The following is a 56,868-nucleotide window of genomic DNA, read 5'->3' as shown; positions in this document are numbered from 1 at the left end:
GTCGAACCCGGCGGACGGGCTCGTCACGGGCGCCGGCGGGGCGGCAGGGCCGGGCGTCACAGCGGCTCCTCCGGTCACAGCAGGTCCTCCGGGGTGACGGCGTCGGGGCGTTCGGCGAGATCGGTCTGCGGCGGGCCGCCGTGGGTCCACGGCGTCTCCTCCGGGTCGGGCAGCTTGGGGCCGCCGCGCTGCTCGTGCTCGAACAGGGTCCAGGCGATCCGGTCGCCCTTGGCCGGGACGGACCCCTCGGCGGGCTCCTTGCCCCGGCCCATCCGGTCGGTGATCCGCAGAACGAGGACGCCGTCCGCCTCGGCCCGCACGAACTCGGCCGTCTGCGGCTTGCCGCCGAGGGAACGGAACACCTTGGTCCGCTCGCCCAGATGCGGCTGGTCGTCCGTGCGCACGGTGACCAGCGGGCGGGGGCTCGGCCGCTTCGACTCCGACCAGGCCATCTCCACGTCGAGCACCTCGGAGGCGAACGCCTCGCCCGCCAGCCGGAACGAGGCCAGCACCAGCGGGTCGTCCAGGGCCTCCTGGGCGTCGAGCTGGGCCTGCGCGGTCTCCCGGGCGGCCAGCTTCTGCGCGGCGGTGACCGCGTCGTCCCGCCGGGGCTGGGGCGGCTCGCCCGCGCGGACCCGGTCCCGGTGGGCGGTGAACGACCAGCGGTCTCGCGTCCAGCGGTCGGCCACCCGGGAGCCCTCCGGCAGGGCGCGGACCAGCTCCAGGGTCCGCCACACCGCGTCCCACGTCGGGCGGGTCACCGAGGCGACCAGACGGCGGATCTCCCGTTCGGCGCGGTGCAGTTCGGCCAGTTTCTCGTCGGCGCTCGCACCGTCCTCGGCCGCCTCCAGCAGCCGGCGCGCCCGGTCGAAACGCTCCATCGCGGGCGCGAGGAGCCGGTTGTCGAAGGCGGGGTCGGTGGCCGGTCCGGCGGGCGGGCAGAGCAACTGGCCCTCCCCGTCCCGGGCCAGCTCGGCCCGGAGCGCCGCCTCGGCCCCGGTCTCGCCCCCGGGCGGGTCGACCCAGGAGAGCAGGGCGCCGAGGTGCTGGTCCTCCAGGGAGGACTGGCCCGTCGCCCAGTGCCGGTTGAGCAGATCGGTGGCGGCGAGCAGCAGCGAGGAGCCGGGCACCCGGGCGCGCTCGCCGTAGTGGGTGAGCCAGCGGCCCAGCAGCGGGACCCGCGGGGGCGCGGGGTACGGAGTGTCCGGATCCTGTTCGGCGGTGCGGCGGAAGCGGGTGGAACGCCCGAGCAGGCGCAGGTACTCGACGCCGGCCCGGCCGGGGACCACGATCTGCGGCGCGTCCGCGCAGAGGTCGACCTCGACCTTGACCTTCTTGCCGGTCTCCGGGTCGGTCTCGGACCGCTCGGCCGGCTCCACGTCGTCCGCGTAGGCGTCGAGATGGGGGAGGACGGCCTCCGCCAGCTCGGTGAGGAACTGCGCGCGCAGCTCGCGGTCGCGCGGCTGGGCGACGACGAGCAGCCGCGGCTCGGCCGGGTCGGTCCCGACGAGCGCGCCGAGGGGCGCGCCGGCCTCGCCGGCCGTGGTCAACGGGACGAGCACCAGCGGCCGTTCGGAGACCCGGCGGTGCCGCACGGTCGTCAGCGGCTGGGCCCGGCCGGACTCGACGGCCTCCAGCCGGGCGAGGGTGGCGATCAGCGACACATCGCCTCCCCGGCGCGGGTGGCGGCGGGGTGGCCGGCGCCGGCCGTGCCGCCCGGCCCGGCGGTCCGGGCCGGCCCGGACCCGGCGTCCCTGGTCGGGTGGCCCTCGGCGACGGCGGGACCGGCTGCGCCGGGTGCCCCGGTGGGCCGGGGCACTTCGGGCCCGGGCCCGGCGGCCGGGCCGGGTGCCCCGGCGTTCGTCGGGGCTTCGGCTCGTCGGGCCGTGTCGGGGCCCGTCGCGGAGGGCCGGGCGCCGTCAGCCGGTCCGGCCGGCGCCGGGGGTCCGGCGGTGCCGACCGCCGCGGGCCCGGCCCCGGTGGGCCGGTGCGCTTCGGGCCCGGGCCCGGCGGCCGGGCCGACGGTGGCTCCGGGTCCCGCCGCCGCTGAGGGTCCGGCGGTGCCGACCGCCGCGGGCGCCGTTCCGGCGGCCGCACGCGCATCGGCTTCGGCAGGCCCCGCCTCGCCGGCCGGGCCGGCGGTCGGGAACGGCCCGGGGGCAGGCCCAGCCCCGGCAGCCCCGGCCGTTGCCGGGGTTCCGGCGGTGCGGACCGGCGTGGGCGCCGTCCCGGCGATCGTCTGCGAGTCGGCATGGGTGGGCCCCGGCCCGGCGGGTGTGCGGGCCGGGGGGATGCTCGCGGCCGTGAGGGACTCGGTGCGGAGGGCCGCGGCGCGGCGGAGGGCGGCGACCGCGGGGTCGTGGGGGTCGCCCGCTTCGCCGCGGGCGGCGGACAGGACCTCGCCGATGGTGGTCAGGCCGCCGAGTTCGCCCCGGACCGAGCGGCCCAGCGACTCCACCGCACCGGCGAGGCGGGCCCGGTCGCGGCAGTGGAACGCCAGCTCGCAGGCGGCCAGGCACTCGGGCGCGTATGCGTGGGGGATCTGCTCGACGGCCTCGGTCAGTTCCTCCCGGGTGCGCTCTCCGACGTCGAAGGTCACGCCCTCCGGGACCGTCGCCGCGATCTCGTCGAGCCGGGTCAGCCGGGCCAGCTGGCGGCGGGTGACGGCGAGTTGCTTGCGGACGTCGACCACGGAGGCGGTCGGCATGTTGGTGAAGTCCTTCGGGCAGACCAGCAGCACCTGGTGGGCCACGGACGCGCCCTCGGTCACGCAGGCGACCCGCTCCAGGGCGAGCACGTACACCGCGGCCTGCCGGGCGGCCGCGCCCACCTTGGCCGCGTCCGCCGAGGCGTCGATCATCGGGAAGGACTTGATCTCCACGACCGTCCAGCGCCCGTCGGGGTGGACGACCACCGCGTCCGGTTCCAGATAGGCGGGGGAGCCCGCGACCTCCAGCGCCAGCATCGGGTGGTCCAGCAGCGTGTACGCCCCCGACCCGGCGCCCGCCTCGGTCGCCTCCCGCAGCGCGAGAGCGGTCCGGGCGGCCCGGCCCTGGGGGCCCGACGCGGCCAGCTCGGGGACGCGGACCTCTCCCGGGTCCTCCAGTCCGAGCAGCCGCATCAGCTCCCGGCCGCCGTCGCCCTTGACCCGGGCCTCGAAGGCGTTGCCCCGCATGAACGCGAACTGGGACTGGCCCCGGTCGGAAGGTGAGCCCAGGGCCGCGGCGAGCGCCGTCTTGTCCACCCCGGCGCCGTCGAGCAGTGCTCTGCGCCGGCACCCGGGGTTGGCGGCGAGGGCCGCGAGAGCGCGGGCGTCCAGCGGATGCGGCTGCGCGGCCGGGCCGCGCAGCTCAGCGAGCCGCTGCCTGAGGGCTGTCGTCGGCGCCTGCGGAGGAGGTGCGCTGTCCGGGGATTCGCTCACCCGCGGAAGTCTCGCATCCGCCACCGACAACGCGGGCGGGTTCGGGGGCGGGGCCACCCCCGGCGGACACTCCGGGGCGCGTGGCGGGGGCCGCCGGGGCCGCGGCGGCCCCCGCGCCGGGGTGCCCGCCCGCGGCAGCCGGGGCCGCCGGGCTCGTGGCGGGGGCAGGACCGGGGTGCGCCGGGGCCGCCGGGGTACGCGCGCCGAGGCGGGCGCGGACCGTCGCGCCCGCCCGGTCCGCGAAGCGCAGGGCGTACGGGGTGAGGAGCAGGCCGAGGCCCATGACCGCCGCCCCGGCGACCGCGTCCAGGAAGTAGTGGTTGGCGGTGCCCATCACCACGACCGTGGTGACCAGCGGATACGCCACGCCGAGGGCGCGGACCGCCGGGGAGCGGCCGTGGAGCCAGAGCAGCACCCCGCACCACAGTGCCCAGCCGACGTGCAGGCTCGGCATCGCCGCGTACTGGTTGGTCATCCCGCCCAGCCCGCGCGGGGCGCTCGCCTCGCCGCCCCACCAGCCGTAGGAGCTGTACTGGGCCATGGTGTCGACGAAGCCGTGGGAGGCGTCCAGCAGCCGGGGCGGGCAGGTCGGCATGAGCGTGAAGCCGACCAGACCGAGCAGGGTGGAGACCATCAGCCAGGTGCGGGCGGCCCGGTAGCGCGCCGGGCGGCGGCGGAAGAGCCAGACCAGGACCGCCGGGGTGACCAGGTAGTGCAGGGTCGCGTAGAGGAAGTCGGCGGGTATGCCGATCGCGGGCACCTCGGTGAAGAGACGATTCAGCGGGTGCTCGGCGTTGAGCAGGAGGGCCTTCTCGGCCCGGAGTATCGCGAGTCCGTGGTCGACCGCCGTGGAGACGTCGCCCCGGGCCAGCAGCCGGCCCGCCGAGTACGCCGCGTAGACCACGCCGAGCAGCACCAGTTCGGTCCACCAGCGGGGCCGGTCGTGCTGTCCGGGGTGCGGCATCCTGTCGGTCTCCGTCTCGGCTCGGCGTACCCGTCCTGGATCGCTCGTGGTCCCACGTGGTCGCACATGGTCGTGTGCTGTCGCTCTTGGTCGTCGTGGTGAGGACGCGGAGATCGTCCCGGAGGTTGCGTCCAGGTGCCGTGCGCGATGATGGAGGGGAAACGCGCACCGCCCCGCACACCAGGAGACGCCCCCATGGCACCGCGGATACTGCTCGCCCGGCACGGCCAGACCGAGTGGTCGCTGAACGGCAGGCACACCGGCCGCACCGACATCCCGCTGCTGGAGGAGGGCCGGCGCGGCGCGAAACTGCTGGGCGAGCGGCTGCACCGCGCCCCGTGGTCCGGGCTCGACGGCGTGGAGATCCGCACCAGCCCCCTGGCCCGCGCCAGTGAGACCTGCGAACTCGCGGGCTTCGGCGACCGCGCCGAGCCCTGGGACGCCCTGATGGAGGTCGACTACGGCGACTACGAGGGCCTGACCCCGGCCGAGATCCACGAGCGGCAGCCGGGGTGGGTGCTCTGGAAGGACGGCGCGTCCGGGGGCGAGAGCCTGGCGCAGGTGTCCGCGCGCGCCGACGAGGTGGTGGCGTGGGCCCGTTCCGCGGACCGGGACGTGCTGGTCTTCGCCCACGGGCACATCCTGCGCTCGATCTGCGCGCGCTGGCTCGGCGAGGACGTCTCCTTCGGCGCGCGGGTGCGGCTCGACCCGACGAGCCTGTCGGTGCTGTCCTGGGCGTACGGGGACCCGGCCGTCGAGCGCTGGAACGACACGGCGCACCTGGAGGGCTGAGCCCGGCCGGGCTCAGGGCCGGACCCCGCCCCCGGTCCGGGTCGGCTCAGGCGAGCTGCGCGGTCGTCGCCTCGTACCGTTCCAGGAATCCGCCGACGCCCGGCGCCGCCCGGTGCGGGCGCAGCACCTCCGCCGTGTCCGCGAGCATGCCGAGGACCCGGGTGGAGCGGACGTCCTCCAGCAGCGCCAGCACCTGGTCGCCGGCGGCCGCCGCCTCGTCCGGGACGCCCGCCCGCGCCAGGTCGGCGGCGAGTTCGGCCCGGTAGAGGGCCAGGTTGCGGGTGAAGCGGTGGTCCTGGAGGGACGCCGCCCGCCGGGCGTGGCAGGCGGCCCGCGCCCACTCGCCGAGGGCCGACCAGCACTGCGCCTGGAGCGCCTCCAGCTCCGGCTCGGCGAAGAAGGACATCCACTCCGGGTCGTCCTCGGCCGGCCCCCGCGCGAAGTGGTCGTGCGCCCGCGCGAGGGACCGTTCGCAGCCCGCGCGGTCCCCGAGCCCGGCCCAGCCGCCCGCCTCCCGCAGCGACAGCAGGGACAGCAGCCGGGCCGACCCCACCTGCCGGGCCGCCTGCTGCCCGGCCTGCGCGGTGCGCACCGCCTCCCGGTGCCGGCCCGCGTCCCGGGCGAGGAAGGAGGTGTTGCAGAAGGCGTGGGCCTCCAGGGCGGCGTCGCCCGCGACCCGGGCCGTGGCCAGTGCCTCCGCGTAATGGGAGCGGGCGTCGCCGAGGCGGCCGGAGTCATGGGCGAGCCAGCCGACCGAGATGGCCAGTTCGCCCGCCCCCGCGTGCAGCCGCTCGGCCGTCGCCGCCCGGGTCGCGACCCCGGAGTCGAGCAGGGCGTACGCGGCGCGCAGCGGCTGGGCGGCGCGCCGGTAGAGCCCGTCGGCCCCGTGCCGGTCGTCCAGCAGGCGGATGCGGCGGACGGCCTCCTCCACCGCCTCGGCCTCCCCGGCGCCGACCCGGCGGCGCTGGGCGGGCACGGAGTCGCCTCCGAGCCCGAGGGACGCGGCCGCCACGGCGGCGGATCCGCTGGTCATGAACGCGCGACGCAGCACGTCGCTCTCCTCGTCGGTGTCACTGTCACGGTCGGTGCGGCACGCACCGCCGCCGGGCGGGAACAGGCAGCACGGCAGCGGCCCGTCCGCCCCCCGGGGGCGCGGCGCCGCCGGTCTGCCCCGGCCGCGCACGGCCTCCCGCGGGCTGAACCCCAGGTCGGTCAGCGTGCGACCGGGGAACATGTGCAGGAACACGCGCTCGTACGCGTAGTTGGGGCAGCGGATCTCGCCGGCCTCCACGCGTCCGATGTAGCGGGCGTCGCACGAGACCTGCTCGCCGATCTCCCGGGCGGCCCTGCGGACCGCCGTGGCGAACTCGCCCGGTGAGCGGGTCCCGCGCAGTTTGCGGAAGACCAGGTTGGGGCGGGCGGGACGGGCCCGTGATCCCTGAGACGACGACTCCATGGCCGAGCCCTCTCTTGGTGCAGCCGTGTTACGGCGGGGCAAGAACGTACCTGCTGCGGCGAGGCACTGACACGGAGATTTGACCCCAAACGGGATGACTCGGCGGTGATCTGCCATGAACTGCCACCCTTTGCGGCGGCGTGCCGCCGTAGCCCTTGACGCGCACGGGCGTTGAACCGTAGGGAGACGCGGTACGTGTCCCCCCTACGGGACTCTGCGAGGAGGCGATCCCCGTGTCGGAGGTCGACAGGGAGACCGGTGCGACGCCGCCGGCCACGGCGGGCCAGGCGCCCACGGCGGACAGCAGCGTGTCACCGGGCGCGGTCCGCGCGGTGCTGCCGGCGCCGTGCGACCTGGTGACCGTGCCCGCGCGCCAGGGCCTGGAAGCGGTGGACATCCTGCGCCGGGCCGCGGCCGCGCCCGGGGTCGGGCCGGTGCTGCACGACGGGCCGTGCGACACCCTGGGCTTCCTCGTCCCGCCGGGCACCGCGGACGGCTGGGACGTGCCCGGCAGCGCCTGCACCCGCACCAACGGGCGCGGGCTGCGCATCCCGGAGACGGTGCCGCCGGTGCCGGGCTCAGGCTGGCTGCTGCCCCCCACGGACCCCGCCGACCCGGGCGCGACGGCGGTCACGGACCCCGCCGTGCTGCGGCGGGCCCTGGACGAGGCGGCCCGGCTGATCGAGGCCGCGGACAACTGCCGCTGAGCGCCCCTTCAGGGGCGCGGTCCGCCCGGTCCCGGCGCGACGCCCCCGGGGGCCCCACGTCATGCGGGCGGTCACGCCGGCGGTCTTGAGCGGTCCCGGCGCGACGTCCCGGACCGGTTGAGCGGCGCCGCACGGCCCGGTTGAGCAGTTCCGTGAGCAGTTCGCGGCCTCCGGGCACGCCCGCGGCGGGCCGGGCCCCGGCCGCCCGGTCCGCTCCGGTCGAGCAGTTCCGCGGTCTCCGGGCAGATGCCCACGCCGGTGGCCGGGCTCGGCCCCGCTGCAGCCCGGGCCTACCGCCCGGCGAGCGGCGGGGAGTCCGCTTCCCTGCCGGGGCGGCCTCGGTGCCGCACGGGCCTGTGGCCGTGTCCGCCACCGGGCTCCCGGCCCCCGGGTGGGGCGGGTGACACCGGGACGGGTGCCCGTACGGGCCGAATCCTGGCCGGTCGGGGTGCCCCGCCGTGGCCCCACCAGGGCCGGCGCCCTTGCCCGGGTCGGGCCTGTCACCGTGCTGCCCCGGCCCCCGGGTGGGGCGCCCGCGGCGGGCCGGTCGGGCCGGGGCGGGGATAATGGCCGGATGGGACGGCGCAGGCGGCGGGAACGGGGCGAGGTCGTCGCCGAGCAGGTGGGCGGCGGGGTCGCGGAACTCGTCGCGGACCCCGAGCGGCCCCGCGCCTGGTCCCTGCTGATCGACGGCGCCCCGCAGTCCCACGTCGACCTCGACGACCCGGCCCACCTCTCCTTCGCGTACCAGCGGCGACTCGGCCATGTCGTGGACCTCGCCGGGCCGCCCGGACGGCCGCTCCAGGTCGTGCACCTCGGCGGCGGCGCGTTCACCCTGGCCCGCTACACCGCGGCGACCCGGCCCCGCTCCACCCAGCAGGTGGTGGAGGTGGACGAGGCGCTGGTGCGGCTGGTCCGCGAACGGCTGCCGCTGGAGCCCGGCGCCCGCGTCCGGGTGCGCACCGGCGACGCCCGGGCCGGGCTGGGCCGGGTCCCGGACGACTGGGCGGACCTGGTGATCGCCGATGTGTTCGCGGGCGCCCGCACCCCGGCCCATCTGACCAGCACCGAGTTCCTCGGCGAGGTCCGCCGCGCGCTGCGGCCCGGGGGGACGTACACCGCCAACCTCACCGACGGCCCGCCGCTGTCCTATCTGCGCGCCCAGGTCGCCACCGCCGCCGCCGTCTTCCCGGAACTCGCCCTCTCCGCCGACCCGGCCGTGCTGCGGGGCCGCCGTTTCGGCAACGCCGTGCTGGTGGCCTCGGACGTCCCGCTGCCGGTGGCCGAACTGACCCGCCGCATCGCGGGGGACCCCTTCGCGGGCCGGGTCGAACACGGGCGCGCCCTGGCCGACTTCACCGGCGGCGCGGCCCCGGTGACGGACGCGAACGCCAAGGACTCGCCCGCGCCGCCCGCCGAGGTCTTCGCCTGAGCGACGGGTGCGCCGACCGGTTCAGCGTTCGTCGAACTGCACCATCGGCGGATGCCCGTTCCAGGTGCAGAACACCGAGACCTCCCGGCCCTCCTGGGTGAACGTGACCCGGATCCAGGTCGGTTGCTTCCACACCTGCATCTGCCAGCCCGCGTCCGGGGTCGCGGACACCAGCTCCGCCGCGGCGTCCCCGATGTCGAACACCACCCGGCCGCCGTCGACCGTGTAGCCCTTCACATTCCCCGGCTCCGGGGACGGACTCGGCTCCGGAGCGGGCGGTTCGGGTTTCTCGGGGGCGGGCTTGCGGCTGGGGGACGGCGAGGGCGAGGTGCGGCTCGGCGAGGCCGAGGGGCCGGGCGTCCGCGGTGCCGGCGACGCCCGCGGCGGCTCCGGCGGGGTCGAGGAGTTCTGCGCCGTGATGGGCAGGGCGCGCGGACGGTCGTACGCGGTTCCGGCCATGACGGTGTGGACGCCCCACCAGGACAGCGTCACGGCCGCGCCGGTGGACAGCGACCACGCCAGCCCCTGCACGAGTCCTCTGCTCACCGGGACATGGTGCACCATGCCCCGGTCCCCTGTCCCGCTTCCGCTTCGACCCGTCCGCACCACGGGGCGACGCGACTTCCCGGGGTCCGTGTCCTCCGGATGGCGTACGGTGCCGCCCATGGCAAGTGTGCTCGTGGTCGAGGACGACCAGTTCGTGCGCTCCGCCCTCATCAGGCATCTCACCGACGCCTCGCACACCGTGCGGAGCGTCGGCACGGCCCTGGAGGCGCTGCGCGAGGTCGCCCATTTCCGGTTCGACGTGGTGGTCCTGGACCTCGGACTGCCCGACCTGGACGGGGCCGAGGCCCTCAAGATGCTCCGCGGCATCACCGACGTCCCCGTGATCATCGCGACCGCGCGGGACGACGAGGCCGAGATCGTGCGGCTCCTCAACGACGGCGCCGACGACTATCTGACCAAGCCCTTCTCCGTGGAGCACCTCTCCGCGCGGATGGCCGCCGTACTGCGCCGCGCCCGGGCCGGCTCCGGGGAGGGGCCGCCGAGCCGGCTGATCCGGGTCGGCGGCCTGGCGATCGACCCGCTGCGCCGCCAGGCCGAACTGGACGGCGCCGCACTCGACCTCACCCGCCGCGAGTTCGACCTCCTCGCCTTCCTCGCGGGCCGCCCCGGGGTGGTCGTCCCCCGCAAGGAACTCCTCGCCGAGGTGTGGCAGCAGAGCTACGGCGACGACCAGACCATCGACGTCCATCTGAGCTGGCTCCGCCGCAAGCTGGGCGAGACCGCGGCCCGCCCGCGCTATCTGCACACCCTGCGGGGCGTGGGCGTGAAACTGGAACCCCCGCACGGCATACCCGAGCAGCCGCCCGGACCGGCGTGGGAGGGGCCCCGCGCATGAGATGGGCCCTGGTCAAGGTGTCGCTCGCGGTGACCGTGATGGTGGTGCTCGCCTTCGCCCTGCCGCTCGGGGTGGTCATCAAGGAGATGGCCCGGGACCGCGCCTTCTCCAACGCCGAACGGCAGGCGGCGGCCATCGGCCCGACGCTGACGGTCACCACCGAGCGCAAGATGCTGGAACGCGCCGTGGAGTCGACGCCCGCCGGGGCGGCCGGCCGGATGGCCGTGCACATCCCCTCGTCCGGCGAACCGGGCAGTGTGCCGCTGGAGATCGGCAAGCGGCGGGCCGCGGTCCGGGACCTGGCCACCGTCCGGCGCCTCGGCCGGGCGTCCATCAGCGAGGTGACGGACGGCTCGGCGCTGCTCCAGCCCACGGCCATCGGTACCGGCCAGATCGCCGTCATCGAGATCTTCGTGCCGGAGGGCGAGGTCTCCAACGGGGTGGACACCGCCTGGCTCGTCCTCGCCGGGGTCGGTGTCGCCCTGATCCTGGGGTCCGTGGCGGTCGCCGACCGGCTCGGCGTGCGGATGGTGCGGCCCGCGCAGAAGCTCGCGGGTGCCGCGCACGACCTGGGCGAAGGCCGGCTCGGGGCGCGCGTCCCCGAGGAGGGACCGCCCGAACTGCGGTCCGCGGCCGTCGCGTTCAACTCCATGGCCGACCAGGTCGTCCAGCTCCTCGCCAACGAGCGCGAGCTGGCCGCGGACCTCTCGCACCGGCTGCGCACCCCGCTGACCGTCCTCCGGCTGAACGCGGCCTCCCTCGGGGACAGCGCGGCCGCCGAGCAGACCCGGGCGGCCGTGGCCCAGCTGGAACGCGAGGTCGACACCATCATCCGCACGGCCCGGGACGCCAAGCCCCAGACCTCGGCGACCGGGCCGGGCGCGGGCTGCGACGCGTCCGAAGTGGTGCGCGAGCGCATGGAGTTCTGGTCCGCGCTGGCCGAGGACGAGGGGCGCACGGTCCGGCTCGCGGGGGTGGACCGGCCCGTCCGCATCCCCGTCGCCCGCCCCGAACTGGCCGCCGCGCTCGACGCGTTGCTCGGCAACGTCTTCCGGCACACCCCCGAGGGCACAGCCTTCTCCGTGGACGTCCACAACAGCGAGGACGCCGTCATCGTGCTCGTCTCGGACGCGGGGCCCGGTATCGCCGACCCGGCCGCCGCGCTCACCCGGGGCAACAGCGGCGCGCGGGACGGCTCGACGGGCCTCGGCCTGGACATCGTGCGCCGGGTCGCCGAGTCGACCGGTGGCGATGTGCGCATCGGGCGCTCGGTCCTCGGCGGCACCGAGGTCCGCGTCTGGATCGGCTTCGACCCGCGCGAGGCCGGCCGCGGGGAGAGCCGCCGGGTGCGGCGCGGACGGGAGCGGGGCCGCGAACGGGGCCGGCGCAGGGCCGCCCTGCGCTGACCCGGGCCCGGCCGGGGCCGCCCCCGGGTGCCGCGCCGGATTAATCCGGCCCCATGCCCTCCTCAAGCCCGCCTTGAGAAACCCCGCCGGCGCCCCGGCCCGGCTCTCCGCCCGGTTCCGGCCCGCTGGCGTGCTGTCCGCACCGCCGCGCGGACCGGTGTCACGCAGGCGTCCGCCGCCTGCCCGCTGACCCCCGGCGCGCCCCCCCCGCACGCGCCCGGAACACGTCTGAGGCCGGTCCGCGTGACGCGGACCGGCCTCAGACGATCAGGGTGAGTGACGGGACTCGAACCCGCGGCATCCTGGACCACAACCAGGTGCTCTACCAGCTGAGCTACACCCACCATGACCGGTCGTTTCTCCGACCGGCCGAGAAAAAGTGTACAGGGTCCCGGAGGGTGCTCGCGCCAGGGTTTCCGCAGGGCCCGCCGGGGCCGTCGGACCGGCCCCCGGCGAGGCCCGCGGACCGGCCCCCGGCGAGGCCCGCGGACCGCCCCGCGGATCAGGCGGGCTCGGCCGGCAGGACGTGCTTGGCCGCGATCGTCCGCGCGGTCTCCGTGTCCGGGCCGGGCTGCGGCACGAAGACGGCCTCGCGGTAGTAGCGCAGCTCCGCGATGGACTCCCGGATGTCGGCGAGGGCCCGGTGGTTGCCGCTCTTCTCGGGACTGTTGAAGTACGCCCTCGGGTACCAGCGGCGCGCCAGCTCCTTGACGGAGGAGACGTCGACGATGCGGTAGTGGAGGTGGCCCTCCAGGGCGGGCATGTCCCGGGCGAGGAAGCCCCGGTCGGTGCCGACCGAGTTCCCGCACAGCGGAGCCTTGCCGGGCTCCTTGACGTGTTCACGGATGTACGCGAGGACGCGGGCCTCGGCGTCCTCCAGCGTGGTGCCGCCCGCGAGCTCGTCGAGGAGTCCGGAGGAGGTGTGCATCTGGCGCACGACCTCGGGCATCGTCTCCAGGGCCGCGTCCGGCGGGCGGATCACGATGTCCACGCCGTCGCCGAGCACGTTCAGTTCCGAGTCGGTGACCAGCGCGGCCACCTCGATGAGTGCGTCGTCCGTCAGCGAGAGCCCGGTCATCTCGCAGTCGATCCACACCATGCGATCGTTCATGCGCCTACCTTAGGGGGCTCGCGCGGGAACGGGTGTGCGCGGGAGCGGACGTGCTGCGGGCCGGGGTCGGTGTCGACCCCGGCCCGCAGCACGCGGTACGGACGCGTCAGGACAGGCTCCGCTGGCCCGGCAGCCCGGCCCTGGCGTAGACGTCCTGGCCCGGGCGGCCCTGCTCGGGCACGCCCCCGGGCAGTCCGGCCGGGTGGCCGCCCCGCCGCACGCCCGGCGCGGCCTGCGCCGGTACGACCGCCTCGGCCGCCGCCCCCGCCTGGGCGGGATCGCTCTGCGGCCGGCGGGCGCGGTAGGCCGCCCGGTAGGCCGCCGGCGAGGAGCCGAGCTGGCGGCGGAAGTGGCCGCGCAGCGCGACGGGGGAGCGGAAGCCGCAGCGGCCCGCCACCTCGTCCACCGAGTAGTCCGACGTCTCCAGCAGCCGCTGCGCCTGGAGCACCCGCTGGGTGATCAGCCACTGGAGCGGGGCCGAGCCGGTCAGCGAGCGGAAGCGGCGGTCGAAGGTCCGGCGGCTCATGTAGGCGCGTGCCGCCAGCGTCTCCACGTCGAACTGCTCGTGGAGGTGCTCCAGCGCCCAGGACACGACCTCGGCCAGCGGGTCCGAGCCGATTTCCTCTGGTAAAGACCTGTCGAGGTAGCGCTCCTGACCGCCGGTGCGACGGGGCGGGACGACGAGCCTGCGGGCGAGTGCGCCGGCCGCCTCGGTGCCGTGGTCGGTGCGCACGATGTGCAGGCAGAGGTCGATTCCGGCCGCGGTACCCGCCGAGGTGAGCACATCGCCGTCGTCCACGAACAGCTCGCGCGGGTCGACGTGGACGGACGGATAGCGCTTGGCCAGCGTCGGCGCGTACATCCAGTGGGTGGTCGCGGGCCGGCCGTCGAGGAGGCCGGCGGCGGCGAGCACGAACGCCCCCGTGCACAGCCCCACGATCCGGGCGCCCTCCTCGTGTGCCCGGCGCAGCGCGTCCAGCGCCTCGGGTGGCGGCGGCGAGGTGATCGAGCGCCAGGCCGGCACCACGACGGTGCCCGCCCTGCTGATCGCCTCCAGGCCGTACGGTGCGGTGAGTTCCAGACCTCCTGTGGTCCGCAGGGGTCCGTCCTCGCCACCGCACACGAGCAGGCGGTAGCGGGGCACTCCGGCGTCCTGGCGGTCGATTCCGAACACCGAGAGCGGAATGGAACTCTCGAATATGGGGCCGCCGCTGAACAACAGCACGGCGACGACTTCCCGGCGCCTGCGGCCGGAAAGCTTCCGTGCCGCCTCCGGTGCGGCGGAGTCCTGACTCATGACGCTAAGCCCCCCTCGAAGTGCGCGTCTCCCCGTTCGTTCCGGGCCTTTCGCTCCTGCACTTTTCCCCTCGGTTCTGCACGAGTCCCCCGGCCTTCGATACTCATGATCGAATCTACTGTGTCGCGTCGTGACGGCGTGGCAAGTTCGGCATGCCCCGCTATGTCGACTTGGCAACTTGGCGCGATGCATTCGATCACGAAGCGTTCCACTCGCGGGGCCCGCAGGGAAGTGGCGGCGTCGGGCATGGCCCGTCCCCATAGGGTGCGAGAGCGGGCCCACGTGCGTTCTTCCCTGGTGGCAAGGGGGTTGACGGGCCATTTCGGCAACGGAGGTTCCACCCCGTGAAGTTGGCTGAAAACCGATGGTTGCGAGGAGGGGCGTGTCAGGCGCCGGGCGCACCCCTGCGGGCCCGGTGCGCACCCCTGTGGACGCGGGCGCACGCCGGGGTCCGCGCCGCCCTCGCCGCCGCCCGCCGGGCCTGCCGCTCGGAGTGGCGCAGCAGCACCCGGCAGGCGCAGGTGACGGCGGCCAGCCCGAGGGCGGCGGCCGCCGCGCCGCCCACCGAGGAGCCGTACACCACGAGCACCACGGGCACGAGCAGACAGCTGAAGGCGGCCCAGCGGACGACCTCGTCGGACGGGCGTGCGGTCACTCGGTGCTCCCGGGGGGTGGGGTGCGGGGTGCTGCGGCCGGCCGGACCGGGCCGGCGGACTGGCCAACGACCGCCGTGTGCGTCCGGTCACTGCGCGCGACACGGTGCGCGACACCGGGAAGCTGCATCGGCCACACGGCATTGCCATCACGGGGCCGCTCGGGCATGCTCCCTGGGACGCCGCCGCGCATGAGGCGGCCGCGCTGTGGGCAGGAGAGGAGTGTCGCCGTACCCTTGGGGGTATGGAGCCGGGAAAGGCGATTTCCCGGACGCTGCTCCCGGTACCACCGCCGACCACGCACCTTCATCCCTCCCACGAGGACGTTCTTCGCCGAGACACCGATGGCCGGTCACGAAATCCCCGAACCCGCGGACCGCAAGCAGGTCGCCGACCCCCTGTCGGACCTCCAGGCGGCCGAAGAGTCATGCCACTCCTGCGATCCCGCCTTCCAGCACGGGGTCGTCGTCGGCTTCGACGGGTCGACCTCCAGTGAACGGGCCCTCGCCTACGCCATCGGCATGGCCGGCCGCTCCGGTTCCGGCCTGATCATCGTGCATGTCGCCAACCGCCTCCCGACCACGGTCTGGGCGGGCTGCGAACCCCCGGTCTTCGTGGACGTCCCCGACCACCGCACCGAGGTCCTCGGTCTGGAGCTGGCCTGCGCCGACTATCTGTCCGAGGTCCCCTGGATCCTCGTGGAGCGCGGCGGCGACATCTGCCACGAGCTGGAGGAGGTCGGCCGCGAGTACTCGGCCGACGCCATCGTGGTGGGCTCCACGCACGGCCTCGTCGGACGGCTCTTCGGATCGGTCGCGGGCCGGCTGGCCAAGCGTGCCCAGCGCCCGGTCGTCGTGATCCCCTGACGCCCCCGGGGCGCCCCCGCGGCCCGCTGCCGCATCAACTCCCCCTCCGTGCACCGGAGATACGGAAACCTACCCATCCGTAACAGGTGGATTGTGTGCTTGTGAAGGGTGCATATCAGCCGATGGGTTTCGGCCGGGGCATCCGGCACACAGGGCGCAGAACAACTGCACAGGACAGGAAGGGAGCCCGCCGTGGACAACGACGTCTCTGCGGGAAGCGCTGGTTCCACCTCTACTCTCGGCACTCTCGTACTCGGGCTGACACTGCTGGCGTTCGGTGCCGGCGGCACCGGCCTGATCGACAACGTGGGCGCGGCCGATGCCGCCGCCCTCGCCACCTGGGTGGGCGGCGTCGCGCTGTTCGTCCTCGGACTGTTCGCGTTCCACGCGGGCGACGGCGGCTCGGGCACCGCGTTCGCCGGTCTCGGCGCCTTCTGGTTCACCTGGGGCACCGGTGTCGGCGGCGGCGCCTCGGCCGAGGCGGCGGGCCTGTTCCTGCTGCTCTGGGCGCTGCTGGCGCTGAGCCTGACGGCCGCGGCGGCGGGTGACGGACTGCTGGCCCAGGGCGTGTACGGGCTGCTGACGGTCTCGCTGCTGCTGGGCGGCATCGCCGCCTTCGCGGACAGCGGCGGGCTCGCCAAGGCGGGCGGCTGGGTCGCGGCGGTCGCCGGTCTAGCCGCCTGGTACGGGGCGACGGCGTCGCTCGCCAAGTGGCCCACGTTCAGCGGGCGTGCTGCCGGCCGGGGAGTGACGGCCACCGGCTGAGGCAGCCTCGGGGCCGGTGTCCGGGTGGCGCCGGGCCGGCCGGGGAAAGAGGGAACGCCCCCTGCGTGCACGGTGGCACGCGCAGGGGGCGTTCTCGCGCGTCTCGCACGCGGGGCCTTCGCGCGGAAGGCCGTGGCACGGGGCGTTCTCGCGCGGTGGGCGGGCGTCCGCTACTCCACCGTCACGGACTTGGCCAGGTTCCGGGGCTTGTCGATGTCCCGGCCGAGGGACAACGCGGTGTGGTAGGCGAGGAGTTGGAGCGGGATGCCCATGAGGATCGGGTCCAGCTCGTCCTCGTTCTTCGGCACCACGATGGTGTGGTCGGCCTTCTCCTGCTCGCGGTGGGCGACCGCCAGGATCCGGCCGGAGCGGGCCTTGATCTCCTCCAGGGCCGCCCGGTTCTTCTCCAGCAGCTCGTCGTCCGGCACGATCGCGACGGTCGGCAGCGCGGGCTCGATCAGCGCGAGCGGGCCGTGCTTCAGCTCGGAGGCCGGGTACGCCTCCGCGTGGATGTAGGAGATCTCCTTGAGCTTCAGGGACGCCTCCAGCGCCACCGGGTAGCCGCGCACCCGGCCGATGAACATCATCGACTTGGCGTCCGCGTACTGGGCGGCCAGCTTCTTGATCTCGTCCTCGGTCTCCAGGATCTCGCTGATCTGGCCGGGCAGTCGGCGCAGACCGTCGATGATCCGCTTGCCGTCCGCCACCGACAGGTCCCGGATGCGCCCGAGGTGCAGGGCGATCAGCGCGAAGGCGACCACGGTGTTGGTGAAGCACTTGGTGGAGACGACGCAGACCTCGGGGCCCGCGTGCACATAGGTGCCGCCGTCCGCCTCCCGGGCGATCGCCGAGCCGACCACGTTCACGACGCCGAGGACCCGGCCGCCCTTGCGCTTCAGCTCCTGCACGGCGGCGAGGACGTCATAGGTCTCGCCGGACTGGGAGACCGCGATGTACAGGGTGTCGGGGTCCACGACCGGGTTGCGGTAGCGGAACTCGGAGGCGGGCTCGGCGTCCGCGGGGATCCGGGCCAGGGACTCGATGAGCCCGGCGCCGATCAGACCCGCGTGGTACGAGGTGCCGCAGCCGAGGATCTTCACCCGGCGGATGCCGCGGGCCTCGCGGGCGTCCAGGTTCAGCCCGCCGAGGTGGACGGTGCTGAACCGGTCGTCGATCCGGCCGCGCAGCACGCGGTCCACCGCGTCCGGCTGCTCGCTGATCTCCTTGTGCATGTACGTGTCGTGGCCGCCCATGTCGTACGACTCGGCCTCCCACTCCACCGTGGTGGGCGTCGCCGTGGTGGTCGAGCCCTCGGTGGTGCAGGTGCGGAAGTCGTCCGCCTTGAGGGTGGCCATCTCGCCGTCGTCGAGGGTGACGACCTGGCGGGTGTGCGCGATCAGGGCCGCGACGTCGGAGGCGACGAACATCTCCTTGTCGCCGATGCCGAGGACGACCGGGGAGCCGTTGCGGGCCACCACGATGCGGTCGGCGAAGCCGGCGTGCATCACGGCGATGCCGTAGGTGCCCTCGACCAGGCGCAGCGCCTCGCGGACCTTCTCCTCCAGGGTCTCGGCCACGGAGCGCGCGATGAGGTGGGTGAGGACCTCGGTGTCGGTCTCCGAGGCGAAGACGACGCCGTCGGCCTCCAGCTTGGCGCGCAGCTCGGAGGCGTTGTCGATGATGCCGTTGTGGACGACGGCGACCTGGTTGTCGTGGGAGAGGTGCGGGTGCGCGTTCTCGTCGCTCGGGGCGCCGTGGGTGGCCCAGCGGGTGTGCGCGATACCGGTGGTGCCGGCGAAGCGCTTGGGGACGCGGGCCTCCAGGTCGCGGACGCGGCCCTTGGCCTTGACCGTCTTCAGGGCGGCCGCCTTCGGGCTGTTGATCACCACGCCCGCCGAGTCGTAGCCCCGGTACTCCAGCCGCTGCAGCCCCTCCAGCAGCAGCGGAGCCACATCACGCCTGCCGATGTAACCGACGATTCCGCACATACGTCTTAACCCCTCCGTGGTTCGGTGTGTGCTCGTGGCCCGGGCCGGTACGGCCGGCGGGCCGGGTGCCCGGCGCCGGGTTCCGGTCAGCCGTAGACGATGCGGCGCAGCTGGCGGAGCGAGAGCTCCGGCGGCGCCACGGCCCGGTGCGGCAGCTCGGCCGCGATCCGTTCGAAGATCTCGGCGTTCACCGCGCCGCCCGACTGCAGTTCGCGATGGCGGCGGCGGACGAACTCCTCGGTCGTCTCGTCGAAGTACGCCAGCACGTCCAGCACCACCCGGGCCGCCTCGCCGCGCGGGAGCGCGGTACTGCGGACGAGATGGTCGACGAGGTCGTCGTGGGACGCCGGGCGGTGTTCGAGCACCCGTAGATAGTGAGGGGCGAGGGAGGGGTTTCGCAAGAATCCTGCCCGATTTCGGGCAGGAAGGGGTCACATTCTGCGGATCACGGCCTGCTTGGCCGCCGTGAACTCCTCCTCGGTGAGTATTCCGGCCGCGTGCAGCTCGCCCAGTTCCCGCAGCCGGCGCAGCAGCGCGTCGTGGTCGTCCCCGGCGGCGGGCGCCTCGGGAAGCGCGGCGGGCGCGGGCGCCGGAGCGGGGACGGAGGCGGGGGCCAGGGTCTTCGGCGGGGCGGCGTCGTCCCCGGCGGCCCGGGGGTGCGGCATCCGCGCCACCACGGCCGCCGCGACCAGCGCCATCAGGGGGTCGTTGCGGAAGCCCCACAGCTCCACGGCGTACGGGTCGTACTTGGGCTCCGGCCGGCTCGGCGGCGTCGAGGCGTCGGAGAAGCGCAGGCAGCCGTTCTCCAGGCCCGCCGACGGCAGCCACTCCACCCGGGTCACGTCCTTGAGCAGCAGGGTGCGCGCCCCGCCCGAGCGCTTGGCCTCCTCGGCCTGCCACTTCCACTCCAGCCGGATGCGCTCGCCGTCGAAGGAGACCGTCCCGTCACCCGCCGACACCGTGATCGGCACCCCCGGTCCCGGCAGCAGATAGGAGTCGACGGGCCCCTGCGCGACCTGGTCGAGGAGCAGGGCGTTGCGCACCTCGTCCACGAAGTACTCGCCCACCCCCGAGCGGTCCTTCTCTACGCTCAGCCGGTACGGGTCGGAGCCGTCGTCCAGGGTGCCGCCGGTGATCTGGAGGAGGGGGTCCGCCCCGTCGCGCAGCCGCAGCCGCAGGCGTCCCGCCTTCCGGCCCGGCTCGAAGGAGACGCCGGCCACGGCCCGCAGGGGGACGCCGATCTCGCCGACCGCGCGGCGGAGCCTGCTCACGCTCTTGTCGCTGCCGGGCACGATGCGGATCGTGTCGCCGTCGAAGGTCCAGGTCCCGTCTTTCTGGATGATTTCTGCCACGCCGGGGATTCTCCCATCCCGGGCGGGGCGCGGGCCGGGGCCGGGAGGTGCGGGCCGGGCGGCGCGGACCGGGCCCGGACCGCGCACAAGTGGTCTACACCTTGACCGCGGTTGGGGCGCGCGATACGCATGAAGCGGGCCGGGCGCGCCCGAAGCGCGTCCCGCGCCGACGTCATCCCGTCCGGAAGCACTGCGCACAGCCCCCGTCGAAGGGACCCCCTGTGAGTCAGCCCCGACCGGTCATCCGCCGCCCCCGCGGCCCCCGTCTCTCGCGTCTGCTCGGTTCGCTGCTGCTGGTCACCGCGGCAGCGGCGGCCTCCGGTGCCACCCCGTCCGTCGCCGCCCCCGCGCCCGGCGGGCCCGTGGCCGCCGCCGAACCCGTGGTCCGCCCGCTGGGCGCGATCGTCCCCGTCCCCGCCTCCGTCGAGCCCGGCGGCGCGCCCTTCGCGCTGACCGAGCGGACCCGGATCCGCACCGACGGCTCCCGGGCCGCCCGGACCGTGGCCGAACAGCTCGCCGCCGTCCTGCGGCCCTCCACCGGCTATCCGCTGCCCCTGACCGAACGCCCCTCGCCCGGCGCCGTCCAGCTCCGCCTGGACCCGCGCGAACGGGCCCTCGGCGCCGAGGGTTACCGGCTCACCTCCTCGCCGCGCGGGCTCACCGTGACCGCCCGCACGGCCGCCGGACTCCACTTCGGCGCCCAGACCCTGCGCCAGCAACTGCCCGCCCGGGTGGAGCGGGACACCCGCCAGCCCGGTCCCTGGCGGGTGGCCGGCGGCACCGTCACCGACACCCCGCGCTTCGCCTACCGGGGCGCGATGCTCGACATCGCCCGGCACTTCCTCACCACCGGCCAGGTCGAGCGGTACATCGACCATCTCGCCCTCTACAAGATCAACACCCTGCATCTGCACCTCTCCGACGACCAGGGCTGGCGCATCGCGATCGACTCCTGGCCCCGCCTCGCGACCTACGGCGGCTCCACCCAGGTCGGCGGCGGACCGGGCGGCTACTGGACCAAGGCCCAGTACCGCGAACTGGTCCGGTACGCGGCCGCCCGCCATATCGAGGTCGTGCCGGAGATCGACATGCCCGGCCACACCAACGCGGCCCTCGCCTCCTACGCGGAGCTGAACTGCGACGGCGTCGCCCCGCCCCTCTACACGGGCATCGAGGTCGGCTTCAGCTCGCTGTGCGTGGGCAAGGAGACCACCTACGACTTCGTGGACGACGTGATCCGCGAGATCGCTGCGCTCACCCCCGGCCGGTACCTCCACATCGGCGGCGACGAGGCCCACTCCACCAGCGACGAGGACTTCGTCGCCTTCATGGCCCGGGCGCAGAAGACCGTCGCGAAGTACGGCAAGACCGTGATGGGCTGGCACCAGCTCGCCGGGGCGAACCCGGCGCGCGGGTCGGTCGTCCAGTACTGGGGTCTGGACCGGACGCCCGCCGCGGAGAAGGAGAAGGTGGCCGCGGCGGCCCGGAACGGCTCCCGGATCGTGCTCTCCCCGGCGGACCGGGTCTATCTGGACATGAAGTACGACAAGAACACCGAGCTGGGGCTGACCTGGGCGGGGTACATCGAGGTCCAGCGCTCCTACGACTGGGACCCGGGCTCCTATCTGCCGGGGGTGCCCGAGAGCGCGGTCGCGGGGGTCGAGGCGCCCCTGTGGACGGAGACCATCTCGACGAACGCGCACATCGACACGATGGCGTTCCCGCGGCTGCCCGGGGTGGCGGAGCTGGGCTGGTCCCCGGCGGCCACGCACGACTGGGCGGACTACCGGGCCCGGCTCGCGGCGCAGGGGCCCCGGATGGAGGCGCTGGGCATCGGCTTCCACCGCTCGCCCCAGGTGCCGTGGCCGGCGCCGGCCGGCTGAGCGGCCGTAAGGATGCACCGGCTGTAAGGAAGCACCGGCCGTTGGATGCACCGGTGTAGGAAAGCACCGGGGCCCGGTGGGAGGGACCGTGTCCCACCGGGCCCCGGCAGTCGGGAGGCCCCGGTCAGGCGGCGAACCGCGCGATCGGGTTGGTGAGCGTGCCCACGAACTGGAGCGCGGCGGACGGGTCGGACAGGTCCACCATCTGCTGGTTGTTGCGCAGCTGGAGGCGGTTCAGGCAGGAGAGCGTGAACTCCTCGGCGAACATGTCGTACTGCGCGAACTTGTCCGCGAGCTGCGGCATCGACTCCTGGTAGCCGCGCACGCACTCGGCGACCGTCCGCCAGAACGCGTCCTCATCGAGGACGCCCTCCGAGGCGAGGCTCGCGCCGAGGAAGCGCAGGAAGCAGTCGAAGACGTCCGTGAAGACCGAGAGGATCTTCTGGTCGTCCGGCACGTCCACCCGGATGCGCTCCACCGTGGGCGGCAGCACCGCGTCGGGGTCCATGACCGCGATCTCCTCGGCGATGTCCTTGAAGATCGCGCGCTCGACCGCGCCGTCCGGGCCGAGGACCAGGATGACGTTCTCGCCGTGCGGCATGAACACCAGGTCGTACGCGTAGAAGGTGTGCAGCACCGGGAGCAGGTACGCGTCCAGATAGCGGCGCAGCCAGACCTCGGGCGTCAGGGCGGACTCGGCGATCAGGGCGGCCGCGAAGGAGGCCCCCTCGTCGTCGGTGTGCAGCAGGGAGGCCATGGTGGCCAGGCGCTGCCCGTCCTCCAGCGTCGGCACCGGGCTCTCCCGCCACAGGGCGGCGAGCATCTTCCGGTAGGGCGAGTAGCGGTCGGTGGCGGCCTCGTACTCCAGGTGCCGGTAGCCGACCGCCGCCCGCTCGCGGATGATCGAGAAGCGGGCCGCGGTGAGCACCCCGTCGCTCGCGATCAGGTTGGCCAGCCAGTCGTTGATGGCGGGGGTGGCCTCCATATAGGCGGCCGACAGTCCGCGCATGAAGCCCATGTTGAGGACCGACATGGCGGTCTTCACATAGTGCTTGGCCGGGTCGCTGGTGTTGAAGAAGGTGCGGATCGACTGCTGGGCCAGGTAGGCGTCCTCGCCGGTGCCCAGGTAGACCAGCCGCTGCCGGGCGATCTCGGCCGCGAAGGTGACGGACAGCTTGTTCCACCACTGCCAGGGGTGGACCGGCATCAGCAGGTAGTCGGCGAAGTCGAGGCCCTGGTCGGCCAGGGTCTTGGCGAAGCCGTCCACGGCCTCGTCGCCCAGCTCGGCGCGGACGAAGGTCTCGTAGTCGATGCCCGCGCCGGCCGTGAAGGCGGCCCGGTCGCGGCGGGCGGCGAGCCACACCAGGTGGATCGGGGCGGCCGCCTCGGGCGCGTAGGCGTGGTACTCGTCGATGCCGAAGCCGAGCCGGCCGTTGTTGGCGACGAAGCAGGGGTGGCCCTCGGTCATCCCGGTCTCGATCGCCTGGAAGTCCGCCTTCGCCAGCTCGGCGGCGGAGAGCCGGGGCTTGGTGGACTTGAACGCGGTGCCGGAGAGGGTGGAGGAGATCTCCTCCAGGTAGACCGGCAGGATCGCGTCGCTCAGCCCGAGGGAGCCGCGCAGTTCGATTACGAACTGGAGGGCGTCCAGCGGGAGTTCCTCGGAGCCGCGGTGGCGGGTGATGGAGTCGGCCGCCACCTGCCAGTGGTCCAGGGCGTAGCGCTCGGCGCGGAAGCGGTAGACGGTCGAGCCGTCGTCGCCGGTGACCCGCCAGCCGGTGCCGGTGCCCTCGCCGGTGCCCTCGGCGGCGGTGTCCGGCTCGGGGGTGAGCAGCCGCTCGTGGGCGAACTCGGCGAGGCCCTTGCGGATCAGCAGCCGGTTGGCGTGGGCCCAGCGCTCGGGGGTGAGGTGGGCGACGGGGTTCAGTGTGACGGGGTTCTGGGCGGTGGGGTTCACGCGGCGGCTCCCGTGGTGGTTCCGGTGGCCTTCTCGAACTGCTCCCGGGTGCAGAAGCTCAGCAGCGCTTCCTTCTCCGGCTTGACGATCTTCTCCACGGCCTCGAATCCGACGGCCTCGTTCAGCCGGTGCACGGCGGTGTTGCTCACGTCCGGCTCCACGACGACCCGCCGGGCCGCCGGGTCGGCGAACAGCTCCCGCATCACGGCGGTGATCACCGCGCGGGTGAAGCCGTGCACCGGGGTGTCGGTCGGCGCGACGAGGAAGTGCATGCCGACGTCGCCCGGCTCGGGCTCGTAGAGGCCGACCAGCTCGACGTACCGGGGGTCGTAGCTCTCCATCAGGAAGGCGGGCTCGCCGTTGTGCAGGCCGATGAAGGCGTGGTGGTGCTCGTGCGCGGCGATGCGCATGTACTCGCGCTCGACGTCCTCCAGCCGGGCGTCCTGCATCATCCAGTACGCGGCCTTGGGGTGCGTCACCCAGCCGTGCAGCAGACCGGCGTCCGCGAGCGGGTCGAGCGGGCGGAAGGTCAGGCTGCCGACGCCGGTGCTGTCGGGGGTGCTGGTCTCGGCGGTGCTCATACGGAGAACTCCTGGAACGCGATGCTCTTCTCGACGGGGTAGTACTCGCTGCCGAGCAGCTCGCGGATGATGTACGCGTTGCGGTAGGCGCCCATGCCCAGGTCGGGCGAGGTGATCGAGTGGGTGTGCACGCCCGCGTTCTGGAGGAAGATCTCCCGGCCGGCGGTGTCGATCGTGTAGTTGCGCGCCACGTCGAAGCGGCCCTGCCCGTCGAGCCGGATGCGGTCCGCGACCGGCTTCAGGAACTCGGGGGTGACGTACTTGTAGCCGGTGGCCAGCACCAGGCCCTCGGTCTCCAGGGTGTAGTCCTTGCCCTGCTCCTGCTGGCGCAGTCCGAGGGTGTAGGTGCCGTTCTCGTAACCGACCGACTCCAGCGAGGAGTTGGTGAGCAGCCGGGTGGGGACCGGGCCGGAGACGTTCTTCTGGTACAGCAGGTCGAAGATCGCGTCGACCAGCTCGGAGTCGATGCCCTTGAAGAGGCCCTTCTGCTGGGACTCCAGTCTGTAGCGGGTCTCCTCCGGCAGCGCGTGGAAGTAGTCGATGTACTCCGGGGAGGTCATCTCCAGGGTCAGCTTGGTGTACTCCAGCGGGAAGAACCGCGGGGAGCGGGTGACCCAGTTGAGCCGGTAGCCGTGCACGTCGATCTCGGCGAGCAGGTCGTAGTAGATCTCCGCCGCGCTCTGACCGCTGCCGACGACGGTGATGGAACGCTTCTTCTGGAGGGCTTCCCGGTGCTCCATGTACCGGGAGTTGTGCAGCAGGTCGCCGCCCACGCCCTGGCAGGACTCGGGCAGGTACGGCGGGGTGCCGGTGCCCAGCACGATCCGGCGGGCGGTGTACGTCTCGCCGCTCTCGGTGCGCACCACGTAGACCTCGCCGGCGGTGTCGTACTCGACGGCGGTGACGGTGGTGGAGAAGCGGACGTTGCCCAGCTTGGCGGCGGCCCAGCGGCAGTAGTCGTTGTACTCGACGCGCAGCGGGTAGAAGTTCTCGCGGATGTAGAACGAGTACAGCCGGCCCTTCTCCTTCAGGTAGTTCAGGAAGGAGTACGGCGAGGTCGGGTCCGCGAGGGTGACCAGGTCCGACATGAAGGGCGTCTGGAGGTGGGCGCCGTCCAGGAACATCCCCGAGTGCCACTCGAAGTCCGGCTTGGACTCCAGGAAGAGGGAGTCGAGTTCGCCGATCGGCTCGGTGAGGCAGGCGAGGCCGAGGTTGAAGGGACCGAGTCCGATCCCGATGACGTCGTACGTCGCGCGGGGGCGCTCGGCGTGCGGCTGCCGGGTGTCAGGAAGCGTGGACAAGGTTCTCTCCAAGGAACTGCTCGGCGTGGCCGGCTATCAGGTCGAGGACGGCGGCGATGTCGGCCGCCGTCGTCTCGGGGTTGAGCAGGGTGAACTTCAGGTACTGGCGGCCGTTGACCTTGGTGCCCGCGACGACCGCCTCACCGGAGGCGAACAGCGCCTTGCGGGCGTGCAGGTTGGCCTGGTCGATCAGGGTGGGGCTGGTGACGGACTCCGGGATGTAGCGGTAGACCAGGGTGGAGAGCTGGGGCTGGACGACCACGTCGTAGCGCGGGTCGGCGGCCAGCAGCTCCCAGCCCTCCGAGGCCAGGTCGCAGACCTCGTCGAAGAGCTGCCCGATGCCGTCGGCGCCCATCACCCGCAGGGTCATCCACAGCTTGAGGGCGTCGAAACGGCGGGTGGTCTGGAGGGACTTGTCGACCTGGTTGGGGATGCGCTCCTCCAGCGTGCGGCGCGGGTTGAGGTACTCCGCGTGGTAGGTGGCGTGCCGCAGGGTGGACCGGTCGCGGACCAGGAAGGCAGAGGAACTCACCGGCTGGAAGAAGGACTTGTGGTAGTCGACGGTGACCGAGTCGGCCTGCTCGATGCCGTTCAGCAGGTGCCGGCGGGTCGGGGAGGCGAGCAGTCCGCAGCCGTAGGCCGCGTCCACGTGCATCCAGGCGCCGTAGTCGCGGGCGAGGGCGGCGATCTCGGTCATCGGGTCGATGGAGCCGAAGTCGGTGGTGCCGGCGGTCGCGACGATCGCCATGGGGACCAGACCCTCGCTGACGCAGCCCATGAGTTCGGTCTCCAGGGCGACCGTCTGCATGCGCTTGGTGCGGTCGGTGGGGATCGAGACCACGGCGTCGGCAGGGAGGCCGAGCAGGGTGGCGGACTTCTGGACACTGAAGTGGCTGCACTCGGAGGTGAAGATGCGCAGCTTCGACAGGTCGTCCGTCTTGGCCTCCTGGCGCGCGAGCAGCAGCGCCTGGAGGTTGGACTGGGTGCCGCCGGAGGTGAACACGCCGTCGGCGGCGGGGCCGAGGCCGATGCGGGAGCAGGTCCAGTCGATGAGCTTGCGCTCGATCAGGGTGCCGCCCGCGCTCTGGTCCCAGGTGTCCAGGGAGGAGTTGACGGCGGAGAGCACGGCCTCGCCGAGCACGGCCGGGATGACGACCGGGCAGTTGAGGTGGGCGAGGTAGCGGGGGGAGTGGAAGTAGACGGCGTCGCGGAGGTAGACGTCCTCCAGCTCGTCGAGTGCGGCGGCGGTGTCGCCGAGCGGCTTGTCGAGGTCGACCGCCGCCACGACGGGGGCGAGTTCGTCGGGGGTGACTCCGGTGAACGGCCGCTGGGTCGAGGCGAGTTTGGCCGCCACCCGCTCGACGCCCTCGGTCACGGAGCGACGGTAGTGCTCCGCCGTCGTGTCATTGAGCAGGTGCGTGCGCATGCAGTGCCCTTCCGGGGGTGAGGGGACGGTTCCGTTCCTCCGGGCAGGCGTGGGGAAGAGGAACGAGCCATTCGACTTAGGTAAGCCTAACCTTGGTTGCGTAGTGCTTCGCGCCTCTGATCGTTCTCGCGCTGTGGGGTTGTTCACACTGCGCGGGATTCAGGGGTGCAACAGGCGCCGTGGGCGCGGAGGCGCCGCGCGCTCAGTCCGTGTCGGGCGTCTCGCGCAGGCCGTCCTCGCTCAGGCCGCGCTTCCAGTAGCCGACGAAGGTGACCCGCCTGCGGTCGATGCCGCGCTCGTTCACCAGGTGCCGCCGGAGCGCCTTCACGCTCCCGGACTCGCCCGCGATCCACGCGTACGGCACGCCCTCGGGCAGTTCGGCGGCGGACACGGCCTCGACCGCGGAGGGGGAGCCCTCGTCGCGGACCAGCCAGGTGACCTCCGCGTCGGCCGCCGTGGTGAGTTCCAGCCGGTCGCCCGCGTGCGGGACCTCCAGCCAGACCCTGGCGGGCAGGCCCGCCGGAAGCCATTCGAGGATCGCGGCGACCGCCGGGAGGGCCGTCTCGTCGCCCCAGATCAGCACCCACTCGGTGCCCTCCGGGGGACGGCAGCGCACCGCCGTGTTGTCGGCGACGGCCGGGCCCAGCACGGTGACCCGGTCCCCGGCCCGGGTGGCGAGGGCCCAGCGGCAGGCGGGGCCGCCGTCCTCGTGCACGGCGAAGTCGATGTCGACCTCCCCGTCCTCGGCCCGCTGCTCCCGCAGGGTGTACGAGCGCATCACCGCGCGCTCCTCGTGGGGGAGCGCGCGCCAGGCGCCGAGGACCGCGTACATGTCCCCCGCCTCGCGCGGGACGACCGGGGCCCGCTGGCCGGGGTGCGGCAGGAAGAGGGAGAGGGACTGGTCACGGCCGCCGGCCGCGAAGTCCTTCAACTCCTCGCCGGTGAAGGTGACCCGCACGAGCGACGGGCCGAGCCGCCTCGTCCGGTCGACCGTGAGATCGAAGAAGCGGAACGGGGCGGTCTCGGCCTGTGTCGACATGGTGTCGGGAAACCTCGGCGGTCGTCCGGGTGGGGGGCGCGGTCTCCGCGCCGGCCGGTCCGCACGGGCGGGACCGGCCGGCGCGGCGGGGTCAGGAGACCTTCTTGGAGTTCTCGATCGCCTTGGCCAGCTCCTCCAGGAGCGGGGCGCACTTGGCGTACGAGTAGATCGGCTCGGTGACGCGCGGGAAGACCTGGCCGGCCTTGACGGCGGGGAGCTTCGCCCAGGTGGGCTTGGCCTTCTTCAGGTCGGCGTCCTGGAGGGTGCCGGTCCGGTTGTCCAGGATGATGATGTCGGCCTCGTACTTGTCGGCGTTCTCCCAGGACAGCTCCTCGAAGAAGCCCTGCGCGTTGGGCTTGGGCTCGACGAACTTCACGCCCAGCTCCTGGAAGTAGAGCGTGTCGGCGCTCATCTTCGGCACGGAGACGTAGAAGAGGTCCTGCGAACCGGAGCCGATGAGGACCTTGAGGTCGGGCTTGGACTTCGCGGCCTGGCGCAGACGCTCGGCGGCGGCCTCGAAGCGGGCCTTCGCGTCGGTGACCTTCTTGTCCTTGAGGTCGGCGCCGAGGGACTCGGCCAGCTCGGCACGGCGGGCGAGCGCCTTCGGCATGGTGGTCTCGGCGGCCCACAGGGCGACGCTCGGGGCCAGCTTCAGGATCTTGTCCTTGGACTGGTCCGGCACGTACCAGAGGGCGTCCTTCTGCCACATGTCGGTGATCAGCAGCTCGGGGGAGAGCGCCGCGTACTTCTCGACGTTGAACTCGCCCCAGACGTTGCCCAGGATCTCGACCTTGTTGATGTCCATGTCGCCGGCCTGGACGTCGGGCTTGCCGTCGGCGGTCTTGGTCGGGCCGAAGACGCCCTTGACCTCGATGCCGTAGTCGTACAGCGCGGCGGCGGTGCCGGTGAACGCGACGATGTTCTTCGGGGCGGACTTCTGCTCGGCGGTCTGGCCGCGGTCGTCCTTGAACGACCAGGGGCCGGACGCCTTGCCCGTCTCCTTGCCCGAGCCGCCGCTCTTGGTGTCGTCGCCGCTGCCGCAGGCGGCGAGCGCGGCGCCGAGCCCGAGGGCGCCACCGGCGGCGAGAAGGCCGCGGCGGGTGAGGTGGGATGCTCGGGCGTTGGACATGTTGGAGTCGCTTTCGTACGTGCCGATTCGGCCACGCTGGCCAGGTTCGGAGGTAGGTTAGCCTAACCTCATCCTTGGCCAAAGGGTGGGGCGGGGCGTACGGGAGTGATCTCCCCCACCGGGAAGCGGACGCGGTGGCCGGCCCGGGCGGCCGGGGCCGGGTGGGGCCGTCAGCCCGTGGACCCGGCGCCCCGAGCGGGGCCGGGACCGGTCGGCCCGTGGGCCGGTGTCGGCCCGTCAGCCCGTGGGCCCGGCGGCCCGGGCCCGGTGCCCGGGCGGGGGTTGGACCCCGCCGGTCCGCGAGTGAGGCGCCGGCCCCGGTCGGCCAGGGCCGGTCGGCCAGTGAGCCCGGCGTCCCCGGGCGGGCCGCGCCAACGCGGAACGGGCCTGGTGCCGGCCCGTCAGCCCGGCGGGGCCGGTCGGCTCCGGGTGGGGCGCGATCGGTCGGCCGTGGGCCCGGCGGGCCGGGCGGGGGCTGGCCCCGCCGGTCCGGCCCGTGGGCCGGTTCCGGCCGAGCCGGGACCGGGTGGACCGTCAGCCCGTGGGCCGGTGCCCGGCCGGGACCGGGTGGACCGTCAGCCCGTGAGCCCCAGCTCACGGGCGATCAGCATGCGCTGGACCTCGCTGGTGCCCTCGCCGATCTCCAGGATCTTGGAGTCGCGCCACATCCGGGCGACCGGGTACTCGTTCATGAAGCCGTAGCCGCCGTGGATCTGGGTGGCCTCGCGGGCGTTGTCCACCGCGACCGTCGAGGAGTACAGCTTGGCGAGGGCCGCCTCCTTCTTGAAGGGCTCGCCGAGGACCAGCCGGGAGGCCGCGTCCCGCCAGCCGACGCGGGCCATGTGCGCCCGCATCTCCATGTCTGCGATCTTGAACTGGATGGCCTGGTTCTCGCCGATCGGCCGCCCGAACGCCTGCCGCTCGCGCGCGTACTTCACGGACTCGTCCACACAGCCCTGGGCCAGACCGGTCGCCAGCGCCGAGATCGCGATACGGCCCTCGTCCAGGATGCGCAGGAACTGGGCGTACCCGCGGCCCTCCTCGCCCAGCAGGTTGGCGACCGGGACACGGACGTCGTCGAAGGACAGCTCGCGGGTGTCCGAGGCGTTCCAGCCGACCTTGGAGTAGGGGGCGGCGACCGTGAAGCCGGGGGTGCCGGAGGGCACGATGATCGAGGAGATCAGCGGCTTCCCCTCGGGGGTGCGGCCGGTGACCGCCGTGACGGTGACCAGGCCGGTGATGTCGGTGCCGGAGTTGGTGATGAAGCACTTGGAGCCGTTGATCACCCACTCGTCGCCGTCGCGCACGGCGGTGGTGCGGGTGCCGCCCGCGTCCGAGCCGGCGCCCGGCTCGGTCAGCCCGAACGCGCCCAGCAGCTCGCCCGAGCAGAGCCGCGGCAGCCACTCCCGCTTCTGCTCCTCGGTGCCGAAGCGGTACACCGGCATCGCGCCGAGGGAGACGCCCGCCTCCAGGGTGATGGCCACCGAGGAGTCGACCCGGGCCAGCTCCTCCAGGGCGATCCCGAGGGCCAGGTAGTCGCCGCCCATCCCCCCGTACTCCTCGGGGAACGGCAGCCCGAACAGGCCCATGCGGCCCATCTCCCGCACGATCTCGTACGGGAACTCATGGCGCTCGTAGAAGTCGCCGATCTTGGGCGCGATCACATCGTGGGCGAACTCCTCCACCGTGCGGCGGAGTTCCTCGTGCTCGGCGGAGAGCCGGTGGTCCAGGGACATCGGGTGGTCACTCCTTGTGGGAGAGGGCGCGGACGGTACGGGACGGGCTGGGACGGCCCAGTTGATCGGCCATCCACGCGCTTGTGGCGGTGAGGCGGCCGAGATCGACCCCGGTCTCGATGCCGAGGCCGTCGAGCATCCACACCAGGTCCTCGGTGGCGAGGTTCCCGGTGGCGCTCCTGGCGTAGGGGCAGCCGCCCAGCCCGCCCGCCGAGGCGTCGACGACGCCGACGCCGTGCCGGAGGGCGGCCAGGGTGTTGGCGAGGGCCTGCCCGTAGGTGTCGTGGAAGTGGACGGCGAGCCGTCCGACCGGCACCCCGCCGTCCGTGAGGGCGGTGAGCAGGGCGCCGACATGGCCCGGGGTGGCCACCCCGATGGTGTCGCCGAGGCTCAGCTCGTCGCAGCCCATCTCCACCAGACGGCGGCAGACCGCGACGACCTGCTCGACGGGAACCGGGCCCTCCCACGGGTCGCCGAAGCACATCGACACATAGCCGCGCACCCGCAGCCCGTGCTCGACGGCCCTTATGACGACCGGCCGGAACATCGCCAGGGACTCCTCGACCGTGCGGTTGAGGTTGGCCTTGGCGAAGGACTCGGTGGCGCTGGCGAACACGGCGACCTCGCGGACCCCGAGCCCGAGCGCGCGGTCCAGGCCGCGGTCGTTGGGGACGAGGACGGGCAGGCGGACGCCCGCCAGACCGTCCATGCCGTCGAGCAGCGGCACCAGCTTCTCCGCGTCGGCCAGCTGGGGCACCCACTTCGGGTGCACGAAGCTGGTCGTCTCCACGGTGCGCAGCCCGGCACCGGCCAGCCGGCGGACGAACTCCGCCTTGACCTCGGTGGGGACGACCGCCTTCTCGTTCTGCAGGCCGTCCCGGGGGCCGACCTCGTGGATGCGGACCCGCGCGGGCAGTCCCGGCTCGGGGAAGGGCATCGGCAGTCCGGTCACCGGCAGCTCCGTCACTGCCCCTCCCCTGCGGTAGCACCGGCGGCGGTCGCGTCGGCTTCGTCGGGGGCGACCACGGCGAGGATCTGGTCCATCGCCACCGTGGTGCCCGGCTGGACGTCCAGCTCGGTGACCGTGCCCGCGTGCGGGGCGGAGATGACGTGCTCCATCTTCATCGCCTCCACCACCAGCAGGCTCTGACCGGCCGCCACCCGGTCGCCCACGGCGACCTTGACCACCGTGACCGTGCCGGGCATCGGCGCCGCCAGGGTGTCCGCCCCGGCGTGCGCGGCGCCGCTGAGGGACGCCTCCACCGGGTCGTGGTCCCTGACCTGCCAGGAGTCGCCGTCCCGGCCGAGCCAGTCCCCGGCCCGGTGGAAGGTGTGGGTGACGCCGTCGAGGACGACCGACACCCGCGCCCGATCGACCCGGTGCCCGGCGGCGGGCGCGGGACGGGTGACGGGTTCGAGTCCCGTTACTCGCAGCGGGAACGCGAGGGGCACCGGCTGCCCGCCGATCCGCCAGCCGTTCGGCACCGAGAACGGGTCCGTCCAGCCGCCCGGGCCCGGCTGCGGCGCCAGGGCCTCGGCCCGCACGGCCGCCGCCGCCTCGTAGACCTCGTCCGGCACGTTTGAGGGGATCAGGGACTCCGCCTCGCGCTCGACGAGCCCGGTGTCCATCTCGCCCGAGACCACCGCCGGGTGCGCCAGCAGCCGGCGCAGGAACCCCGCGTTGGTCGGCACGCCGAGGGTGACCGTCTCCGCGAGGGCGGCCCGCAGCTTGCGCAGCGCCGTGGCCCGGTCCGGGCCGTAGGCGATGACCTTGGAGAGCATCGGGTCGTAGAGGCTGCCGACCTCCGAGCCCTCGCTGAGGCCCGAGTCGGTGCGCACGCCGTCGCCCTGCGGTTCGCGCAGCCGCAGCACCGTGCCGCCGGAGGGGAGGAAGCCGCGGGAGGGGTCCTCGGCGCAGATCCGGGCCTCCACGGCATGGCCGGTGAGCGTGATGTCCCCCTGGGCGAACGGCAGTTCCTCGCCCGCCGCGACCCGGAGCTGCCACTCCACCAGGTCCAGGCCGGTGATCAGCTCGGTGACCGGGTGCTCCACCTGGAGACGGGTGTTCATCTCCATGAAGTAGTACTGGGAGGGGTCGGTGCCGGGGACGATGAACTCCACCGTGCCCGCGCCCCGGTAGCCGCAGGAGCGGGCCGCCTGCACGGCCGCCTCGCCCATCGCCGCGCGGGTCGCCTCGTCCAGCAGGACGGAGGGGGCCTCCTCGATGATCTTCTGGTGGCGGCGCTGGAGGGAGCACTCGCGCTCGCCGAGGTGGACCACATGCCCGTGGCCGTCGGCCAGGACCTGGATCTCGATGTGCCGGGGGCGGTCGATCCAGCGCTCCACCAGCAGGGTGTCGTCGCCGAAGGAGGCCCGGGCCTCGCGCCGGGCCGCGGCGATCTCGTCCATCAGGGCGGACTCGACGCGGGTGAGGCGCATGCCCTTGCCACCGCCGCCCGCCGAGGGCTTCAGCAGCACCGGCATACCGATCTCCCGGGCCGCCTGCGCCAGTTGGGCGTCGCTCAGCCCGCTGCCGGAGGAGCCGGGGACGACCGGCACACCGGCCGCCCGCACGGTCTCCTTGGCGCGGATCTTGTCGCCCATCAGGGAGATCGCGGAGGCGGGCGGGCCGATGAAGACCAGGCCGGCCTTCTCGCACGCCTCGGCGAAGCCCGCGTTCTCCGCGAGGAAGCCGTAGCCCGGGTGGACGGCCTGGGCGCCGGTGCGGGCGGCGGCCTCCAGCAGCCGCTCCACGGAGAGATAGCTCTCGGCGGCCGGGGCCGGTCCGAGGCGCACGGCCGTGTCCGCCTCGCGGACATGGCGGGCGCCCGCGTCCGCGTCGCTGAAGACGGCGACCGAGCGCACGCCGAGCCGGCGCAGGGTCCGGATCACCCGGACGGCGATCTCGCCCCGGTTGGCGACCAGAACGGTGTCGAACATCGTCATCGTGGACAGTTCCTCACATCCGGAAGACGCCGAACCGGGGTTCTCCCAGCGGGGCGTTGGCGCAGGCGGTCAGGGCGAGACCCAGCACCTGACGGGTGTCCTGGGGGTCGATCACCCCGTCGTCCCACAGGCGGGCGGTGGCGTAGTAGGCGTTGCCCTGGGTCTCGTACTGGGCGCGGACGGGGGCCTTGAACGCCTCTTCCTCCTCGGCGCTCCACTCCTCGCCGCGGCCCTCGATCTGGTCGCGCTTGACGGTGGCGAGGACGGAGGCGGCCTGCTCGCCGCCCATCACGGAGATCTTGGCGTTCGGCCACATCCACAGGAAGCGGGGGGAGTAGGCCCGGCCGCACATCGAGTAGTTGCCCGCGCCGTACGAACCGCCGACGACCACGGTCAACTTGGGGACGCGGGTGCAGGCGACCGCGGTGACCATCTTGGCGCCGTGCTTGGCGATGCCCCCGGCCTCGTAGTCCTTGCCGACCATGAAGCCGGAGATGTTCTGGAGGAAGAGCAGCGGGATGCCGCGCTGGTCGCACAGCTCGATGAAGTGCGCGCCCTTCTGGGCGGACTCGGCGAAGAGGATGCCGTTGTTGGCGACGATGCCGACCGGGTGGCCGTGGATGCGGGCGAAGCCGGTGACCAGGGTGGTGCCGAACTCGGCCTTGAACTCCTGGAACCGGGAGCCGTCCGTGATCCGGGCGATGATCTCCCGGGCGTCGTACGGGGTGCGGGAGTCGACGGGGACCGCGCCGTACAGCCCGGCCGGATCCGCCTTGGGCTCCTCGGCGGGCTCCACCGACCACGGCAGGGGGCCGCGCGCGGGCAGGGTGGCGACGATGTTCCGCACGATGCGCAGGGCGTGGGCGTCGTCCTCGGCGAGGTGGTCGGTGACGCCGGAGACCCGGGAGTGGACCTCGCCGCCGCCCAGCTCCTCGGCGGTGACGACCTCGCCGGTGGCCGCCTTCACCAGCGGCGGGCCGCCGAGGAAGATCGTGCCCTGGTTCCGTACGATGACCGCCTCGTCGCTCATCGCCGGGACGTACGCGCCGCCGGCCGTGCAGGAGCCGAGGACGGCCGCGATCTGGGGGATGCCCGCGCCGGACATCCGCGCCTGGTTGTAGAAGATCCGGCCGAAGTGCTCGCGGTCGGGGAAGACGTCGTCCTGCATGGGGAGGAACGCGCCGCCGGAGTCGACCAGGTAGAGGCAGGGGAGGCGGTTCTCCAGGGCGACCTCCTGGGCGCGGAGGTGCTTCTTCACCGTCATCGGGTAGTAGGTGCCGCCCTTGACGGTGGCGTCGTTCGCCACGATCACGCACTCGCGCCCGCTGACCCGGCCGATCCCGGCGATCACCCCGGCGGCCGGGGCCGCGCCGCTGTACATCCCCTCGGCGGCGAGCGGGGCCAGCTCCAGGAAGGGTGAGCCGGGGTCGAGGAGGGCGTCCACCCGGTCCCGCGGCAGCAGTTTGCCGCGCGCGGTGTGCCGGGCGCGGGCCTTCTCGCCGCCGCCGAGACGGGCCGCGGCGAGGCGGGACCGCAGCTCCTCGCCCAGCTCGCGGTGGGCCGCCTCGTTGGTCCGCCAGGCCTCGGACGCCGGATCGGCGGCGCTCGCCAGCACTGGTGCCTGCTGCATCGATCGAGCTCCCTTGCTCGGTTAATGAGCGTTAACGTGTGCCGTCCAGGTTAACGACCGCTAACCGCGCTGTCTAGAATGAATGTTCATGAGCACCAGGACCTCGGCCCCGACGCGCCGTGAGCAGATCCTCCGGGAGGCCGCCCGCCTCTTCGCCGAGCGCGGCTTCCACGGCGTGGGCGTCGACGAGATAGGCGCCGCCGTGGGCATCAGCGGCCCGGGCCTGTACCGGCACTTCCCCGGCAAGGACGCGATGCTGGCCGAGCTGCTGGTGGGCATCAGCGAACGCCTCCTGGACGGCGGCCGGCGCCGTGTGGACGAGTCCGGCGGCGACCCCGCGTACCTGCTGGCCGCCCTGATCGACGGCCATATCGACTTCGCGATCGACGACCGTCCGCTCATCACCCTGCACGACCGCGAGCTGGACCGCCTGCGGGACAGTGACCGGCGGCGGGTCCGCCAGCTCCAGCGCCAGTACGTGGAGCTGTGGGTCGCGGTCGTGCGGGAACTGCACCCCTCGGTCGCCGAGACCGAGGCCCGCACCGCCGTCCACGCGGTCTTCGGCCTGCTCAACTCCACCCCCCACCTCGGCGTCAACGGCGGCGGCCCCCTCGGCCGCCCCGCCGCCGAGACCCTGCTGCGCCGCCTGGCATACGGAGCGTTCGCGGCGCTGGGGGACTGAGGGGGGGCGACGGACGCCGGGCGGGGGCCCGGCGGGGCGGGGCGTGGCCGGAAACCGGTGCCGGAGCCGTCCGCTCCGGGCGGGCGCCGCGCGGCCGGCCGTACCGTGACCGCATGATCACGGACGGGGACACGGGCACGGGCACGGACGGGGACCGCCGGTACGCCGGCGGGGACCGGGACGCCACCCGGAACTGGGTGGCGGAGCAGCTCCGCGCGGGGGAGCGGATCACCGGGGCGGAACGCCTCCGGGGCGGCTGGACGGCGCGGATGCGGCGGCTGCGGATCGAGGGGCCCCACGGCACGCGCCTGCTGGTGCTGCGGTCCTTCGCCGAGCCCTTCTACCGCCGCCACGCGCCCGGACTCCTCGGCCGCGAGGCCGAGGTGCTGCGGCTGTTCGCGGGCACGGAGGTCCCCGCCGCCGCCTTCGTCGCCGCGGACCCCACCGGGGAGCACTGCGACCACCCCTCGCTGCTGATGACCCACCTCCCCGGCGAGGTGCGGCTGGACGACGCGGGCGCCGCCGCCCGGACGGGGCCGCTCGCGCGGCAGCTCCTCGCCGTGCACCGCCTGCCCGCCACCGGAGCCGCCCGCCCCCGCGCCTACCAGCCCTGGACGGCTCCCGACCGGGTCCGCGTCCCCGAGGGAACCCGGCGGCCCGAGGTGTGGCGGCGGGCCGTCGACGTCATCCGGCGGGACGCCCCCGCCCACCGGGCGTGCTTCCTGCACCGGGACTACCACCCGGGGAACGTCCTCTTCTCCGGCGACGCCCACGCCCCGCGGATCACCGGGCTCGTCGACTGGGTCGAGACCTCCTGGGGCCCCGCGGACCTGGACGTCGCCCACTGCTCGACCGCCCTCGCGCTGCTGCACGGCCCGGCGGCCGGCCTCGCGTTCCCGGACGCCTACCGGGCGGCCGGCGGCGTCCTCGCGCCCGACCGCGCGGACCGCCTGTACTGGCGGCTGCTGGACGCCCTGGCCTTCGCCCCGGACGCCGAGAAGGTCGCCGTGCCCTGGCGCGAACTGGGCCGGACCGATCTCACGCCGGGGGTGCTGAGCGAGCGGCTGGAGACGTACCTCGGCCTGCTCCTCGACCGCCTCGGCGGAGGCGACGGGCACGGCGGCGGGCGCCCCGGCGGAGCCGGTCCGGGCGGGGCCGCACGTACCAGCGGGTGATATGCCCCGCACGCTCCGCTCATCGGACGGCACAATGGGGCCATGCCGATACCCAGCCGTGCCGCCCTCGTCGACCACCTCGTCCGCACCCGTATCGCCGGAGACGTGGCCACGCCGCGCGACAACAACCTCTCGCACTACCGCAAGCTCGCCAACGGCGACCGGCACTACTGGCTCGGCCTGGAGCTCGGCGACCGGTGGACCGACGAGCAGGACGTGCTCGCGGTGATGGCCGAGCGCTGCGGGGTCAACGACGACCCGGCGCACCGGCACGGGCAGGACACCATCGACCCGGAGCTGACCGTCGGCGCCCTGGAGCGCATGGCCGCCCGCCTGCGGAAGGCCGCCGCCGGGCAGGAGCGCGTCCTCTTCGCGACCGGGCACCCCGGCGGGATGCTCGACGTCCACCGGCAGACCGCCGCCGCGCTGCGGGCCGCGGGCTGCGAGATCGTGCGCATCCCGGGCGGGCTCACCGCGGACGAGGGCATGGTCTACCAGGTCGCCGACGTGGCGGTCCTGGAGCGGGGCGCCACCCTCTGGCACACCCACTCGCCCGCCCCGATGGCCGCCGTCCTCGACGGCCTGGCGCGCGAGGGGCGCCCGCTGCCGGACCTGGTCGTCGCCGACCACGGCTGGGCGGGGTGCGCGGGGCAGCGCGGGCTGGACTCCGTCGGCTACGCGGACTGCAACGACCCGGCGCTGTTCATCGGCGAGTCCGAGGGCACCCTCCAGGTCACCGTCCCCCTCGACGACCACGTCACCGACCCGCGCTCCTACGAGCCGATGACGGCGTACCTGCTGAACGAGGCGGGGCTGGAGGTACCGGCCTGACGGGGGCGTGCGGCGCGTTCCCGGCCCGGACCCCGGACGTGGAGGTGGAGGTGCCCGCGTGGCCCATGGGGGAGGCCACGCGGGCACGGTCTCGGTCCGCGGCGTCCCGCTCGCGGAAGTCCGCTCGGTCGCGCGTCAGTCGCGCCAGCTGCCCCGCACCAGGCAGTACGTGCCGGCGATCAGGGTCAGGAACATCGCGCCGCGCACCCCGAGGCCGACGGCGTAGCGTGTACCGGTGTCCAACCGTCCGCCCACTGGCGGGCGCCCAGCAGCAGGCCGACGGTGGCGACCACGAGCACGGCCCCGCAGGCGATCCACAGCATGCGCTCGCCGCGCGGGGCGCGCGCCCACCGTGCGGTCCGCCGGGCCGCGTCGAGCGGCGCATCGACGCTCGACGGTTCCTCCTCGGCCTGCGGGCCTGCGCTCACCGGATCCGTTCCCTTCCCTGCCGGTTCCTTGCGGTTCCCTCGGTACCTTCGGGTTCCCCGGGCCGGGGCCCTCGGGGCCGGCGGCCGGTCACGGGCCGGTCGCACCGGGGGTCCGGAGTGCGCGTGTTCCCGGGGCCGCCTGGTCGAGAGGCCCCGGGGCGATCCCTGCGGACGCTCGTGGCGGCCTCGGGGGTGTGATGCCGGCCTCGCCGGGAGCCCGGCCCGGCCGCCGTGACACCGCCTAGGATCAGCACCCAGGCTCCCAGCCGAAGCCGCTCCCGCCTTCCGACCACAGGACGACCTTTGCCCTACGACTCGAGGCCGGTGCGGGTCCTCGTCGTCGACGACGAGGAACTCGTCCGCACCGCGCTCACCAGCATCCTCGGCCGCGCCGAGGGGATCGCCGTCGCGGGCGCCGTCGACGGCCCCGGCGCCGTGGACGCGGTCCGCGCCGCCGCGCCCGACCTGGTGCTGCTGGACGTCGACATGCCGTCCGCGCACGGCCTGGACGACGTCCTGCCGGCGCTGCGGGCGCTGCCCGCGCCGCCCGCCGTCGCGATGCTCACCGCCCTGGACACCGCCGACCACCTGGAACGGGCGCTGCGGGGCGGGGCCTGCGGGTTCCTGCTGAAGACCATGGAGCCGCGGGCGTTCACCGACGCGGTGCGGCTGCTCGCGGCGGGCGGGGTGGTCTGCACCCCGCCCGGCAGCGCGGCCGTGCTCGCCGCGTGGACCGCCCGGACCCCGCCGGCCCCCGCCCCGCCCCCCGGCGACGGGCCCGACCCGCTGGACCTCCTCACCGACCGGGAACGCGAGGTGCTGACCCTGATCGCCGCGGGCCTGCCCAACGCGGACATCGCCGCGTGCCTCGGCATGGGCGTGACCACGGTCAAGACCCATATCGGCGCGATGAAGCGCAAACTCGGCGCGGGCAGCCGGGTGGCCCTGGCGGCGACGCTGCACAGGGCGGGGGCGTCGTGAGCGGCGCGATACGGGACGGGGGCGGCGTTTCCGACGCGTCGGGCGGGCTCTCGGACCCCGGCCCGTCGGCCGACGGGCCGGCCCGGGGCACGCGCCGGCTGTCGGCTGGTGCGGTGCCCCCGGGCGGGGCTTCGGACTCCGCAGGCGGGGCGGCGGCCGAGGGCTCGGGCCTCGCCCCGGAGGCGAGCGGGTGCCCGGGCGGGGCGGCGGCCCAGGTGGCGGGCGGGTCTTCGGGGCCCGGCCGGGAGGTGGCCGGACGTTCGGGTGGGGACTCGGGCCGCCGGACCCTCCCCTCCCGCCGCCGGCTGGCCCTCCACCCGCCCCTGCGCGCCGCGCTGCGGCACGGGCTCGGCGACGTCTGGCGGGTCTGCGCCGTGGAGGCGCTGGTCCTCGTCGCCGCCGTCGCCGAGGTGCTGGCGACGCGGATCGCCCTGCCCGGCCTCATGCTGCCCGGCGCGCTCCTCGCCGCCGGAGTGCTGCCGCTGCGGCGGCGCTTCCCGCGCGCCGTGATGCTGGTGGCCCTGCCGACCCTGGCCACCGGCGTGCTCTGGCTCCCGGCGATGGCCGCGCTGCACGCCGTCGCGGTGTCCCGGCGCCGCCGGGAGGTCGTGGTGGCGGCCGCCGCGGTCGCCGTCGTCTCCTTCGTGCCGTGGCGGGGCCTCGGCGACTACCCGTGGACCCTGCCGGACGTCACCCTCGGCCTGCTGCTCTCCGGGCTGCTCGCCGTCGCGCCCGCGGCGCTGGGCCGCCTCGCCCGCGCGCGCCGGGAACTCGCCGCGCGCCTCGGCGAACTGGCCCTCTCCCGCGACCGTGAGCGCCGCTACGCGGCCGAGCAGGCGGCCCTGCGGGAGCGCGAGCGGCTGGCCCGGGACGTCCACGACACCGCCGCCCACCACCTCAGCCTGATCAGCCTGCGCTCCGCGACGCTGGCCGCGACCGCGGAGTCGGCGGAGTACCGGGCGCAGGCCGAGGCGCTGGGCGACCTCAGCCGGCGGGCCGCGGCCGACCTGAGCGAAACGGTTCGGCGCGCGGGCCCGGGCCTCGCCCGGCTCCCGCAGCTCCTCCAGGCCGCGGGCGCGGTCGCCGTCCGCCTGGACCTGGGCGCCTGCCCCCAGGACGTGGAACGCACCGCCTACCGCGTCGTCCAGGAGGGCCTGACCAACGCCCGCCGCCACGCGCCCGGCGCCCGCGTCGAGGTCGACGTCCACCGCGCCGCGGGCGCCCTCCGCCTCTCCGTCCGCAACGGCCCCGCCCCCCTCCCCGCCCCCACCCCCGAACCGGGCGGCGGCCACGGCCTCCCGGGCCTCCGCGCCCGCACCACCGCCCTCGGCGGCACCTTCACGGCCTTCCCCACCCCGGACGGCGGCTTCGCCGTCGAAGCGACGGTGCCCCTGGGGGCGGCGGGCTGAGGGGGGCGAACGCGGCAGCGCGTCAAGCCCGGTGCCGCGGTCACCCGTCCGCGGGGTTCGTGTGGGGAGGAGCCCCGGGGGGCCTGCGCGCACGCATACGTTGCCGTGCATCGATACGGCCGCCCCGCACACGAGGGTCTGCCGAAGGGCCGAGGAGGGGACGATCGGGGTGGCCGGTCACACGCGATGGACGACGGTCCGGGCGAGTACCCGTGCACGCGGCATCAGCGAAAGCCCGGAGACCGCGCGCCGACGGGAGGAGATCCGGCTCTCGTTCGACCTCGGGCAGGCCGTGTACGACCGGCGGGCCGAGCTCGGGATCTCGCAGACCGAGCCGGCGCGGCGCGCCGGGATGACGCAGCCGCAGGTGTCCAAGCTGGAGCTGGGCGGCACCATGCCGACGCTGCCGCTGCTCGCCCGGCTGGCGCGGGCACTCGACGCCTCGTTGAACCTGGAGCTGGACGGGGAGACGTCGAAGGTCGTCTTCACGGCGCACACTCCGGCCGCCTGAGCGGTCACGGCCCGGCGGGCGGGGCCGGGGGCGTCGGGGTCGGGTCGAGGTAGACGCGGTGGATGGAGGGGTAGCGGGCGCGGAGGCGGTGGGCGGCCTCGTCGCAGGCCCACTCCACCTCCCGCGCGCTGGACGCGTCGCGGAAGTCGACCTTCGCCGCGACCAGGGACTCCCGGGGGCCCTGGATCAGGGTCGTCAGCTCCAGGACGGCCACGGTGTGCGGGACGGACAGGATCTCCTCCCGGACCCCCGCCCGGATGTACGGCGGCAGCGGGCGGCCGATCAGGAGCTGGGCGTTGCTGCGGCCCAGCACCCACGCCACGTACACCAGCACCACCCCGATCAGCAGGGACGCGACCCCGTCCCAGACCACGGAGTCGGTGAGCTGGCCGCCCAGCAGCCCGCCCGCCGCGAGCAGCAGTCCGACCAGGGCGGCCGAGTCCTCCATGACCACCGCCTTGACCGCGGTGTCCGGCGTGCGCCGCAGATAGCGGCCGAAGTCCATCGACCGCAGCCGCGCCTCGGCCCGGGCCTGCCGCAGGCCCGTCCGCAGCGAGAAGCCCTCCAGCAGGAAGGCGATGGCCAGCACGATGTACGCCACCAGGGGGTCGCCCGGCTTCTCGTCGTGGGTGAGGGCGTGGATGCCGTCGTAGACGGAGAAGACCGCGCCGCCGACGAAGGTCGCCACGGAGGCCAGTAGCGCCCAGATGTAGCGTTCCGGCCCGTGGCCCAGCGGGTGCTCCTCGTCGGCGGGCTTGTCGCCGCGCTTCACGGCCGCGAGCAGCATGACCTCGGTGACCGTGTCCGCGAGGGAGTGGGCCGCCTCCGACATCATCGCGCTGGAGCCGCTGATCAGGCCGGCCACCGCCTTGGCGACGGCGATCAGCAGATTGGCCGCCGCCGCGACGACGACGGTGAAGGCGCTCTCGGGCTTGTCCGGCGCCTGCGGTGCCTCCGGCGTTCCCGGCGCATCCGTCCTGGCCCGGTCGTCCGGCGTGTGCGGGTCAGGGTCGTGCGGGTCGCTCATGGCGGGGACGGTATGCCCGATTCCGGACGCGGTGGGGGACCCGGTGGACAGCGTGCCCGGACCGCGTCCGGCGGCTCAGCGCGGGACGCGCACCACGCCCTCCTGGATCACCGAGATCGCCAGCCGCCCGTCCCGCGTCCAGATCCGGGCCTGGCCCAGCCCCCGCCCGCCGGACGCGGACGGCGACTCCTGGTCGTAGAGCAGCCACTCGTCCGCCCGGAACGGCCGGTGGAACCACATCGCGTGGTCCAGGGACGCGCCGACCACGTCCCCGACCGCCCAGCCGCCGCGCCCGTGGGCGAGGAGGACCGAGTCGAGGAGGGTCATGTCGGAGACGTACGTCGCCATGCAGACGTGCAGCAGCGGGTCGTCGGCGAGCTTGCCGTTCACCCGGAACCACACCTGGGAGCGCGGCTCGCGGGGGCGGCCGACCGTGCCGTACGGGGGCTCGTCCACGTACCGCAGGTCGACGGCGGCCCGGGCCTGGAGGAAGCGGTCGACCACGCCCTCGTCCACGAAGCGGTCCGCGTAGCGCGGCAGGGACTCGGCCGCCGTGGGCAGGGTCTCCGGGTCCGGGGCGGGGGGCATGCCCGCCTGGTGCTCCAGACCGTCCTCCTCGGTCTGGAAGGACGCCGAGAGATGGAAGATCGGCTGCCCGTGCTGCACCGCGACGACCCGGCGGGTGGTGAAGGAGCGCCCGTCGCGGATGCGGTCCACCGTGTAGACGATGGGTGCGCCGGGGTCGCCCATGCGCAGGAAGTAGGAGTGCAGCGAGTGCGTCGTGCGGTCGTCCGGCACGGTCCGGCCGGCGGCCACCAGCGCCTGCGCCGCGACCTGGCCGCCGAAGACCCGGGGGACCACGGCGGACCGGGAGCGGCCCCGGAAGATGTTCTGCTCGACCCGCTCCAGATCGAGCAGGTCGAGCAGATCGTCGAGCGCTTGCGTCACGGTTTCCCGTTCCCCGGCTTCCCGTTCCCCGGCTTGTCCGCTTTCAGCGGGCCGGTGTGCCTACAGTCCCATGTCCTTGGCGATGATCATCTTCATGACCTCGCTGGTGCCGCCGTAGATGCGGTTGACGCGGTTGTCCGCGTACAGGCGGGCGATCGGGTACTCGTTCATGAAGCCGTAGCCGCCGTGGAGCTGGAGGCAGCGGTCGATCACGCGGTGCGCGACCTCGGTGCAGAACAGCTTGGCGGAGGCGGCCTCGGCGGCGGTCAGCTCGCCCGCGTCCAGCGCCTCAAGGGCGCGGTCGGCGACGGCCTCGGCCGCGTCCACCTCGGCCTGGCAGGCGGCCAGCTCGAACTTGGTGTTCTGGAAGGAGGCGACCGTCTTGCCGAAGACCGTGCGGTCCTGGACGTACTCCTTGGCGAACCGGACGGCCGCCTTGGCCTGCGCGTACGCGCCGAAGGCGATGCCCCAGCGCTCGGAGGGCAGGTTGGAGCCGAGGTAGTAGAAGCCCTTGTTCTCCTCGCCGAGCAGGTCCTCGACCGGGACCTTGACGTCGACGAAGGCCAGCTCGGCGGTGTCGGAGGTGCGCAGGCCCAGCTTGTCCAGCTTGCGGCCGATGGAGTAGCCCTCCGCCGTGGTGTCCACGGCGAAGAGGGAGATGCCGTGGCGGCGGTCCTCGGCGGTCGGCGCGGCGGTGCGGGCGCACACGATCACGCGGTCGGCGTGCACACCGCCGGTGATGAAGGTCTTGGAGCCGTTGAGGACGTAGTGGGTGCCGTCCTCGGAGAGCTTGGCGGTGGTCTTCATGCCGGCGAGGTCCGACCCGGTGCCCGGCTCGGTCATCGCCAGCGCCCACATCTCCTCGCCGGAGACGAACTTCGGCAGGTAGCGCTTCTTCTGCTCGTCGGTCGCGAGGGACTTGATGTAGGGGAGCGCGAGCAGCACGTGCACCCCGGACCCGCCGAACTGGACGCCGGCGCGGGCGGTCTCCTCGTACAGCACGGCCTCGAACTTGTGCGTCTCCAGGCCGGCGCCGCCGAACTCCTCCGGCACGTTGATCCCGAAGATCCCCAGCTCGCCGAGCTTGTAGTAGAAGTCGCGCGGCGCCTGGCCCGCGGCGAACCACTCGTCGTAGACGGGGACGACCTCGGCCTCGATGAAGGCGCGGATGGTGTCGCGGAACGCCTCGTGGTCCTCGTTGAAAACGGTACGGCGCACGGTCGACGCCTCCTTCGCGATGCCGGTACGGGAAGTCACGGAGAGCCCGCCCCGGGCCGGGGGCCACGGGTACGACGCATGTCTAAGCGCTTGCTCAGAGCCAAGTTACCCGGCGGTTGTCCTCTGTGTCCAGAGTGATGCGGGGCACGTGGGGTGGGGGGCGGATGTCGTCGCGGTGTCGGAGCGTTGCGGCACGGTGTGTGCTCAGCAGGGGATGCCCTGGGTGCGCAGGTACTCGCACTGCACCTCGCCGGACGTCTTGCCGCCGTCGTACGCGCGGGGGTCCCGGTATCCGGGGCCGACGGGCTCGTGCTCCTCGTATACACCGTCGCCATCCTGGTCCCCGCCGTCGGGGTGGATCGTCCCACCGGGGTTCCGGCAGTTCGGCCGGTCTGCCGGGTCCGTGGTGCATACCCCCCTGCCGTTGGGCGGTGGCGCGGTCGAGGGCTCCGCCCGGCGGGTCTCCTCGGTGGCCCTGCGTTCTTCGGTTTCCCGGTCCCGGGCGGCCTTCTCTCTGGCCGCCTTCTCCTGGGCGGCTTTCTCGGCCGCTGCGGCCTGGGCGGTGGCCTGAGCGCCGATCGCCCGGCTGACGGTGGGCTCGTCCGCCTGGAGCGCGACGGCGACAGGCGCTCTGTCGGGCTCGGGTGCCGGAGGCGCGGTCCCGCACGCGGTCAGGGCCAGCAGGAGCGTGGCGGAGGTGGCCGCTGCTGTGCAGAGGCCCCTGCGAACGGTGTGTCTCTCGTTCATGGCTGCCGCCTCGGGCCGATGTCCCCGCTGAGAGAACGCTATGCCCGGCCCCTCCGGCGGGCAATGCGTCGGGAGCGGGCGGCTGCCTCTTCGGTGCGCGGCCGGTCTCGGCCCTGGCTCCGCGGGCGGGTCAGAGCGGCGGCAGGGCCGGTGGGGTGCCCGGGGGCTGGGGGTCGCCCGCGTCGTAGGCCGCGAGGGCGGTCTGGCGCAGGGGGAGGAGGGTCCCGAGGTCGTCGGAGGAGAGGTGGGGGCGGGAGAGGGCGAGGGTCGCGGCGTCCTCGACGGCGGCCCAGGCGCTGCGGGCCCGCTTGTTGGCGCGGCAGCGGGTGTCGCCGCGGAGGAAGCCGGCGCCCGCCGCGAACCCGGCCGAGGCCAGGGCGATCAGGGCCGCCGGGATGCGGGCGTCCGGGGTCGCGAGGCCGGCGGCCCCCGCGGTGCCGGCGAGCAGGGCGGCCGGGAAGCCGAGCAGGATGTGCGCCTTGTTCCACCACTCGGCCCGCCGGTGGGCCAACTGCCGCTGGTGGCCCGCCTCCTGCCGTAACCGTTCGATCTCCACCCTCAGACGCTCCCCGGCGGGGTCCGGGGAGCCGCCCAGGGCCGTGGTGCCGTGTGCGGGAGTGGCCATGCGTCATTCCAACACGCGGACGGGGAAAGGGGATTGGGGTGAGCGGACAAGTTTCGCGCGCGGGGGTGGTGGACCTCCCACGGATGCGGGCGGGGGCCCGACACGGGTGGGGTGGCGTCACCTTCCGGGCCGATGTGACGGCGGCTTCGTCACGCCGGGCTTTCCCTGAGGGCGGTGACGAACGAGGACCAGCCGGCTGCGGAGAAGACAAGGACGGGGCCGTGCGGGACCTTGGAGTCGCGGACGGGAACGCCTGAGGGGTGGCCGTCCAGAACTTCGACGCAACTGCCGCCCTCGTTCCCGCTGTACGTCGACTTGCGCCAGCCGGTCGGGGCCGAAGCATCTGGGGTCGTGCGTTCATTCACGGTGTCCGTAGTCCTTCGCTGTCGCCCGCAGGAGGGCAAGTGACTCCCTGAGCGGCAATGCGTCGCTCAGCGCAAGATCGTAGGCTCCTTCGAGGCGGTCGACCAGGTCCGGGGAATCGTGCACCAGGCCGACCTGGATGCCCTCGGAGTACGCCACCGGGGGTTGGTCATCGAACTTCATCAGCGTGAGCATGCCTTGCATCAAGGTGTGGACGCCCAGCCCGAACGGCAGCACATGTACTCGCACCCGCCCCGACTCCACCAGGCGGACCAGATGCGTGATCTGCTCCGCCATGAGTTCCCCGCTTCCTACGACCCGGCGCAGCACCGCCTCGTCGAGCAAGGCCCATACCACGGGGGTCACTGCCCTGGGTCGCCGACGAGGGCAGGCCCTGCTATCTCGTCGGCGACGGCGACGGGTACGTCTCCCGGGTCGCCGACAACATCGAGAGCGTGCAACTCGGCATGGCCGCGGACCTCCTCGGTCACATCGAAGATCTGCTGCGTGACCGCTCGGCAACGCCCGAGCAGCTCCGCTATGCCGTTTCCCGCCTCGCGGAGTCGCTGCGCGACGTGCACCGCATCGCGCGGAGCAGGGGTGCGCGGCTGTCGGCCGGCGGATAACAGGGGACGCCCCCGCCGTCACCCCCGCCGCAGCGCGAACCACAGCTCCATGCGGACGTCGGCGTCGTCCAGGTCCGCGTCGAGGAGGGTGGCGCAGCGGGTGATGCGCTGGCGGACGGTGTTGCGGTGGATGGAGAGGGCTGTGGCGGTGCGGTCCCAGTTGCCGTGGAGGGAGAGCCAGGTGCGCAGGGTCTCCCGCAGGGCGGGGGCGTCGGCGAGAGGGGCGAGGAGGCGGCGGGCGGATTCCGGGGTGAGGGGGCCGCCGGGGTCGCGGTGGCGGGTGAGGTCGCGGCGGGTGGCCGTCGCGTGGCGCAGGGCGCGGGCGGCCTGGAGGTCCGCCTCCGGGAGGGCGTCCGGCGGGGTGGGGGCGCTCGCGCCGAGGGTCCAGCCGGGCTGCGGGGCGGGGTCGCGGCCGTCCGGGAGGAGGAGGCGGACCGTGCCGTCCGCCTCCGGCGAGACGAGTGCGGTGCCGAGCGCCGCGCCCAGGGCCGCCGCCGCGAACGGGGTCCCGTCGCCGCCGTGCGCGTGGACCACCGTCCAGGGGCCCGGCCCCAGCAGCGGCGCGGTCGCCGACGGCGACTCGCCCAGGAGCAGCCGGACCAGGGCCGTGGACCGGCCGGCCGTGTCCGTGCCCCGGTGGGGCGCGGTGAGCAGGGACAGCAGGACGACGGCGACCCCGGCGAGGGTGTGGTCCCCGGCCTCGCGGGTCGGGGCGGCCAGGCCGAGGGCCAGGCCCTGCCCGCCGCCGAGGGCGTACGCGGCGAGGACGTCGGAGCCGGCCTGGTCGGTGGCCGAGGCCGGGGCCGGCCCGCCCCGGGGGGACGGCGTACCGCTCACCACGCGCGCCAGGCGCGCCAGCCCGGCCGCCGCCTCCGGCGCGCGCTCCCGGCCCGCCGCGTAGAGGACCGCGCCGTCCGGGCCGAAGAGGACCGCCCGGCCCTCCAGGCGCTGCGCGAGCTGGTGCAGCACCGCCGGGACCGGGTCCGGCCGGGCCGCCGCCGCGGCCAGCCCCTGCTGGGCCTGCGTCACCCGGCGCAGCTCACGGTGCCGGGCCTCGGCCATCAGCCGCCACACCGCCCGCGCCACCGCCGTGAACGTCGTCCGGGGCGGGACCTCCAGCAGCGGCAGCCCGTGCCGGTCGCACGCGGAGATCAGCTCCGGCGGGACCGCGTCGTGCACCGGGGCGACGCCGAAGCCGAGGGCGGCCGCCCCCGCCTCGACGATCCGCGCCACATAGCGGTCGGGGTCGGTGAGCAGCACGCCCGCGCTGAGCAGCAGCTCGCCGCCGAGGAGATAGGGGTACGGGTCGGCCATCTCGGAGGTGTGCACCATCCGGATCACCGGGGCCGCCGGGGGTACCGGGCCGCCCCCTTCCCGGTGCGCGCCGCCGGCCGGCGCCTCGGCCGACACAGGTCCGGCCGACGCGGGTCCGGCCGACGCGGGACCGGCGGCCGGCGGGCCCGCGAGCTGGCGCAGGCCCAGCTCGGGGTCGGCGAGCAGGGTGACCAGCGGAATCGGCGTCGTGGGCGGGGCCGTACCCGGATCGGACATGGACGTTTCCTCCACCCGGAGAGTCAAGAGTGGAGGAAACGTACACTTCATCGGCGCTTTCCGGCCACCTACCGTCAGTGCTCGGCGCGCGACCGGCGACCGGGCCGGGCGGGGGTGGGATCGCCCCGGCCCGCGTGAGGGACGTGAGGGACCTGTCCGGGGGACGAGACGGAAGGAAAGCCGATGGCTGTCGACTACGCAGTGATCGTCGTCTATCTGGCCGCCATGCTCGGCATGGGCTGGTGGGGCATGCGGCGCGCCAAGTCCAAGAGCGAGTTCCTCGTCGCCGGCCGCCGGCTCGGCCCGGCCATGTACTCCGGCACCATGGCCGCCATCGTCCTCGGCGGCGCGTCCACCATCGGCGGTGTCGGCCTCGGCTACAAGTACGGGCTCTCCGGCGCGTGGATGGTCCTCACCATCGGCCTCGGGCTGCTCGCGCTGAGCATCTTCTTCTCCGCCCGGATCGCCCGGCTGAAGGTCTACACCGTCTCCGAGATGCTCGACCTGCGCTACGGCGGCCGGGCCGGGCTGATCACCGGTGTGGTGATGTGGGCGTACACGCTGATGCTGGCGGTCACCTCGACCATCGCCTACGCCACGATCTTCGACGTCCTCTTCGACGTGAACCGCACCCTCTCGATCGTCCTCGGCGGCGCGATCGTGGTCGCCTACTCGACGCTCGGCGGCATGTGGTCGATCACCCTCACCGACATGGTGCAGTTCGTGGTCAAGACGGTCGGTGTGCTGCTGCTCCTGCTGCCGATCGCGGTCGTCAAGGCGGGCGGCTTCGCCGAGATGAAGGCGCAGCTGCCCACCGAGTACTTCGCCCCGCTCGGCATCGGCGGCGAGACGATCTTCACCTATGTCCTGATCTACACCTTCGGCATGCTGATCGGGCAGGACATCTGGCAGCGGGTGTTCACCGCCCGCAGCGACCGGACGGCCCGCTGGGGCGGCACCGTCGCCGGTACCTACTGCCTCGCCTACGCCCTCGCCGGCGCGGTCATCGGCACCGCCGCCAAGGTCCTCTACCCGGACCTGGCCAACGCCGACGACGCCTTCGCCACCATCGTCAAGGACGAACTCCCGATGGGCGTGCGCGGTCTGGTCCTCGCCGCCGCGCTGGCGGCCGTGATGTCGACCTCCTCCGGCGCGCTGATCGCCTGCGCCACCGTCGCCAACAACGACATCTGGTCCCGGCTGCGCGGCCTCGCCCGCCCCGGCGGCAGCGGGCCCGGCGGCTCCGGTTCTGGTTCCGGTTCCGGGGGTGGCGAGCCGCACGACGAGGTGAAGGGGAACCGCGCGTTCATCCTCCTGATGGGCCTGGCCGTCATCTGCGTCGCCGTCGCCCTCAACGACGTGGTCGAGGCGCTGACCGTCGCCTACAACCTCCTCGTCGGCGGACTGCTGGTGCCGATCCTCGGCGGGCTGCTGTGGAAGCGCGGCACCGTGCAGGGCGCGCTCGCGGCCGTGGCGGTCGGCGGGCTCTCGGTCATCGGCCTGATGGCGACGTACGGGATCCTCGCCAACGAGCCCATCTACTACGGCCTGATCGCCTCGCTGGTCACCTACACGGCCGTGAGCCTCGCGACCCGGCCGACCGACCCGGAGGTCCTCGCCCACTGGCGGGAGCGCCTCGCGGGGCGGGGCGGCCCGGACGAGGGCGGCCCGGGCGGGAACGGCGTGAACGGTGCCGGTGCGGGCGGGGCCGCCGCGGAGCCCCCGGCGGCCGAAGCAGCCGCCGGGCCCCGCTAAAGTCGACGATAAGCACACATTCATTCGATAGCGGTCATCGCGGCGAGCACGCGGGGACCGAGAGCGCGGACAGCGCGACGACAGCGACGCCGCGACGACAGCGACAGCGCGACGAGGCGCAGGAAAGAAGGAACCCCAGATGAGCAGCACCGAGCAGCCGCGCGGCCCGATCGACTCCTCCCGCATCCCGCGGTACGCAGGGCCCGCCACGTTCGCCCGGCTGCCCCGCCTCGACGAGGTCGGCCGCGCCGATGTCGCCGTGGTCGGCGTCCCCTTCGACTCCGGCGTCTCCTACCGGCCCGGCGCCCGCTTCGGCGGCAACGCCATCCGTGAGGCGTCCCGTCTGCTGCGCCCCTACAACCCGGCGCAGGACGCCTCCCCCTTCGCGCTCGCCCAGGTCGCCGACGCGGGCGACATCGCGGCCAACCCGTTCAACATCAACGAGGCCGTGGAGACGGTCGAGGCCGCCGCCGACGACATCCTGGGCACCGGCGCCCGGATGATGACCCTCGGCGGCGACCACACCATCGCGCTGCCCCTGCTGCGGTCCGTCGCCAAGAAGCACGGACCCGTCGCGCTGCTCCACTTCGACGCGCACCTCGACACCTGGGACACCTACTTCGGCGCCGAGTACACCCACGGCACCCCGTTCCGCCGGGCCGTCGAGGAGGGCATCCTCGACACCTCCGCCCTCTCCCACGTCGGCACCCGCGGCCCCCTCTACGGCAAGCAGGACCTGACCGACGACGAGAAGATGGGCTTCGGCATCGTCACCTCCGCCGATGTCTACCGGCGCGGCGCGGACGAGGTCGCCGACCAGCTCCGCCAGCGCATCGGCGACCGGCCGCTCTACATCTCCATCGACATCGACTGCCTCGACCCGGCGCACGCCCCGGGCACCGGCACCCCCGAGGCGGGCGGTATGACCTCCCGCGAGCTGCTGGAGATCCTGCGCGGCCTCGCCTCCTGCAACCTGGTCTCCGCCGACGTGGTCGAGGTCGCCCCGGCCTACGACCACGCCGAGATCACCGCGGTCGCCGCCTCCCACACGGCCTACGAGCTGACCACGATCATGTCCCGCCAGATCGCCGCCGCGCGGGACGCGGCCCCGGCCGCCGGCCGGGAGGCCGGCGCGGGGGAGGGCCCCAAGTGACCCACGACCACGACCTGGTGCTGCGGCCCAGCGCCGCCCAGACCGAGGCCGCCCTCAACCCGCCGCCCGGCCGCAACGGCGGCGACCTGGTCGTCGAGACCCTGGCCGGGCTCGGCGCGACCACCGTCTTCGGGCTCCCCGGGCAGCACGCGCTGGGCATGTTCGACGCCCTGCGCCGCTCCTCCCTGCGCTACGTCGGCCTGCGGGTGGAGAGCAACGCGGGCTTCGCCGCCGACGCCTACGGGCGGATCACCGGCGAGGCCGCCCCGCTGCTGCTGTCCACCGGGCCCGGCGCGCTGATGTCCCTGGCCGCCCTCCAGGAGGCGGCCGCCGCCTCCGCGCCGGTGCTCGCCATCGGCAGCCAGGTGCCCGTCGCCGGGCTCGGCGGCGGACGCCACGGCTATCTGCACGAACTCCGCGACCAGCAGGCCTCGTTCCGCGACATCGTGAAGTCCGTGCACACCGTGCGCACCGCCTCCCAGATCCCGTCCGCGATCGCGGCGGCCTGGGAGTCGGCCCTGACCGCCCCGCACGGGCCGGTCTGGGTGGAGATCCCGCAGGACGTGCTCCTCGCGGAGACGATCCTGCCGGTCGTCACCGCCGTGGACGCCACCCCCGAGGACCTGGCGCCCCGGCCCGAACTCACCGCCGTCGCCGCCGATCTGCTGTCCCACGCCCGCCGGCCCGTGATCGTCGCGGGCGGCGGAGTGGTGCGCGCCGACGCCTCCGGGAAGCTGCGCGCGCTCGCCGAGAAGATCGACGCGCCCGTCGTGACCACCTTCGGCGGCAAGGGCGCCTTCCCCTGGGAGCACCCGCTGTCGCTGCGCTCCTGGCTGGAGGACCGGCACACCACCGACTACCTGGAGGCGGCCGACGTCCTGCTCGTGGTCGGCTCCGGGCTCGGCGAACTCTCCTCGAACTACCACACCTTCGCGCCCCGCGGCCGGGTGATCCAGATCGAGGCGGACCTCGGCAAGCTGGAGTCCAACCACCCCGGCCTCGGCATCCACGCCGACGCGCGCCTCGGTCTCCAGGCACTGCTGGAAACCGTGACCGAGCGCCGCGACCCGACGGCGGCCGCGTCGGTGCGGGAGGTCCTGGACGCCGTCCGGGCCCGGATCGACGCGCAGGAACTCACCCTGGAGCAGCGGGTCCTGGCCTCGGTGCGCGCCGCCCTGCCCGATGACGCGCCCAGCTTCTGGGACATGACGATCCTGGCCTACTGGGCCTGGTCCGCGTTCGACGCGCGGCAGCCGAACACCATGCACTCGGCGCAGGGCGCGGGCGGCCTCGGCTACGCCTTCCCGGCGGCGCTCGGCGCGGCGGCGGCCGACCCGAGCCGGCCGGTCCTCGCCGTGTCGGGCGACGGCGGGGCGATGTACTCCCTCGCCGAGCTGGCGACCGCCCGCCAGTACGACCTGCCCGTCACCTGGCTGATCGTCGACGACGGCGGTTACGGCATCCTGCGCGAGTACATGTCGGACGCCTTCGGTGAGACGACCGGCACGGAGCTGGTCCGCCCGGACTTCACGGCCCTCGCCGAGTCCTTCGGCGTCCCGGCGGTGCGCACGAGCCCGGAGGCGCTGGCCGAGGACCTGTCCAAGGCCCTCGCCCAGCCGGGCCCGTCCGTGGTCGTCCTCCCGGCGCTGCTGCGGATGTTCGCCCCGACGCACCTCTGACGCGGCGGGGACGCGGCGGGCCGGCCGGTCCGTTCGGGGCGGCCGGGCCCGACGGGCCGGGACGCACCCCCGTGTCGTCCCGGCCCGGTCGTCCCCGTCCCCCGGTCTCCGTCCCCGGCCCGCCCGCTCGGGCATCCGGGGCCATGGCTCAGGCGTCCGGGGCGACCGCCGTCGTGTCCGCGAACGAGTGGTGCTCGTGCGCGATCCGCCAGCGGCCCGCCTCCCGGCGCAGCCCGAGGGTGAGCCGCAGCCGGGTCTCCGGCCGCGCGGCCAGCTCCTCGGGCGTGCCGCAGCGCAGCAGCGCGTACGCGAAGGCGACGTCGTCACCCGCCGTGATGTCCAGCGACTCGATGTCGAACCGCGCCCCGGTCGCCAGCCAGTCGAAGAACGGCGGCCAGGTCGCGCGATAGGCGTCGAGGCCCCGGGCGCCCTGGTGCGGCGGTGGCACGTCGAACATCACGATGTCCTCGGTGTGGTCCGCCAGGACCCCCGGCAGGTCGGCCGAGCGGATCGCGTCCGCCCACTGCTCGACCAGCCTCCTGATCTCGGCTTCGTCGTCCGCCATGGCTGCCCGCCTCCTTCCGCGCCCGCACACGGGGCGCCCACTGATGCAGACCGGCCGGCGGCCCGGGACTCATCGGCCGGCCGCCGGGCCGTCGGCGCGCCCCTCAGCCGCCCGCCGCGACCAGGACCGCCCGCAGCTCGGCCAGGCCCGCCCGCCACACCTCCCCCGACCCGCTCCCGTCCCACAGCTCCGCCAGCTCCGAGGGCTTCACCAGCACCCGGTCGAGGGCCCGGACCGCCTGCCCGCGCAGCTCCTCGGGCAGCGCCGGTATCGGCTCGTCCTGCCCGTACGAGGTGGTCACCAGCGCCCCGCCCGGGCACTGCGCGGCGATCAGCGCGGCGGCGGCCACCGCCTCGGCGGCCTCGTCGCTGTCCAGGTACTCCACGGCGGAGATGGTGCGCAGCAGGGCTTCGCGCAGGATGCCCGTCCGCTCGCTCTCGGCGGCGCCGTCGAGCGTGCCGGAGAAGTCGGCGGCGGTGTCGTTGTCGAAGTGCCCGGAGTCGCCGGTGTGCTGCGGAGCGCGGCCGCCACGATGGGGCTGCTGGTGCCGTTCCTGCTGATGGTCTCCTTCGTCCTCGGCGACGCGTCGGGCGGGGGCGACCGGGTCGGATTCCTGCCGGACCGGGCCGGGCGCCAGATCCTGGCGGCGCACCCCGAGGGCGTCTTCGGCCCGTGGGCCGGGATCGGGGTGCTCGCCCTGTGGGCCGTCGCCGCGCTGTGGGCGGGCCGGTGGCGGCTGACGCGCCCGCTCAGCCGATCGGGACCGCCGTGCGGGAGCGGCGCGGGCGGCCGCCTCCGGTGGGGGTGGTGCGGGGCGCGGCCGCTCCGACGTGGGCGACGACGGAGGAGTGGAAGCGGTCCACGGCGGCGTCGACGCTGCGGATGAAGCCCGTCTCCGCGTTGCCGCGCGCCGCGCCCATGCTCTTGAAGAGGGAGAGCCGGAAGCCGGTGATCCGGGCCTCGTCGCGCGGGAGCAGGTCGGCCGGTTCGGGGCGCAGGCGCTCCAGGGTGCCGCGGGGGCCCTTGCCGTCGTCCACCAGGGTCTCCACATGGAGGTCCGCCGGGGCCTCGGCCAGGGTGCGGATCAGGCGCTTCGCGGTGGTCAGCGGGTAGCTGCCGTCGGGCGGCTCGATCTCGATCGAGGTGCGCAGCTTGGCGGTTCGCAGGTCGGCGACGATGGCGAGGACGCCCGGGGTGCCCTCGATCCGCAGCTCGGCGCTGAGCCGGCCCTCGTCGCAGAGCTGGTCGGCCAGGGCGAGCCGGCGCCGGTGCGGGTCCTCGCCCCGGCGGGACCGCTGCACGGGCAGCGCCTTCTGCCCCAGCTCCCCGCCGAGGCGCAGGCAGACCTGGCGGATGAGCTGCTCCCAGCTCACCACCACCTCCAGGGCGCGTCCGTCGCCCTGGCACAGGGTCTCGGTCTCGATGCCGTTGCGGACGGGGACCCAGGCCGGCCCCATGTTCTGGAAGCCGTGGCAGCCGGAGTTGTCGTGCTGGAGGTAGTGCAGCAGCTCCTGGAGGAGCCAGACGTGCGCCGCGTTGCCCACGCCCTCGTGCCGGATGAGCATCTGCGCCTGGTGCGCGACCTCCGCCCAGGAGAGGTGCCAGAGGGCCACCTTGTGCTTGCGGCGCCCGTCGCTGCGGACGTCGACCAGGGGACGCCCTTCCAGGGCCACGTCGTTGGAGAGGGTGATCACGGCCTCGTAGCCGCGGCGGGCGGCGATGTCCACATAGCTCTGCACCTGTTCGGAGCGGAGCGGGTTGCCGTTGGTCTTGGTCTCCACCAGGGCCGTCCACAGCTTGCCCGCCCGCTCCACGCGGATCACGCCGTCGGGGCGTTTGGGGGCCTCGCCGCCGCCGTGGGGGAGGGGGACCTCGACGAAGGTCTGCATCCGGCTGGCCGGGGCGCCGAACGCGGCGGTGAGTCGCCGTCCGAACTCGGGGACCTCGGCCATCACGGAGAGGAGGACGGAGGTGGCCCGGGTCTCGCGTTCCCGGTCGCTCTTCAGGGAGGAGGCCGGGAAGAGGCGGGACGGGCGCCAGGAGTCGTTCTCGGCGAGGGAGGGGCGGACCGTGCGGGGCAGGGTGATCTTCTTCTTGACGGTGCGGGGCCCGCGGGCGGGCACCGGTGGGACGGGCCCGTCCGGGGCCCCCGCCCCCTGGCCCCCGGCGGCGTACGGCGACCCCGCCCCGGTGGGCGGAACCGGGACGGACGCCTGGGCGGGGGCGGCCGGGGTGCGGGCGACCTGGGCCGGGAGTCCGGGCAGGGGCGCCGGTGCCTGGCCGGCCGGGAGCTGCTCGACCGCCGGGGCGGCCGGGGAGGCGGGAACGGTGGCGGGTGCCGGTGCGGCGCCCCCGGCGTGGGCCTCCGCCGGCTCCGGTCCGTCCCCGGGCTCGGCGTCGTCGACCTCGATGCCGAACTCGGTCGCGAGCCCCGCGAGGCCGGTCTCGTACCCCTGCCCGACGGCCCGGAACTTCCACTCCGCCCCACGCCGGTACAGCTCGCCGAAGATGAAGGCGGTCTCCCGGCCCGCGTCCGTGATCGAGAAGCCGAGGACGGTCTCGCCGGACCGGTCCGAGACGGTGACGCGCAGGTCGTCCAGTTCGCCGAAGGTGGCGTCGTCGTACTGGCTCGCCGCCACGACGATGCGGCGGACGGACTCCGGGACCGCGGTCAGGTCGATGCTGATGCGGTCCTCGCTGCCGCCGTCCGTCGGGTTCTTGCCGAGCAGCTGCACACTGCCGTCCGGCGCGGCCGGGTTGTTGTAGAAGAAGAAGTCGGCGTCGCTGCGGACCTTGCCGTCCGCGCCCAGCAGGAGGACGGAGACGTCCGCGTCGCCGTCACCGGAGGCGCTGGACCAGCCGAGGCTCACCACCACGGCGCCGGTGTCGTCGCTGAGGGCCGCGAGGCCGACGTTGGATCCCTTGGACATCTCCTGCATCGAGTCCCCCCGGAGACAAGGCACGCGGGCGCGTCGAAGCGGCCACAGCGCGTCGATCTGTGACGTCGTGCGCACACTCGGTGCGTACGAAGTGAACCGTAGCGCTCAAAGGCGGTACTCGTGCAGATGATGTGATGACTCGGATGCATCGGGGTGGACCGCACCAATCCGGCGTACGCCCCCGGCGCGCGCCACGCCGTACGCGCCCCCCGCCCCGCACCCGGGTCCGTGCACCGCCCGGCCCCGCCCCCGGCAGGACCCCGCCCCGCCCGGCGGGACCCCGCCCCGCCCGGCGGGACCCCGCCCCGCCCGGCGGGACCCGGCCTAGATGAGTAAGTCCGAAGGCTGGGTCAGTGGTCGTAGGCGATGAGTGACCGTGTGATGGTTCGGCCTGTGTTGCGGTTGTGCCAGATCGTGG

At 74.2% G+C, this 56,868-nt stretch carries 49 protein-coding genes, 1 tRNA gene and 2 pseudogenes (1 of these 52 only partly in view); 18 read left to right on the top strand and 34 right to left on the bottom strand.

Translation table 11 applies throughout. The features are described 5' to 3' along the window. The 4 genes and pseudogenes from ABZ457_RS20325 to ABZ457_RS20310 form a co-directional block, all read right to left on the bottom strand. Nucleotides 1-60 carry the start of an AAA domain-containing protein gene (locus ABZ457_RS20325; protein ID WP_359159067.1) on the bottom strand. 1,317 nt of this gene lie to the left of the window's left edge, so the window shows 60 of its 1,377 coding nt (coding positions 1-60); it begins with the start codon at nt 58-60; the stop codon falls past the left edge of the window. Between the two features lie 14 nt (nt 61-74). Further along, on the bottom strand, nt 75-1,664 hold the full coding sequence (locus ABZ457_RS20320; protein WP_359159065.1) for a hypothetical protein: 1,590 nt from the start codon (nt 1,662-1,664) through the stop codon (nt 75-77). Nucleotides 1,665-2,296: 632 nt separating this feature from the next. Further along, nucleotides 2,297-3,421, bottom strand: a pseudogene (locus ABZ457_RS20315) (hypothetical protein); the annotation flags it as partial. Continuing rightward, nucleotides 3,351-4,385: a phosphatase PAP2 family protein gene (locus tag ABZ457_RS20310; RefSeq protein ID WP_359159063.1), complete on the bottom strand. Its 1,035-nt coding sequence runs from the start codon at nt 4,383-4,385 to the stop codon at nt 3,351-3,353. The pseudogene ABZ457_RS20315 and the gene ABZ457_RS20310, both read right to left, overlap by 71 nt. A gap of 195 nt (nt 4,386-4,580) precedes the next feature. Here ABZ457_RS20310 and ABZ457_RS20305 point away from each other — a divergent pair, with 195 nt between their 5' ends. Further along, on the top strand, nt 4,581-5,177 hold the full coding sequence (locus ABZ457_RS20305; protein ID WP_359159061.1) for a histidine phosphatase family protein: 597 nt from the start codon (nt 4,581-4,583) through the stop codon (nt 5,175-5,177). Between the two features lie 46 nt (nt 5,178-5,223). Here ABZ457_RS20305 and ABZ457_RS20300 read toward each other — a convergent pair whose 3' ends face one another. After that, nucleotides 5,224-6,633 (bottom strand): tetratricopeptide repeat protein, encoded by a 1,410-nt coding sequence (locus ABZ457_RS20300; RefSeq protein ID WP_359159059.1) that lies wholly within the window; start codon nt 6,631-6,633, stop codon nt 5,224-5,226. Nucleotides 6,634-6,941: 308 nt separating this feature from the next. Here ABZ457_RS20300 and ABZ457_RS20295 point away from each other — a divergent pair, with 308 nt between their 5' ends. Together ABZ457_RS20295 and ABZ457_RS20290 are read left to right on the top strand one after the other, a co-directional pair. Continuing rightward, nucleotides 6,942-7,340 carry a hypothetical protein gene (locus ABZ457_RS20295; RefSeq protein ID WP_359159093.1) on the top strand — a complete coding sequence of 133 codons (399 nt, stop codon included), beginning with the start codon at nt 6,942-6,944 and terminating at the stop codon, nt 7,338-7,340. A gap of 574 nt (nt 7,341-7,914) precedes the next feature. Then, a complete protein-coding gene (locus ABZ457_RS20290) occupies nt 7,915-8,772 on the top strand; it encodes a fused MFS/spermidine synthase (protein WP_359159057.1) in 858 nt (285 codons plus the stop codon). 21 nt (nt 8,773-8,793) lie between these two features. On the opposite strand, the gene ABZ457_RS20285 is transcribed toward ABZ457_RS20290, so the two are convergent. Then, entirely contained in the window at nt 8,794-9,318 is a 525-nt protein-coding gene (locus ABZ457_RS20285) for a hypothetical protein (RefSeq protein ID WP_359159055.1), read from the bottom strand. A gap of 118 nt (nt 9,319-9,436) precedes the next feature. Between ABZ457_RS20285 and ABZ457_RS20280 the strand changes: the two genes are divergently transcribed. Further along, nucleotides 9,437-10,174: a response regulator transcription factor gene (locus tag ABZ457_RS20280; protein WP_359159053.1), complete on the top strand. Its 738-nt coding sequence runs from the start codon at nt 9,437-9,439 to the stop codon at nt 10,172-10,174. After that, the gene (locus ABZ457_RS20275) at nt 10,171-11,580 is read left to right on the top strand and encodes a HAMP domain-containing sensor histidine kinase (protein WP_359159051.1); all 1,410 of its coding nucleotides are present in this window, start codon (nt 10,171-10,173) and stop codon (nt 11,578-11,580) included. The genes ABZ457_RS20280 and ABZ457_RS20275 overlap by 4 nt, the downstream gene beginning before the upstream one ends. A gap of 271 nt (nt 11,581-11,851) precedes the next feature. Here ABZ457_RS20275 and ABZ457_RS20270 read toward each other — a convergent pair. The 4 genes from ABZ457_RS20270 to ABZ457_RS20255 form a co-directional block, all read right to left on the bottom strand. Further along, nucleotides 11,852-11,924, bottom strand: a tRNA-His gene (locus ABZ457_RS20270). Between the two features lie 158 nt (nt 11,925-12,082). Then, nucleotides 12,083-12,691 carry an oligoribonuclease gene (gene orn, locus ABZ457_RS20265; RefSeq protein ID WP_359159049.1) on the bottom strand — a complete coding sequence of 203 codons (609 nt, stop codon included), beginning with the start codon at nt 12,689-12,691 and terminating at the stop codon, nt 12,083-12,085. Nucleotides 12,692-12,797: 106 nt separating this feature from the next. After that, nucleotides 12,798-13,988 (bottom strand): helix-turn-helix domain-containing protein, encoded by a 1,191-nt coding sequence (locus tag ABZ457_RS20260; RefSeq protein ID WP_359159047.1) that lies wholly within the window; start codon nt 13,986-13,988, stop codon nt 12,798-12,800. Nucleotides 13,989-14,373: 385 nt separating this feature from the next. Next, the gene (locus ABZ457_RS20255; protein ID WP_359159045.1) at nt 14,374-14,643 is read right to left on the bottom strand and encodes a hypothetical protein; all 270 of its coding nucleotides are present in this window, start codon (nt 14,641-14,643) and stop codon (nt 14,374-14,376) included. 342 nt (nt 14,644-14,985) lie between these two features. On the opposite strand from ABZ457_RS20255, the gene ABZ457_RS20250 reads away from it, so the two are divergent. Continuing rightward, the gene (locus ABZ457_RS20250; RefSeq protein ID WP_359159043.1) at nt 14,986-15,507 is read left to right on the top strand and encodes a universal stress protein; all 522 of its coding nucleotides are present in this window, start codon (nt 14,986-14,988) and stop codon (nt 15,505-15,507) included. 192 nt (nt 15,508-15,699) lie between these two features. After that, entirely contained in the window at nt 15,700-16,272 is a 573-nt protein-coding gene (locus ABZ457_RS20245; protein ID WP_359159041.1) for a GPR1/FUN34/YaaH family transporter, read from the top strand. Between the two features lie 170 nt (nt 16,273-16,442). Here ABZ457_RS20245 and glmS read toward each other — a convergent pair whose 3' ends face one another. The 3 genes from glmS to ABZ457_RS20230 form a co-directional block, all read right to left on the bottom strand. Then, entirely contained in the window at nt 16,443-18,260 is a 1,818-nt protein-coding gene (glmS, locus tag ABZ457_RS20240; RefSeq protein WP_359159039.1) for a glutamine--fructose-6-phosphate transaminase (isomerizing), read from the bottom strand. Nucleotides 18,261-18,346: 86 nt separating this feature from the next. After that, the gene (locus ABZ457_RS20235; RefSeq protein ID WP_018846439.1) at nt 18,347-18,625 is read right to left on the bottom strand and encodes a hypothetical protein; all 279 of its coding nucleotides are present in this window, start codon (nt 18,623-18,625) and stop codon (nt 18,347-18,349) included. A 66-nt stretch (nt 18,626-18,691) separates the two neighbouring features. Then, complete coding sequence (locus ABZ457_RS20230; RefSeq protein WP_359159037.1) at nt 18,692-19,612, bottom strand: DUF4429 domain-containing protein; 921 nt, start codon at nt 19,610-19,612, stop codon at nt 18,692-18,694. A gap of 221 nt (nt 19,613-19,833) precedes the next feature. Between ABZ457_RS20230 and ABZ457_RS20225 the strand changes: the two genes are divergently transcribed. Further along, entirely contained in the window at nt 19,834-21,495 is a 1,662-nt protein-coding gene (locus ABZ457_RS20225; protein ID WP_359159035.1) for a beta-N-acetylhexosaminidase, read from the top strand. 124 nt (nt 21,496-21,619) lie between these two features. Here ABZ457_RS20225 and ABZ457_RS20220 read toward each other — a convergent pair whose 3' ends face one another. The 10 genes from ABZ457_RS20220 to ABZ457_RS20175 all read right to left on the bottom strand — a co-directional run bounded on the left by ABZ457_RS20220 (nt 21,620) and on the right by ABZ457_RS20175 (nt 35,237). Beyond that, the gene (locus tag ABZ457_RS20220) at nt 21,620-23,449 is read right to left on the bottom strand and encodes an IucA/IucC family siderophore biosynthesis protein (RefSeq protein WP_359159033.1); all 1,830 of its coding nucleotides are present in this window, start codon (nt 23,447-23,449) and stop codon (nt 21,620-21,622) included. Continuing rightward, on the bottom strand, nt 23,446-24,030 hold the full coding sequence (locus ABZ457_RS20215; RefSeq protein WP_359159031.1) for a GNAT family N-acetyltransferase: 585 nt from the start codon (nt 24,028-24,030) through the stop codon (nt 23,446-23,448). Before ABZ457_RS20215 ends, ABZ457_RS20220 begins: the two co-directional genes overlap by 4 nt. Further along, complete coding sequence (locus ABZ457_RS20210; protein ID WP_359159029.1) at nt 24,027-25,331, bottom strand: lysine N(6)-hydroxylase/L-ornithine N(5)-oxygenase family protein; 1,305 nt, start codon at nt 25,329-25,331, stop codon at nt 24,027-24,029. The genes ABZ457_RS20215 and ABZ457_RS20210 overlap by 4 nt, the downstream gene beginning before the upstream one ends. After that, entirely contained in the window at nt 25,315-26,757 is a 1,443-nt protein-coding gene (locus ABZ457_RS20205) for an aspartate aminotransferase family protein (RefSeq protein ID WP_359159027.1), read from the bottom strand. The genes ABZ457_RS20210 and ABZ457_RS20205 overlap by 17 nt, the downstream gene beginning before the upstream one ends. Before the next feature lie 202 nt (nt 26,758-26,959). Then, on the bottom strand, nt 26,960-27,796 hold the full coding sequence (locus ABZ457_RS20200; RefSeq protein ID WP_359159025.1) for a siderophore-interacting protein: 837 nt from the start codon (nt 27,794-27,796) through the stop codon (nt 26,960-26,962). Between the two features lie 91 nt (nt 27,797-27,887). After that, nucleotides 27,888-28,925, bottom strand: a complete 1,038-nt coding sequence (locus tag ABZ457_RS20195; RefSeq protein ID WP_359159023.1) for an ABC transporter substrate-binding protein — start codon at nt 28,923-28,925, stop codon at nt 27,888-27,890. Nucleotides 28,926-29,500: 575 nt separating this feature from the next. Further along, nucleotides 29,501-30,661 (bottom strand): acyl-CoA dehydrogenase family protein, encoded by a 1,161-nt coding sequence (locus ABZ457_RS20190; RefSeq protein ID WP_359159021.1) that lies wholly within the window; start codon nt 30,659-30,661, stop codon nt 29,501-29,503. 7 nt (nt 30,662-30,668) lie between these two features. Further along, a complete protein-coding gene (locus tag ABZ457_RS20185) occupies nt 30,669-31,598 on the bottom strand; it encodes a hydroxymethylglutaryl-CoA lyase (protein WP_359159091.1) in 930 nt (309 codons plus the stop codon). 26 nt (nt 31,599-31,624) lie between these two features. Continuing rightward, entirely contained in the window at nt 31,625-33,601 is a 1,977-nt protein-coding gene (locus ABZ457_RS20180) for an acetyl/propionyl/methylcrotonyl-CoA carboxylase subunit alpha (RefSeq protein WP_359159089.1), read from the bottom strand. Nucleotides 33,602-33,620: 19 nt separating this feature from the next. After that, nucleotides 33,621-35,237: a carboxyl transferase domain-containing protein gene (locus tag ABZ457_RS20175; protein ID WP_359159019.1), complete on the bottom strand. Its 1,617-nt coding sequence runs from the start codon at nt 35,235-35,237 to the stop codon at nt 33,621-33,623. Nucleotides 35,238-35,325: 88 nt separating this feature from the next. Here ABZ457_RS20175 and ABZ457_RS20170 point away from each other — a divergent pair, with 88 nt between their 5' ends. The 6 genes from ABZ457_RS20170 to ABZ457_RS20145 all read left to right on the top strand — a co-directional run bounded on the left by ABZ457_RS20170 (nt 35,326) and on the right by ABZ457_RS20145 (nt 41,254). Next, on the top strand, nt 35,326-35,919 hold the full coding sequence (locus ABZ457_RS20170; protein ID WP_359159017.1) for a helix-turn-helix domain-containing protein: 594 nt from the start codon (nt 35,326-35,328) through the stop codon (nt 35,917-35,919). A 113-nt stretch (nt 35,920-36,032) separates the two neighbouring features. Then, nucleotides 36,033-37,094, top strand: coding sequence for a phosphotransferase (locus ABZ457_RS20165; RefSeq protein WP_359159015.1), 1,062 nt, complete (start codon nt 36,033-36,035; stop codon nt 37,092-37,094). Nucleotides 37,095-37,136: 42 nt separating this feature from the next. After that, nucleotides 37,137-37,925: a phosphatase gene (locus ABZ457_RS20160; protein WP_359159013.1), complete on the top strand. Its 789-nt coding sequence runs from the start codon at nt 37,137-37,139 to the stop codon at nt 37,923-37,925. A 731-nt stretch (nt 37,926-38,656) separates the two neighbouring features. Further along, nucleotides 38,657-39,334 carry a response regulator transcription factor gene (locus ABZ457_RS20155; RefSeq protein ID WP_359159011.1) on the top strand — a complete coding sequence of 226 codons (678 nt, stop codon included), beginning with the start codon at nt 38,657-38,659 and terminating at the stop codon, nt 39,332-39,334. Nucleotides 39,335-39,582: 248 nt separating this feature from the next. Continuing rightward, complete coding sequence (locus ABZ457_RS20150) at nt 39,583-40,743, top strand: histidine kinase (protein WP_359159009.1); 1,161 nt, start codon at nt 39,583-39,585, stop codon at nt 40,741-40,743. Between the two features lie 169 nt (nt 40,744-40,912). Next, nucleotides 40,913-41,254: a helix-turn-helix transcriptional regulator gene (locus ABZ457_RS20145; RefSeq protein WP_359159007.1), complete on the top strand. Its 342-nt coding sequence runs from the start codon at nt 40,913-40,915 to the stop codon at nt 41,252-41,254. A 4-nt stretch (nt 41,255-41,258) separates the two neighbouring features. On the opposite strand, the gene ABZ457_RS20140 is transcribed toward ABZ457_RS20145, so the two are convergent. The 7 genes and pseudogenes from ABZ457_RS20140 to ABZ457_RS20110 form a co-directional block, all read right to left on the bottom strand. Beyond that, nucleotides 41,259-42,281 carry a cation diffusion facilitator family transporter gene (locus ABZ457_RS20140; protein ID WP_359159005.1) on the bottom strand — a complete coding sequence of 341 codons (1,023 nt, stop codon included), beginning with the start codon at nt 42,279-42,281 and terminating at the stop codon, nt 41,259-41,261. Between the two features lie 75 nt (nt 42,282-42,356). Continuing rightward, a complete protein-coding gene (gene tesB / locus ABZ457_RS20135) occupies nt 42,357-43,229 on the bottom strand; it encodes an acyl-CoA thioesterase II (RefSeq protein ID WP_359159003.1) in 873 nt (290 codons plus the stop codon). Nucleotides 43,230-43,289: 60 nt separating this feature from the next. Beyond that, a complete protein-coding gene (locus ABZ457_RS20130; RefSeq protein WP_359159001.1) occupies nt 43,290-44,447 on the bottom strand; it encodes an acyl-CoA dehydrogenase family protein in 1,158 nt (385 codons plus the stop codon). 204 nt (nt 44,448-44,651) lie between these two features. Beyond that, on the bottom strand, nt 44,652-45,194 hold the full coding sequence (locus ABZ457_RS20125; RefSeq protein WP_359158999.1) for a hypothetical protein: 543 nt from the start codon (nt 45,192-45,194) through the stop codon (nt 44,652-44,654). A 130-nt stretch (nt 45,195-45,324) separates the two neighbouring features. Continuing rightward, a complete protein-coding gene (locus ABZ457_RS20120) occupies nt 45,325-45,819 on the bottom strand; it encodes a hypothetical protein (protein WP_359158997.1) in 495 nt (164 codons plus the stop codon). 149 nt (nt 45,820-45,968) lie between these two features. Continuing rightward, nucleotides 45,969-46,184 (bottom strand): DUF397 domain-containing protein, encoded by a 216-nt coding sequence (locus ABZ457_RS20115; protein ID WP_359158995.1) that lies wholly within the window; start codon nt 46,182-46,184, stop codon nt 45,969-45,971. Next, nucleotides 46,177-46,551: pseudogene (locus tag ABZ457_RS20110) on the bottom strand (DUF5753 domain-containing protein); the annotation flags it as partial. The gene ABZ457_RS20115 and the pseudogene ABZ457_RS20110, both read right to left, overlap by 8 nt. Between ABZ457_RS20110 and ABZ457_RS20105 the strand changes: the two are divergent. Continuing rightward, nucleotides 46,533-46,808, top strand: coding sequence for a hypothetical protein (locus ABZ457_RS20105; protein WP_359159087.1), 276 nt, complete (start codon nt 46,533-46,535; stop codon nt 46,806-46,808). The pseudogene ABZ457_RS20110 and the gene ABZ457_RS20105 overlap by 19 nt on opposite strands. A gap of 18 nt (nt 46,809-46,826) precedes the next feature. Here the strand turns inward: ABZ457_RS20105 and ABZ457_RS20100 are convergent, their stop codons facing one another. Next, nucleotides 46,827-48,359 carry a PucR family transcriptional regulator gene (locus ABZ457_RS20100; RefSeq protein ID WP_359158993.1) on the bottom strand — a complete coding sequence of 511 codons (1,533 nt, stop codon included), beginning with the start codon at nt 48,357-48,359 and terminating at the stop codon, nt 46,827-46,829. 183 nt (nt 48,360-48,542) lie between these two features. Here ABZ457_RS20100 and ABZ457_RS20095 point away from each other — a divergent pair, with 183 nt between their 5' ends. The 3 genes from ABZ457_RS20095 to ABZ457_RS20085 all read left to right on the top strand — a co-directional run bounded on the left by ABZ457_RS20095 (nt 48,543) and on the right by ABZ457_RS20085 (nt 52,946). Further along, entirely contained in the window at nt 48,543-50,114 is a 1,572-nt protein-coding gene (locus ABZ457_RS20095; RefSeq protein ID WP_359158991.1) for a sodium:solute symporter, read from the top strand. A 139-nt stretch (nt 50,115-50,253) separates the two neighbouring features. Continuing rightward, nucleotides 50,254-51,267, top strand: coding sequence for an agmatinase (speB, locus tag ABZ457_RS20090; protein WP_359158989.1), 1,014 nt, complete (start codon nt 50,254-50,256; stop codon nt 51,265-51,267). Next, nucleotides 51,264-52,946, top strand: coding sequence for a thiamine pyrophosphate-binding protein (locus tag ABZ457_RS20085; RefSeq protein WP_359158987.1), 1,683 nt, complete (start codon nt 51,264-51,266; stop codon nt 52,944-52,946). The genes speB and ABZ457_RS20085 overlap by 4 nt, the downstream gene beginning before the upstream one ends. A gap of 148 nt (nt 52,947-53,094) precedes the next feature. On the opposite strand, the gene ABZ457_RS20080 is transcribed toward ABZ457_RS20085, so the two are convergent. From ABZ457_RS20080 to ABZ457_RS20070, 3 genes are all read right to left on the bottom strand, one after another. Continuing rightward, entirely contained in the window at nt 53,095-53,511 is a 417-nt protein-coding gene (locus ABZ457_RS20080; protein ID WP_359158985.1) for an SgcJ/EcaC family oxidoreductase, read from the bottom strand. Between the two features lie 103 nt (nt 53,512-53,614). Beyond that, the gene (locus ABZ457_RS20075; RefSeq protein WP_359158983.1) at nt 53,615-54,163 is read right to left on the bottom strand and encodes a DUF4259 domain-containing protein; all 549 of its coding nucleotides are present in this window, start codon (nt 54,161-54,163) and stop codon (nt 53,615-53,617) included. Between the two features lie 97 nt (nt 54,164-54,260). Then, nucleotides 54,261-56,441 carry a TerD family protein gene (locus ABZ457_RS20070; RefSeq protein ID WP_359158981.1) on the bottom strand — a complete coding sequence of 727 codons (2,181 nt, stop codon included), beginning with the start codon at nt 56,439-56,441 and terminating at the stop codon, nt 54,261-54,263. Nucleotides 56,442-56,868: the final 427 nt, after the last annotated feature.

It is taken from the genome of Streptomyces sp. NPDC005805 (genome assembly GCF_040630445.1).
In the GTDB taxonomy this organism is placed as follows: Bacteria; Actinomycetota; Actinomycetes; order Streptomycetales; family Streptomycetaceae; genus Streptomyces.
This window is presented reverse-complemented; position numbering and strand designations above follow the sequence as displayed.

Bases quoted from the DNA above. Each gene is read 5' to 3' on its own strand.
- ABZ457_RS20290 (WP_359159057.1), top strand. From the start codon at position 7,915: ATGGGACGGCGCAGGCGGCGGGAACGGGGCGAGGTCGTCGCCGAGCAG.
- glmS (WP_359159039.1), bottom strand. From the start codon at position 18,260: ATGTGCGGAATCGTCGGTTACATCGGCAGGCGTGATGTGGCTCCGCTG.
- ABZ457_RS20310 (WP_359159063.1), bottom strand. From the start codon at position 4,385: ATGCCGCACCCCGGACAGCACGACCGGCCCCGCTGGTGGACCGAACTG.
- ABZ457_RS20260 (WP_359159047.1), bottom strand. From the start codon at position 13,988: ATGAGTCAGGACTCCGCCGCACCGGAGGCGGCACGGAAGCTTTCCGGC.
- ABZ457_RS20215 (WP_359159031.1), bottom strand. From the start codon at position 24,030: ATGAGCACCGCCGAGACCAGCACCCCCGACAGCACCGGCGTCGGCAGC.
- ABZ457_RS20280 (WP_359159053.1), top strand. From the start codon at position 9,437: ATGGCAAGTGTGCTCGTGGTCGAGGACGACCAGTTCGTGCGCTCCGCC.
- ABZ457_RS20205 (WP_359159027.1), bottom strand. From the start codon at position 26,757: ATGCGCACGCACCTGCTCAATGACACGACGGCGGAGCACTACCGTCGC.
- ABZ457_RS20180 (WP_359159089.1), bottom strand. From the start codon at position 33,601: ATGTTCGACACCGTTCTGGTCGCCAACCGGGGCGAGATCGCCGTCCGG.
- ABZ457_RS20195 (WP_359159023.1), bottom strand. From the start codon at position 28,925: ATGTCCAACGCCCGAGCATCCCACCTCACCCGCCGCGGCCTTCTCGCC.
- ABZ457_RS20080 (WP_359158985.1), bottom strand. From the start codon at position 53,511: ATGGCGGACGACGAAGCCGAGATCAGGAGGCTGGTCGAGCAGTGGGCG.
- ABZ457_RS20125 (WP_359158999.1), bottom strand. From the start codon at position 45,194: ATGAACGAGAGACACACCGTTCGCAGGGGCCTCTGCACAGCAGCGGCC.
- ABZ457_RS20305 (WP_359159061.1), top strand. From the start codon at position 4,581: ATGGCACCGCGGATACTGCTCGCCCGGCACGGCCAGACCGAGTGGTCG.
- ABZ457_RS20170 (WP_359159017.1), top strand. From the start codon at position 35,326: ATGAGCACCAGGACCTCGGCCCCGACGCGCCGTGAGCAGATCCTCCGG.
- ABZ457_RS20200 (WP_359159025.1), bottom strand. From the start codon at position 27,796: ATGTCGACACAGGCCGAGACCGCCCCGTTCCGCTTCTTCGATCTCACG.
- ABZ457_RS20165 (WP_359159015.1), top strand. From the start codon at position 36,033: ATGATCACGGACGGGGACACGGGCACGGGCACGGACGGGGACCGCCGG.
- orn (WP_359159049.1), bottom strand. From the start codon at position 12,691: ATGAACGATCGCATGGTGTGGATCGACTGCGAGATGACCGGGCTCTCG.
- ABZ457_RS20190 (WP_359159021.1), bottom strand. From the start codon at position 30,661: ATGTCCCTGGACCACCGGCTCTCCGCCGAGCACGAGGAACTCCGCCGC.
- ABZ457_RS20175 (WP_359159019.1), bottom strand. From the start codon at position 35,237: ATGCAGCAGGCACCAGTGCTGGCGAGCGCCGCCGATCCGGCGTCCGAG.
- speB (WP_359158989.1), top strand. From the start codon at position 50,254: ATGAGCAGCACCGAGCAGCCGCGCGGCCCGATCGACTCCTCCCGCATC.
- ABZ457_RS20160 (WP_359159013.1), top strand. From the start codon at position 37,137: ATGCCGATACCCAGCCGTGCCGCCCTCGTCGACCACCTCGTCCGCACC.
- ABZ457_RS20275 (WP_359159051.1), top strand. From the start codon at position 10,171: ATGAGATGGGCCCTGGTCAAGGTGTCGCTCGCGGTGACCGTGATGGTG.
- ABZ457_RS20100 (WP_359158993.1), bottom strand. From the start codon at position 48,359: ATGTCCGATCCGGGTACGGCCCCGCCCACGACGCCGATTCCGCTGGTC.
- ABZ457_RS20120 (WP_359158997.1), bottom strand. From the start codon at position 45,819: ATGGCCACTCCCGCACACGGCACCACGGCCCTGGGCGGCTCCCCGGAC.
- ABZ457_RS20095 (WP_359158991.1), top strand. From the start codon at position 48,543: ATGGCTGTCGACTACGCAGTGATCGTCGTCTATCTGGCCGCCATGCTC.
- ABZ457_RS20300 (WP_359159059.1), bottom strand. From the start codon at position 6,633: ATGGAGTCGTCGTCTCAGGGATCACGGGCCCGTCCCGCCCGCCCCAAC.
- ABZ457_RS20140 (WP_359159005.1), bottom strand. From the start codon at position 42,281: ATGAGCGACCCGCACGACCCTGACCCGCACACGCCGGACGACCGGGCC.
- ABZ457_RS20185 (WP_359159091.1), bottom strand. From the start codon at position 31,598: ATGCCCTTCCCCGAGCCGGGACTGCCCGCGCGGGTCCGCATCCACGAG.
- ABZ457_RS20250 (WP_359159043.1), top strand. From the start codon at position 14,986: ATGGCCGGTCACGAAATCCCCGAACCCGCGGACCGCAAGCAGGTCGCC.
- ABZ457_RS20070 (WP_359158981.1), bottom strand. From the start codon at position 56,441: ATGTCCAAGGGATCCAACGTCGGCCTCGCGGCCCTCAGCGACGACACC.